The 55,144-nt window shown below is 59.9% G+C and carries 59 protein-coding genes and 1 pseudogene (1 of these 60 cut by a window edge); 25 read left to right on the forward strand and 35 right to left on the reverse strand.

Annotated elements, in window-relative coordinates; all coding sequences use genetic code 11:
* The 6 genes from ACS3WA_RS09595 to ACS3WA_RS09620 all read right to left on the reverse strand — a co-directional run.
* A partial coding sequence (locus ACS3WA_RS09595) for a hypothetical protein (protein ID WP_438278309.1) occupies positions 1-372 on the reverse strand: 372 nt, incomplete at its 3' end.
* On the reverse strand, positions 324-596 hold the full coding sequence (locus ACS3WA_RS09600) for a hypothetical protein (protein WP_438278310.1): 273 nt from the start codon (positions 594-596) through the stop codon (positions 324-326). The genes ACS3WA_RS09600 and ACS3WA_RS09595, both read right to left, overlap by 49 nt.
* The gene (locus ACS3WA_RS09605) at positions 593-3,997 is read right to left on the reverse strand and encodes an acyl-[ACP]--phospholipid O-acyltransferase (RefSeq protein ID WP_438278311.1); all 3,405 of its coding nucleotides are present in this window, start codon (positions 3,995-3,997) and stop codon (positions 593-595) included. The genes ACS3WA_RS09600 and ACS3WA_RS09605 overlap by 4 nt, the downstream gene beginning before the upstream one ends.
* 78 nt (positions 3,998-4,075) lie before the next feature.
* Positions 4,076-4,354, reverse strand: coding sequence for a YiaA/YiaB family inner membrane protein (locus ACS3WA_RS09610; RefSeq protein WP_438278312.1), 279 nt, complete (start codon positions 4,352-4,354; stop codon positions 4,076-4,078).
* A 13-nt stretch (positions 4,355-4,367) separates the two neighbouring features.
* Positions 4,368-5,057, reverse strand: a complete 690-nt coding sequence (locus tag ACS3WA_RS09615; protein ID WP_438278313.1) for a hypothetical protein — start codon at positions 5,055-5,057, stop codon at positions 4,368-4,370.
* Between the two features lie 9 nt (positions 5,058-5,066).
* Positions 5,067-5,300 (reverse strand): hypothetical protein, encoded by a 234-nt coding sequence (locus ACS3WA_RS09620; RefSeq protein ID WP_438278314.1) that lies wholly within the window; start codon positions 5,298-5,300, stop codon positions 5,067-5,069.
* Between the two features lie 52 nt (positions 5,301-5,352).
* On the opposite strand from ACS3WA_RS09620, the gene ACS3WA_RS09625 reads away from it, so the two are divergent.
* On the forward strand, positions 5,353-5,967 hold the full coding sequence (locus tag ACS3WA_RS09625) for a TetR/AcrR family transcriptional regulator (RefSeq protein WP_438278514.1): 615 nt from the start codon (positions 5,353-5,355) through the stop codon (positions 5,965-5,967).
* Positions 5,968-6,106: 139 nt separating this feature from the next.
* Here ACS3WA_RS09625 and ACS3WA_RS09630 read toward each other — a convergent pair whose 3' ends face one another.
* The 5 genes from ACS3WA_RS09630 to ACS3WA_RS09650 form a co-directional block, all read right to left on the reverse strand.
* The gene (locus ACS3WA_RS09630) at positions 6,107-6,349 is read right to left on the reverse strand and encodes a hypothetical protein (protein ID WP_438278315.1); all 243 of its coding nucleotides are present in this window, start codon (positions 6,347-6,349) and stop codon (positions 6,107-6,109) included.
* A 62-nt stretch (positions 6,350-6,411) separates the two neighbouring features.
* A complete protein-coding gene (locus tag ACS3WA_RS09635) occupies positions 6,412-7,002 on the reverse strand; it encodes a hypothetical protein (RefSeq protein ID WP_438278316.1) in 591 nt (196 codons plus the stop codon).
* Positions 6,999-7,601 carry an SCO family protein gene (locus ACS3WA_RS09640; protein ID WP_438278317.1) on the reverse strand — a complete coding sequence of 201 codons (603 nt, stop codon included), beginning with the start codon at positions 7,599-7,601 and terminating at the stop codon, positions 6,999-7,001. The genes ACS3WA_RS09635 and ACS3WA_RS09640 overlap by 4 nt, the downstream gene beginning before the upstream one ends.
* Before the next feature lies 1 nt (position 7,602).
* Positions 7,603-9,054: a cbb3-type cytochrome c oxidase subunit I gene (locus ACS3WA_RS09645; protein WP_438278318.1), complete on the reverse strand. Its 1,452-nt coding sequence runs from the start codon at positions 9,052-9,054 to the stop codon at positions 7,603-7,605.
* A gap of 9 nt (positions 9,055-9,063) precedes the next feature.
* Positions 9,064-9,561: a hypothetical protein gene (locus tag ACS3WA_RS09650; protein WP_438278319.1), complete on the reverse strand. Its 498-nt coding sequence runs from the start codon at positions 9,559-9,561 to the stop codon at positions 9,064-9,066.
* Between the two features lie 170 nt (positions 9,562-9,731).
* On the opposite strand from ACS3WA_RS09650, the gene ACS3WA_RS09655 reads away from it, so the two are divergent.
* The 4 genes from ACS3WA_RS09655 (at position 9,732) to ACS3WA_RS09670 (ending at position 14,518) form a co-directional block, all read left to right on the forward strand.
* A complete protein-coding gene (locus ACS3WA_RS09655) occupies positions 9,732-10,169 on the forward strand; it encodes an RrF2 family transcriptional regulator (protein ID WP_438278320.1) in 438 nt (145 codons plus the stop codon).
* A gap of 387 nt (positions 10,170-10,556) precedes the next feature.
* The gene (gene pseB, locus ACS3WA_RS09660) at positions 10,557-11,558 is read left to right on the forward strand and encodes a UDP-N-acetylglucosamine 4,6-dehydratase (inverting) (protein ID WP_438278321.1); all 1,002 of its coding nucleotides are present in this window, start codon (positions 10,557-10,559) and stop codon (positions 11,556-11,558) included.
* Entirely contained in the window at positions 11,555-12,712 is a 1,158-nt protein-coding gene (pseC, locus tag ACS3WA_RS09665) for a UDP-4-amino-4,6-dideoxy-N-acetyl-beta-L-altrosamine transaminase (RefSeq protein WP_438278322.1), read from the forward strand. The genes pseB and pseC overlap by 4 nt, the downstream gene beginning before the upstream one ends.
* A gap of 171 nt (positions 12,713-12,883) precedes the next feature.
* Positions 12,884-14,518: a hypothetical protein gene (locus ACS3WA_RS09670; protein WP_438278323.1), complete on the forward strand. Its 1,635-nt coding sequence runs from the start codon at positions 12,884-12,886 to the stop codon at positions 14,516-14,518.
* Between the two features lie 81 nt (positions 14,519-14,599).
* On the opposite strand, the gene pseI is transcribed toward ACS3WA_RS09670, so the two are convergent.
* Genes pseI through ACS3WA_RS09690 form a run of 4 tightly spaced genes read right to left on the reverse strand, consistent with a single transcriptional unit; the run spans position 14,600 to position 18,065 of the window.
* Complete coding sequence (pseI, locus tag ACS3WA_RS09675; RefSeq protein WP_438278324.1) at positions 14,600-15,652, reverse strand: pseudaminic acid synthase; 1,053 nt, start codon at positions 15,650-15,652, stop codon at positions 14,600-14,602.
* Between the two features lie 6 nt (positions 15,653-15,658).
* On the reverse strand, positions 15,659-16,429 hold the full coding sequence (locus tag ACS3WA_RS09680; protein WP_438278325.1) for an NUDIX hydrolase: 771 nt from the start codon (positions 16,427-16,429) through the stop codon (positions 15,659-15,661).
* Positions 16,423-17,085 (reverse strand): HAD family hydrolase, encoded by a 663-nt coding sequence (locus ACS3WA_RS09685; RefSeq protein ID WP_438278326.1) that lies wholly within the window; start codon positions 17,083-17,085, stop codon positions 16,423-16,425. The genes ACS3WA_RS09680 and ACS3WA_RS09685 overlap by 7 nt, the downstream gene beginning before the upstream one ends.
* Positions 17,085-18,065, reverse strand: a complete 981-nt coding sequence (locus tag ACS3WA_RS09690) for a class I SAM-dependent methyltransferase (protein ID WP_438278327.1) — start codon at positions 18,063-18,065, stop codon at positions 17,085-17,087. The genes ACS3WA_RS09685 and ACS3WA_RS09690 overlap by 1 nt, the downstream gene beginning before the upstream one ends.
* Before the next feature lie 15 nt (positions 18,066-18,080).
* On the opposite strand from ACS3WA_RS09690, the gene ACS3WA_RS09695 reads away from it, so the two are divergent.
* Complete coding sequence (locus ACS3WA_RS09695) at positions 18,081-18,701, forward strand: pseudaminic acid biosynthesis-associated methylase (protein WP_438278328.1); 621 nt, start codon at positions 18,081-18,083, stop codon at positions 18,699-18,701.
* A 66-nt stretch (positions 18,702-18,767) separates the two neighbouring features.
* Positions 18,768-19,493 carry a cytidylyltransferase domain-containing protein gene (locus ACS3WA_RS09700; RefSeq protein ID WP_438278329.1) on the forward strand — a complete coding sequence of 242 codons (726 nt, stop codon included), beginning with the start codon at positions 18,768-18,770 and terminating at the stop codon, positions 19,491-19,493.
* 263 nt (positions 19,494-19,756) lie between these two features.
* Here the strand turns inward: ACS3WA_RS09700 and ACS3WA_RS09705 are convergent, their stop codons facing one another.
* Both ACS3WA_RS09705 and ACS3WA_RS09710 read right to left on the reverse strand, forming a co-directional pair.
* Entirely contained in the window at positions 19,757-20,092 is a 336-nt protein-coding gene (locus ACS3WA_RS09705; protein ID WP_438278330.1) for a hypothetical protein, read from the reverse strand.
* A 317-nt stretch (positions 20,093-20,409) separates the two neighbouring features.
* On the reverse strand, positions 20,410-20,721 hold the full coding sequence (locus ACS3WA_RS09710; RefSeq protein ID WP_438278331.1) for a helix-turn-helix domain-containing protein: 312 nt from the start codon (positions 20,719-20,721) through the stop codon (positions 20,410-20,412).
* Between the two features lie 1,162 nt (positions 20,722-21,883).
* On the opposite strand from ACS3WA_RS09710, the gene ACS3WA_RS09715 reads away from it, so the two are divergent.
* The 4 genes from ACS3WA_RS09715 (at position 21,884) to ACS3WA_RS09730 (ending at position 26,021) form a co-directional block, all read left to right on the forward strand.
* Entirely contained in the window at positions 21,884-23,353 is a 1,470-nt protein-coding gene (locus ACS3WA_RS09715) for a form I ribulose bisphosphate carboxylase large subunit (RefSeq protein WP_438278332.1), read from the forward strand.
* An 11-nt stretch (positions 23,354-23,364) separates the two neighbouring features.
* Positions 23,365-23,790 (forward strand): ribulose bisphosphate carboxylase small subunit, encoded by a 426-nt coding sequence (locus tag ACS3WA_RS09720; protein WP_438278333.1) that lies wholly within the window; start codon positions 23,365-23,367, stop codon positions 23,788-23,790.
* A 158-nt stretch (positions 23,791-23,948) separates the two neighbouring features.
* Positions 23,949-24,839 carry a CbbX protein gene (gene cbbX / locus ACS3WA_RS09725; RefSeq protein ID WP_438278334.1) on the forward strand — a complete coding sequence of 297 codons (891 nt, stop codon included), beginning with the start codon at positions 23,949-23,951 and terminating at the stop codon, positions 24,837-24,839.
* A gap of 477 nt (positions 24,840-25,316) precedes the next feature.
* A complete protein-coding gene (locus ACS3WA_RS09730) occupies positions 25,317-26,021 on the forward strand; it encodes an MOSC domain-containing protein (RefSeq protein WP_438278335.1) in 705 nt (234 codons plus the stop codon).
* A 186-nt stretch (positions 26,022-26,207) separates the two neighbouring features.
* Here ACS3WA_RS09730 and ACS3WA_RS09735 read toward each other — a convergent pair whose 3' ends face one another.
* The 5 genes and pseudogenes from ACS3WA_RS09735 to ACS3WA_RS09755 all read right to left on the reverse strand — a co-directional run.
* Entirely contained in the window at positions 26,208-27,485 is a 1,278-nt protein-coding gene (locus tag ACS3WA_RS09735) for a radical SAM protein (protein ID WP_438278336.1), read from the reverse strand.
* A gap of 44 nt (positions 27,486-27,529) precedes the next feature.
* Entirely contained in the window at positions 27,530-27,772 is a 243-nt protein-coding gene (locus tag ACS3WA_RS09740; protein ID WP_438278337.1) for a hypothetical protein, read from the reverse strand.
* Positions 27,773-27,781: 9 nt separating this feature from the next.
* Positions 27,782-27,994 (reverse strand): hypothetical protein, encoded by a 213-nt coding sequence (locus ACS3WA_RS09745; protein WP_438274198.1) that lies wholly within the window; start codon positions 27,992-27,994, stop codon positions 27,782-27,784.
* Entirely contained in the window at positions 27,978-29,030 is a 1,053-nt protein-coding gene (locus tag ACS3WA_RS09750) for a radical SAM protein (RefSeq protein ID WP_438278338.1), read from the reverse strand. Before ACS3WA_RS09750 ends, ACS3WA_RS09745 begins: the two co-directional genes overlap by 17 nt.
* Before the next feature lie 419 nt (positions 29,031-29,449).
* A pseudogene (locus ACS3WA_RS09755) lies at positions 29,450-29,759 on the reverse strand (ornithine cyclodeaminase family protein); the annotation flags it as partial.
* On the opposite strand from ACS3WA_RS09755, the gene ACS3WA_RS09760 reads away from it, so the two are divergent.
* The 5 genes from ACS3WA_RS09760 (at position 29,751) to ACS3WA_RS09780 (ending at position 34,217) form a co-directional block, all read left to right on the forward strand.
* Entirely contained in the window at positions 29,751-29,975 is a 225-nt protein-coding gene (locus ACS3WA_RS09760) for an IclR family transcriptional regulator domain-containing protein (protein ID WP_438278515.1), read from the forward strand. The pseudogene ACS3WA_RS09755 and the gene ACS3WA_RS09760 sit on opposite strands and share 9 nt — an antisense overlap.
* Positions 29,976-30,056: 81 nt before the next feature.
* Entirely contained in the window at positions 30,057-31,196 is a 1,140-nt protein-coding gene (locus ACS3WA_RS09765) for a PcfJ domain-containing protein (protein ID WP_438278339.1), read from the forward strand.
* A 309-nt stretch (positions 31,197-31,505) separates the two neighbouring features.
* Positions 31,506-32,318 (forward strand): amino acid kinase family protein, encoded by an 813-nt coding sequence (locus ACS3WA_RS09770; RefSeq protein WP_438278340.1) that lies wholly within the window; start codon positions 31,506-31,508, stop codon positions 32,316-32,318.
* 11 nt (positions 32,319-32,329) lie between these two features.
* Positions 32,330-33,163 carry an amino acid kinase family protein gene (locus tag ACS3WA_RS09775; RefSeq protein ID WP_438278341.1) on the forward strand — a complete coding sequence of 278 codons (834 nt, stop codon included), beginning with the start codon at positions 32,330-32,332 and terminating at the stop codon, positions 33,161-33,163.
* A gap of 262 nt (positions 33,164-33,425) precedes the next feature.
* Positions 33,426-34,217: a TOBE domain-containing protein gene (locus ACS3WA_RS09780; protein WP_438278342.1), complete on the forward strand. Its 792-nt coding sequence runs from the start codon at positions 33,426-33,428 to the stop codon at positions 34,215-34,217.
* Positions 34,218-34,291: 74 nt separating this feature from the next.
* Here ACS3WA_RS09780 and pabB read toward each other — a convergent pair whose 3' ends face one another.
* The 7 genes from pabB to ACS3WA_RS09815 all read right to left on the reverse strand — a co-directional run bounded on the left by pabB (position 34,292) and on the right by ACS3WA_RS09815 (position 44,546).
* Complete coding sequence (gene pabB, locus ACS3WA_RS09785) at positions 34,292-36,412, reverse strand: aminodeoxychorismate synthase component I (protein WP_438278343.1); 2,121 nt, start codon at positions 36,410-36,412, stop codon at positions 34,292-34,294.
* Positions 36,413-36,773: 361 nt separating this feature from the next.
* A complete protein-coding gene (locus ACS3WA_RS09790; protein WP_438278344.1) occupies positions 36,774-37,226 on the reverse strand; it encodes a tetratricopeptide repeat protein in 453 nt (150 codons plus the stop codon).
* A gap of 85 nt (positions 37,227-37,311) precedes the next feature.
* Positions 37,312-38,655, reverse strand: coding sequence for an HlyD family type I secretion periplasmic adaptor subunit (locus ACS3WA_RS09795; RefSeq protein ID WP_438278345.1), 1,344 nt, complete (start codon positions 38,653-38,655; stop codon positions 37,312-37,314).
* Between the two features lie 37 nt (positions 38,656-38,692).
* Entirely contained in the window at positions 38,693-40,708 is a 2,016-nt protein-coding gene (locus ACS3WA_RS09800; protein WP_438278346.1) for a type I secretion system permease/ATPase, read from the reverse strand.
* A 43-nt stretch (positions 40,709-40,751) separates the two neighbouring features.
* Positions 40,752-42,683 carry a hypothetical protein gene (locus tag ACS3WA_RS09805; protein WP_438278347.1) on the reverse strand — a complete coding sequence of 644 codons (1,932 nt, stop codon included), beginning with the start codon at positions 42,681-42,683 and terminating at the stop codon, positions 40,752-40,754.
* 134 nt (positions 42,684-42,817) lie between these two features.
* Positions 42,818-43,891, reverse strand: coding sequence for a hypothetical protein (locus ACS3WA_RS09810; RefSeq protein ID WP_438278348.1), 1,074 nt, complete (start codon positions 43,889-43,891; stop codon positions 42,818-42,820).
* Positions 43,892-43,994: 103 nt separating this feature from the next.
* Positions 43,995-44,546 carry a hypothetical protein gene (locus ACS3WA_RS09815; RefSeq protein WP_438278349.1) on the reverse strand — a complete coding sequence of 184 codons (552 nt, stop codon included), beginning with the start codon at positions 44,544-44,546 and terminating at the stop codon, positions 43,995-43,997.
* Positions 44,547-44,722: 176 nt separating this feature from the next.
* On the opposite strand from ACS3WA_RS09815, the gene ACS3WA_RS09820 reads away from it, so the two are divergent.
* Together ACS3WA_RS09820 and ACS3WA_RS09825 are read left to right on the forward strand one after the other, a co-directional pair.
* Entirely contained in the window at positions 44,723-45,262 is a 540-nt protein-coding gene (locus ACS3WA_RS09820) for a hypothetical protein (RefSeq protein ID WP_438278350.1), read from the forward strand.
* A gap of 512 nt (positions 45,263-45,774) precedes the next feature.
* Positions 45,775-46,515: a LuxR C-terminal-related transcriptional regulator gene (locus ACS3WA_RS09825; RefSeq protein ID WP_438278351.1), complete on the forward strand. Its 741-nt coding sequence runs from the start codon at positions 45,775-45,777 to the stop codon at positions 46,513-46,515.
* A 167-nt stretch (positions 46,516-46,682) separates the two neighbouring features.
* On the opposite strand, the gene ACS3WA_RS09830 is transcribed toward ACS3WA_RS09825, so the two are convergent.
* Positions 46,683-46,913: a hypothetical protein gene (locus tag ACS3WA_RS09830; protein WP_438274215.1), complete on the reverse strand. Its 231-nt coding sequence runs from the start codon at positions 46,911-46,913 to the stop codon at positions 46,683-46,685.
* Positions 46,914-47,239: 326 nt separating this feature from the next.
* Here ACS3WA_RS09830 and msrA point away from each other — a divergent pair, with 326 nt between their 5' ends.
* Complete coding sequence (msrA, locus tag ACS3WA_RS09835; protein ID WP_438278352.1) at positions 47,240-47,779, forward strand: peptide-methionine (S)-S-oxide reductase MsrA; 540 nt, start codon at positions 47,240-47,242, stop codon at positions 47,777-47,779.
* A 29-nt stretch (positions 47,780-47,808) separates the two neighbouring features.
* Here the strand turns inward: msrA and mobA are convergent, their stop codons facing one another.
* The gene (mobA, locus tag ACS3WA_RS09840) at positions 47,809-48,498 is read right to left on the reverse strand and encodes a molybdenum cofactor guanylyltransferase MobA (RefSeq protein WP_438278353.1); all 690 of its coding nucleotides are present in this window, start codon (positions 48,496-48,498) and stop codon (positions 47,809-47,811) included.
* 137 nt (positions 48,499-48,635) lie between these two features.
* Here mobA and ACS3WA_RS09845 point away from each other — a divergent pair, with 137 nt between their 5' ends.
* Entirely contained in the window at positions 48,636-48,920 is a 285-nt protein-coding gene (locus tag ACS3WA_RS09845; protein ID WP_438274218.1) for a sulfurtransferase TusA family protein, read from the forward strand.
* A gap of 83 nt (positions 48,921-49,003) precedes the next feature.
* Here the strand turns inward: ACS3WA_RS09845 and hemE are convergent, their stop codons facing one another.
* Positions 49,004-50,041 (reverse strand): uroporphyrinogen decarboxylase, encoded by a 1,038-nt coding sequence (gene hemE, locus ACS3WA_RS09850; protein ID WP_438278516.1) that lies wholly within the window; start codon positions 50,039-50,041, stop codon positions 49,004-49,006.
* A 214-nt stretch (positions 50,042-50,255) separates the two neighbouring features.
* Here hemE and ACS3WA_RS09855 point away from each other — a divergent pair, with 214 nt between their 5' ends.
* Entirely contained in the window at positions 50,256-50,564 is a 309-nt protein-coding gene (locus ACS3WA_RS09855; RefSeq protein ID WP_438278354.1) for a cysteine rich repeat-containing protein, read from the forward strand.
* A 157-nt stretch (positions 50,565-50,721) separates the two neighbouring features.
* Positions 50,722-51,084, forward strand: a complete 363-nt coding sequence (locus tag ACS3WA_RS09860) for a DUF3175 domain-containing protein (protein ID WP_438278355.1) — start codon at positions 50,722-50,724, stop codon at positions 51,082-51,084.
* Positions 51,085-51,120: 36 nt separating this feature from the next.
* On the opposite strand, the gene ACS3WA_RS09865 is transcribed toward ACS3WA_RS09860, so the two are convergent.
* A complete protein-coding gene (locus tag ACS3WA_RS09865; RefSeq protein ID WP_438278356.1) occupies positions 51,121-52,335 on the reverse strand; it encodes an EAL domain-containing protein in 1,215 nt (404 codons plus the stop codon).
* A 378-nt stretch (positions 52,336-52,713) separates the two neighbouring features.
* On the opposite strand from ACS3WA_RS09865, the gene ykgO reads away from it, so the two are divergent.
* From ykgO to ACS3WA_RS09880, 3 genes are all read left to right on the forward strand, one after another.
* Positions 52,714-52,839, forward strand: a complete 126-nt coding sequence (gene ykgO / locus ACS3WA_RS09870; protein ID WP_011314284.1) for a type B 50S ribosomal protein L36 — start codon at positions 52,714-52,716, stop codon at positions 52,837-52,839.
* A 211-nt stretch (positions 52,840-53,050) separates the two neighbouring features.
* On the forward strand, positions 53,051-53,722 hold the full coding sequence (locus ACS3WA_RS09875; protein ID WP_438278357.1) for a tetratricopeptide repeat protein: 672 nt from the start codon (positions 53,051-53,053) through the stop codon (positions 53,720-53,722).
* A 186-nt stretch (positions 53,723-53,908) separates the two neighbouring features.
* Entirely contained in the window at positions 53,909-54,169 is a 261-nt protein-coding gene (locus ACS3WA_RS09880) for a hypothetical protein (protein WP_438278358.1), read from the forward strand.
* A gap of 30 nt (positions 54,170-54,199) precedes the next feature.
* On the opposite strand, the gene ACS3WA_RS09885 is transcribed toward ACS3WA_RS09880, so the two are convergent.
* Positions 54,200-54,361 (reverse strand): hypothetical protein, encoded by a 162-nt coding sequence (locus ACS3WA_RS09885; protein WP_438278359.1) that lies wholly within the window; start codon positions 54,359-54,361, stop codon positions 54,200-54,202.
* 232 nt (positions 54,362-54,593) lie between these two features.
* Positions 54,594-55,144, reverse strand: partial view of a pyruvate kinase gene (pyk, locus tag ACS3WA_RS09890; protein ID WP_438278360.1) — the 3' end only. 886 nt of this gene lie beyond the right edge of the window; only the last 551 of its 1,437 coding nucleotides appear in the window; its start codon lies beyond the right edge, outside the window; the stop codon is at positions 54,594-54,596.

Here is a 55,144-nt window from a genome sequence, read left to right on the forward strand (position 1 = left end):
CAAATCATTATTCCGTAGTGTCAGAGGCGCGGATGTGTTCCGTCGTTTTCGTGACCGCAATAGGTTGCGCGCATCGCCCGCATTCTTCGCACGATTTTCAAATGGCCTTTCCACGCCAAGGGGGAGGAGGATGGTGCCCCATCCGGGCGCCAATGGCTTCGCCTGACTTGCCCGCCGTGGTCGGAAAAATCCCCAGCGGAAACCGCCGGCAAGGTTGCGGTGATCCTGACCGCGATGGACCCCAACCAGATGCCGGCGGCCTTGCTGCGCGCCGGCCGCGTCGAATTGTGGCTGGAGACTAAATTGCCCGATGCCCGGGCCCGTCAGGAAATCCTCGACAGCAATCTCATTTGCGCGAGCAGTCCATTCCATGGAGTGTGTGACGAAGTGAAGCGCATCCGTTTGCATAGCAAACGGATGATAGCAGCGTGAACATTTTCGACGAGAACCCCCAGCGGATATTTTCGGCTCAGATAGGCGAGGTTCAGCGTCGCGAAGCCTTCCTTCTTCAGCGCTCGTTTCATTGGCCCGAACGAGCGTGGCGTTTTTGCCAGGCCATGGAAAAGAACTGCGCCTGAGGAAGGCGTATCAGTCATGCTACTTCGCGCCCGGCTATCCGTACCGTCTCCTTTCCGATCGCTGTCGCCGCCACGTAGTCGGTCTTGCCAGAGCCAAGCAGTGGGATCTTGTCCACTACGCAGATGTCGGCGGGCACGGCCAATTCCGATATCCCAGATGCCTTGGCGTGGCGCTGCATCGCGGCACGGTTGGCATCCTTCTGGGTCGTGAGCATTACAATCCGCTCGCCCTTGCGCTGGTCAGGAATCGAAACCGCGACCGAAATTGCTTGCGGCCAGAGGACCGTCGCCATCGCTTCGATGACTGACAGCGAAACCATTTCGCCGGCGATTTTGGCAAAGCGCTTGGCGCGACCCTTGATCGTGATAAAGCCGGCAGTGTCAATGCCGACGATGTCGCCGGTATCGTGCCATCCGTCCGGCAGGGGCTCCAGCACGCCCGGGTTCTCCGCACGCAGATAGCCGAGCATGACGTTCGGGCCGCGAACCGCAAGGCGTCCGCCTTCCTCGATGCCAGGGACAGGATCGAGGCGCGCCTCCATCAGCGGCGACAACCGGCCGACCGTGCCCGGGCGATTTGCCATTGGCGTATTCATGGCGAGCACGGGCGCGGTTTCGGTGACGCCGTACCCTTCCAGGATACGCAAACCGTAGCGCTCCATGTAGATCTGGCGGGTCCGGTCCTTGACGGCCTCCGCGCCCGCGAGCACCAACCGCAGCGAGCGGAAATCGTAAGCGTGAGCCGAACGTGCGTAGCCGGCGAGGAAGGTGTCGGTTCCGAACAGGATGCTGGCGCCGGTTTGGTAGATCAACTCGGGCACGATCCGGTAGTGCAGGGGCGATGGATACATGAAAATTGGGATGCCCGTAAGCAGGGGCATCATCATGCCGCCGGTCAACCCGAAGGAATGGAACACCGGCAGGACGTTGAAGACCTTGTCATTGGCGTTGGCATCGACGCGCGCCATTGCCTGTGATGCGTTGGCGAGAATATTGCGATGGGACAGCACCACACCTTTGGGCGTCCCCTCCGAGCCGGACGTGAACAGCACGACCGCTGGGTCATCGGCCTTGCGCGCAACTCGCGGTGCGGACCCGGCCAACAGGCCAGCCAGCCTGTCGCCAAAGCCAATTCCGGCTCGGGTGTCTTCGAGGTAGAGCACGCGGGCTTCGCCTGCGACCGCCGCCACGAGCTTGTCGAGCTTGGCTTTCTCAACGAACGCTTTCGACGTAAGGACAGTGCGAACCTGCGCCGCCTTCATCGCCGCTTGCAGGTTCGAGATGCCGGCCGAAAAGTTCAGCATCGCCGGCACGCGGCCGATGGTCTGAAGCGCCATGAATACGACCGCCACGCCGGCCGAGTTCGGCAACAGCACGCCGACGTTCTCGCCGATGGATGTGCCTTGTTCAAGCTTGCGGCTCAATACCTGCGCGCCAAGGATCAACTTGCGGTAGGTCAAGGACGTGCCAAGCGCGTCTTCAATAATCGGCTTGCCGGTATCGCGATCGCGATGCGCGTGTGCCAGTCCATCGAACAGCGTTTGGTCCAGCATTGCGTTCTTCACCATGGCGTCGATCATGACGTCCTGCAAAGCGCTACCGGCGGCATTGCGCCGCGCCTTGCCCTTCAAGAGGGGGGCAATCGCCAGCTTCACCGGTGGTAAGATTGAGATCGTGACTTTCGGAAAAAGACTGCGCTTGATCTCACCGTTCTTCAGGTAGCTCAGATATGAGCGCTGGGCGCCTTCGATCCGCACCGGCACCACGACCGCATCCGCCTTGTCTGCGATCATTGCGGTACCGTCGTAAACCTTCATTAAAGAGCCAGAGACCGTGATGCGGCCCTCCGGGAAGATGACGACCGGCTCGCCGGACGCGACGAGCCTGATCAGGTCGCGTGCTGCAAGCGGCCTGGACGGATCCATGGTGTAGTGTCTGATCTGTCGAAGGAACGGCTTGGCCCACCATGCCTTTGCGATTCCGGTGTCGACCGCAAAGCTGGCGTCAATCGGTAATGTCGCATGTACCAGCGGGCCGTCGACCAAGCTGACGTGGTTGGGAGTAATCAGCATGCGGGTGCCAGGTCCGGGGAGATTTTCCAATCCCCGAATTTCGACTCGAAAGAGCGCCCGAAACAACAGAGCACCGAAATCGCGGACGCCTTCCTTGCCCCATTTACTGAGAACAAAGAAGATCGAACCGAAGGACGCGAGCGCGAGGCCAAAGAAGATCCATGCGATCGAAAGCCCGGCAGCTTGAACCAGCGCGACGAACAGCGAGCCCGCTACCATGAAGCCTGCCTGGAGGATATTGCCGGCCGCGATCACGCGAGCGCGCTCGGCCGGTATAGACCACGCCTGTACAGCGGCAAAGGATGGGACAACGAACAGGCCTCCACCGAAGGCGAAGATCGCGAAGTCGGCAACGATCCACAAGCCATCAAACGACGTAAGAAAGGCTATCGGCGTGACACCAGAGGCTGGCGTGGCGTGGCCCACCACCCATGCGATGTCGAGGCCGGAAACGCCCATCACGATCGCGCCGATCGGAACCAGCGCGAGGTTTGGCCTCACATGCGAAAGCTGGGCGGCAAACAGCGAGCCCGCGGCAATGCCGATGGCGAAGATCGCAAGGCACATTGTCACGACAGTCTCGGTGCCGCCGATGATATCCTTTATCAACGTGGGCAGCAGCGACAGCACGACGGCGCCGGCCAGCCAGAACCACGACACGATGAGCATGCCATCCCAGAGCCGCCGCTCGGCATAAAGTGATTTGAGCAGACGAAGGGTCGAGGTCCAGGGGTTGGCTGTTATGGCCAGCTCAGGCGCCGATGGCGTCGTGATCGGTATGCGGGAAGCGAACGCCCATGACAGAAACGCAAGCAGCACGATTGCGGAGGCGACCCAGCCCATATGGGTCGAACTGGAGACCAGTAAGCCGCCAGCGATGGTGCCGATCAGGATCGCGAGAAAAGTCGCGCCCTCCACCAGCGCATTGCCCGTCGCAAGTTCCCCGACCGACAACTGATCAGGCAGAATGGCGTATTTTACCGGGCCGAAAAGCGCGGCAACGGTCCCGAACATAAAGAGCGCCAAGAATAAAAACGGGATCGAGTGCAGGAAGAATCCAACAGCAGCAAAGGCGGCGGCGAAAATTTCAACGAACTTCAACCGTTGCGCCACGACGGACTTGACGTATTTGTCTGCGAGTTCGCCGCCAAGGCCCGAGAGTACGAAGAAGGGAAAAATAAAAACCGCGCCGGCGATCGTTACCAGAGTGCCGCCCTGCGTCGTCGCAGCCCCATACAGCAGGATGATGACAAGGCCGTTCTTCAAAACGTTATCATTTAGGGCGGCGCAGAATTGAGCCCAAAACAATGGCGCAAAACGGCGTGATGACATCAATTCCCGGATCATGGGCTTCCTATGATAGTTTTGAATTGCAAAGTTTGGGCAAGTTTGATGCGGGTGTGCCGCGGTTCGGATACTTTGGTGTCAAGTCCGCTCGGCGCTCAACAACTTTTCCGTCCGTGCTTCCTCAATCCTGTTGATCATGCGGCTGCTCTCGTGAAGGTCACGAACGGTCTTGGCGAGCGTTAAACAGGATTGAATCAACATCCCCATTCCCATTGCGAAATAGGCGCGTGTCCACCAATCCAGCGGAAGCGCGAAAATGCCCCCGCCCACCATCAGGACAGATGCTGCGAAGCAGATGTAGGAAAAGTTGACCCATGCGCTGGTAGGACGGTCGGAATGCGTCATATGCTGTGACATGGTAGTTCCTTCGTTAAGGCTTCAGGTTGGATTCAATCAAAGCCGCGACCGGCTGCTCGGCAGCCTTGCGAAGTCGCGCCAGAACATCGGATGCGCGAATATGGGTTGGCCGACCAAATCCGGCTTCCGACATCCGTTCGATCAGATGCTCGGCCGGTTGGGACATTTCGTGCCTTATGGCGCGAGCGTTTTGATTGTTTGCCCTGACTGCCTCCAACGCGATTTCCGCTTCACTGAAGCTGTCAAGATCCGCCTCCGAACCGTGGATGGTGCCGGTCAGGGCGCTATCGATGCGGGCCATTCTGCGGCCGCGATCGAGATCCGATAAACGTCGGCGTTGAGCATCGACCTCGCGGCGGGCGAGGGCAACTTCAGCAGCGAAATGCTTTGAAGCCTGCTCCGTAGCACGGATATCGCTGGATATTGCTGCGATTGCTTCAGCAGCTTGCGTTGCCAGATCGTCGCGGCCGGCCCGGAGCGCTTCGACGGCACGCCGTTCCAGGTCCTGTGTCTTGATCGTGAGAACGCGGCGACGATCGGCTTCCCGGGCTTCCTCGGCGATCGCGATCGCAAGCGCACGGCGAGCCGCAATGTGGGACTGATGAGCCGCCGCCAGTGAACGATTCAGACTTGTTATCGGGGATAACGTTTGCCGATACAGGTCACTCAATATGTCGAACAGTCGGAAGAGGGATTGGCGCATCGATCGGCCTCAGGTCAGGTGTTTCAGGTAGCCGAAAGGAAACGAGCAACGTCGTCTTTCTGCTTGCTGCCGCTTGCGGTGGACCAGCACCCCCGCAACGTCGCTGGCCTGGGCCAGCCGTTCGATCGGAGACAGGAGGAGTTTCATGACGAGTTTGAGGGCAATCCTGCCGACGCCGGTCGCGAGGGCATGGGCATCGCCGGCAGCGGTAAGAGCTACGTTTCCAAGAAAGAGCGTTTGCATATTCCGTGGCCTCCTGCTATTTTGAACATTGTTCAAAATCGGTACGGCAAAAATGAACATTGTTCAAGAAGAATCTTTGCGCGATCAGAAAAAAAGTCGCAGGCGGGCGTTGATACTCGATAGCGCTCGACGCCTGATCGCAGCTAAGGGGCTGATTTCATTGAAAGTTCGAGACATTGCCGAAGCCGCAGAATGCTCGATTGGGAGCGTTTACAATGAGTTCGGTGACTTTGACGGCCTGATCCTGACCGTGAACCGCGAAACGGTTCAATTACTCACATCGAAACTACGCACCATTCCCAGCGACGACCCGCGCGTTCAGCTCCATGGTTTGGCGACCGGGTATCTCGAGTTCGCCGCGGAGCACACAAATCTGCTCCGATCACTGTTCGAGCATCGGATGGAGAACAACCGTCCATTTCCCAAAGATATCCTCGATATGGTCATGGAGGCATTTTCGCTGATGTATTCGCCGCTCTCGCGGCTTTTACCGAAGCGCGATCCCGATGAGCTGTTGTTGATCGCGCGAACCATGTTTTCAGCCGCGCACGGGATCATTACGCTCGGGCTTGAAGATCGCATGGTCGCCGTACCATCGCCAAATCTCAGGCAGCAACTTGCGCAATTCGTCGATGCCCAGCTCGAAGGACTGGGCGCGCGCGCCTGACAGGCGGCGGCCCTTTGCACTTCGATCAGTGAAGTCTTGGAAAGGTCGCGAAGATCAGGAGTTACATAGCGGTTGGCGTCTGTGGACTGGTCCATTGAAAACGCGGACATGTTCGGGAAGCTGACGTTTGCGGAAACGATCAGCCGAACAGAGCAAATGGACTCCCGGCAGAACCGAGGCGTGACATGGAATTGACTATGTCGGTTCCCGCCGAATACGCATCCACTTCGCCGACCTCGATACGGCAAGCCTCAAGCCGGGCGGCGCGATCATCTTCACGCTTTATTGGCCTGTCGAAGATCAATGGGAAGGCGTCGATTATGATCTCGTTGTCAAGTGATCGCACCACCCAAAGACGGCAGCGGCCATGGGCGCCTGCCACTGGCAAGGGTTGCTACGAACAGGGCGCCAAGATCACAATTGCGCGCATGAGCTTTTCCTTTTTCATCTCGCGAATTTCCGTTCCAATTCCGAGACCTCGGATGACCGGCTGGGAGCCGATAGCGGCGCCGAAAATATCAGCGGGGCTATCCAGGTGGCGGCAGCGGCCAATGCCACTGCCAAAAAACCGACGCCAAGGAGATACTGGTCTTGCGCCAGATAGGCGTTGCACAGCCGCATCGGCGCATGTGTGTAGAGAAAGGCCATCACGGCGAGCATCGACAGCGTCTGCGCCTTGATCATAGCGTGGGTGAGCGGATGCGCGCTCGTCCAGCCGGCCGCCAGCGGGAGCCCAACCATAAGCGGCAGGGAGACGAATTTTGCGGTCTCCCAGCGCATATCGGCTACGGCCGCATCGATGTTTCGCGGCAGCATCCAGAAGGCGACGCCGAAACCCGCCGCCAGCAGGCAGGCCCAGCCGCCCCGATTCCACTCGCCGCGCCCGAAACGCAGATACGGGGCAATGAGCGCGCCGGCCAGCGCAAGGGCCGGAAGCTGCACGAGTACGTGGGTTATGGGGCTCGCCTCCAGCGGACCGCGCAACAATGCGGCAGTGGCGAACAGTCCAGCCGCGGTAGCGAGATGGCCTTTCATCGAAGCGCCTTTTCGATCGCATTCTCTGCCCCGTCGACATCATTCATATCGAGGATCGCCAGCAATCGCCCGTCAGGCGAGACGACGTGCAGCGCCGCATTGTGCGTGAAGCCCCCTGCGCGGTCAGGTATCACCGTTATTCCGTAGGCATTGAGCAGTGCGCCAAGGTCGCCTTCTGCGGGACGCGCCACCGTCCACAGCCTGCCGTCGGCGCCATGCCAGTGACCGTATTCGGCCATCCGTTCGGGCGTGTCGCGCGCGGGATCGAAAGAAAGCGAAACGAGCCAAGCCCGCGCGGCCAGAGGCCCGCTCGCCAATCGGTCGCGCAATTGCGCCAGTTCCGCGCCGGCCGACTGGCAGATACTCGGACAGTTTGTGTAGATGAACTCGACCACCATCGCCCGTCCGTCGCCCGGTGGCAGCGTGAGGCGTTTGCCCGCCATGGTCTCGACCGTGACGATGGGCACGGCCGGCATGTCGCGCAGAACCTCAACACGTCGCGCGCGCTCGGCCGTCAACGCCGCGAACCCGTCCGTCGCTTGCCACAGCACGGCCCCGCCAGCGGCGATGACGGCCAGGCTGGCGAGCAACGGGCGCATCTCAACTCCGGCCGATCCGCGTCAGGTAGCGCAGCACGAAGAGTGCGGCCGCCAGCACGATCAACACTGCGAAGGCGGACGCGATCTGTGCCTGGAGATGCCACTCCGGAAGGTGCACCGCCCACCGGCGCGGGATCGACATGGCGCCCGAGATCAGGAACATCAACACGAATCCGGATCCGCCCACGACGTAGACCCAAAACGCCGTCCCCGGCAGGCCGGAGAGCCTCTCATCCCCGCGACGGACCAGCCAGGTCATGAAACCGAACGCCATCGCCACTTCGCCAAGGATGAGATAGGTGTGGAAATGGCCCGGCACCCACAGGGTATTGTGCATGACCTTGTTGACCACGATCATCCCGTCGAGGACGGCCGGCACCGAACCCGCCGTCCAGCCCGCCACGCCCAGCACCAGCAGGGCGGATGTGAGATCCCAGCGCATCGACACGGCGCCGCGCAGATAGATCAGGAGCGAGAACGCGGTGACCGCGATCAGCGGGATGGCTGAGAAGTAGGAGACGATCTGACCCGTCGCGACCGCCCATCCCGGCATTGCCCAGTCCTGCATAAGGTGATGCGGGTAGACTGCCAGAACGAACAAGAGCACCACCGTCCAGGCAATGGCGAAGACCCGAGTCGTCTTCCACGGCTTGCCGGTGTATTCGGGCACGATTTCATAGACGGCGATCACCGCCATATAAATCGAGGCGTTAATGAATACATGGCCGAAGAAGAAGATCATGTTCTTGGCCAGAAGGGCGTCGACGGTGAATTCGGGAAAGGCGAGGTTGACGATGCTGACGACCAGCACGGCCGCGCCCACCACGATGCCGAGCGAGTTGAAGATCGTTGATGCCATGGCAGCGACCACTGTCGCCGGCGGTGCATCCTCCGGGCGGCCGCTGCCGAAGGCCAACGGCCAGGCGAGCGCTCCGCCGATGCCGCCATATTTGGCGATCAGCTTGCGCCCCACTTCGAGGTGGAGCAGAAGGAAGCCTACCCCGATCGAGGTATAGCCGAGCAGGAATACGATCGCGGCACCGGGTTGCCATAGGCCGCCCGACAAAGCCGGCAACGGAAACAGGAAGGTCCAGGCCCCGGCATAGCCGCCGATGAAGATCGCTCCGAGAATGAGGACAACGCCCAGCAGGAAGAAGCCCAGAAAAGCCCAGAACACGCCGGCCGCGAGAGATACGTACCGCTCGGTGAAGAACCAGAGGATGGTTGCCCCGGTGAGCCCCGCCGTTCCCACCATTCCCGCCCCGTGTGCGGTCATGATCTTGTAGAACAGGGCAGGGTCGATGGTGATCAGCCCGCCTTGGGCGGCACGCATGGTCAGGCCAAAAAGCATCATGAGCAGGATCACGACACCAGCCAGCAGCATAGAGAGCTTGACCGAGCCGAGTTGCGGGGCGATGACGACGGGGCCACTTTCTTCGGCGATGACAGACATGACGGGCTCCTATTCGGCCACGACAGTGAACTCGGCCGTCATTGTGTGGTGCGCGACGCCGCAATATTCCAGGCACACCACATGGTAGGTGCCAGGAGTATCGAAGACATACTCCACCTGGTTGACGTAGCCGGGCATGGCCTGGACCTGGAACAGCAACTTCCCGGAAGCATCCATCACACCGAAGCCATGGTTGACGTCGGCGGTACGAACTTTGAATGCTACCGGCTTGCCCAGTGGCACCTTGTCAGTGTCGAGTTCCCAATGCCATTGCGCGGCGGAGGCGTTGACGACAGTTGCCGTCTTGGCCACTGCGAGCGGCCAGGGCCTTAGCGAAATCACTGTCACGACAACGCCGATGACCGTAAGGCTCACGATGATCCAGTTGCGCCGTGATTCGATGTTCGTGGGAACCTTTCCGCTCCCCGCAGCGCGCGCCGCTGCAATAAAGGCCCAAACAATAATGGCCATCAGCACCAGGCTCAGTGCCAGAACCGTCAGTTGCATTGATCTTTCCCCCGTGTCTGTTCACTAGGAAGCTGGAATGCCTGACTGACTCTTTTTGTCCTTACTTCTCTTCTTGTCCTTGCTTAATCGTCCGTCTTATTAGGTATCATAAATACCTATTAAGACATCACGGACTTGTATTGTCAACGCCAATAGGTGAAATCGCGATCATGCAGTTGTCCGTCTTTTCCGATTACGCGCTCCGCGTCCTGATGTATCTCGCTGTCGCCGGCAACCGGCAGGTGACTGTGCGTGAGGTCGCGGAGCGTTATCGTCTGTCGCGCGATCATGTCGCCAAGGTCGCTCAATTCCTGGCTCGCGAGGGCTTCGTGACGACCGCTCGGGGTCGTTCCGGCGGAATGCGGCTGGCGCGTACACCTGTCGAAATATCCATCGGCGATGTGCTGCGTCGCTCGGAAGCGGGGTCGGGGCCGGTCGAGTGTCTGTGCGATGGGCGCGTGACCTGCGCTATCGTATCGGCCTGCGGACTGGCGCCCCTGATGGCCGAGGCGAGCGATGCCTTCTTCGCCAGCCTTGATGCCCGTAGCCTCGCCGATGCGCTGCCGCGCGCAGGCGCGGTGCGCCGGCTGCTCGGCCTGGCCGCGTGACCACGCGCCCCAGTTCGCATAATTCGCAAGATCAGCGCTGACGTCCACACGCCGCCTGCCGGTTGCCATCGCGGTATCCGGAAATGTGGCACGACTATTGCTGAATACTTAGCAACCGCAACGTTGCGCAACGTCGCGATCCCCGCTGTTGGCGGGTGACAAGACGATAGAGGAGATCGTCATCAACAGCCGCGAATGGTACGCGCAAAACGGCATTACCCTGATCACCGGCGATGCCGTCACGCGCATTGATCGCGGCGACCGCATGGTGCATTCCCGCGTCTTGAAGCCACCGCCTTCAGGCGGTGAAGTGTTCACTCTGACTGTCCCGTCATTGACATCGCGCGGACTTCGGTTACGCCATTCCCCAGATAAAGAGAGGTCCAGGTGTTCAACGGCAAATCCGTGTTTATTTCCGGCGGTACGGGCTCTTTCGGACGCAAATTTGCGAATATACTGCTCGAACGCTACGACTTGGCGCGCCTCGTTTTCTATTCACGCGATGAGCTCAAGCAATTCGAGATGCAGCAGGAAATAAACGCGCCCTGCATTCGCTGGCTGATCGGCGACGTACGTGATGGCGCGCGTCTGATCGAAGCGACGCGTGGGATTGACTATCTCGTTCATGCTGCCGCCATGAAGCAGGTGATAGCATCTGAATATAATCCAATGGAATGTATCCGCACCAACATTCATGGCGCGGAGAACATTGTGGCAGCTGCGCTTGCCAACAACATTGAGCAGGTGGTCGCGCTCTCAAGCGATAAGGCGGCTAATCCGATCAACCTGTATGGCGCCACCAAGCTTGCATCGGATAAACTGTTCATTGCTGCCAACAATATGGCAGGCAAACGACGTACCGCCTTCTCGGTCGTGCGCTATGGCAACGTTGCCGGCTCGCGCGGATCGGTCGTCCCATTTTTCGAAAAACTGATAGCGCAGGGCGCGACGTCATTGCCGATTACCGACACCGCCATGACTCGTTTCTGGATCTCGTTGCAGGAAAGCGTCGACTTCGTTCTGAAGTGCTTCCAGCGTATGCAGGGCGGCGAAATCTTTGTACCGAAGTTGCCGTCGATCCGGATAGTCGACCTTGCAACGGCGATGGCGCCGCACCTGCCACAGAACGTGATTGGTATCCGACCGGGCGAAAAGCTGCACGAGATACTGTGCCCTGCGGATAATAGCCATTTGACGCTGGAGTTCAGTGAACATTATGTCATGCGGCCGTCGATCAGGTTCCACGATCGCGGTTATGATTATTTGAAGAACCGTCTCGGTGAGACAGGTGCTCCTGTAGCGCGAGGTTTCGAGTACAACTCCGGTACAAACCCCGTCCGTTACTCTGTGGAACAAATCCGGAAATTTTATGAACGGGCCAAGACATGATTCCCTATGGCCGTCAGGACATCTCCAGCGCCGATGTCGAGGCGGTCGTCGAAGTCCTTCGGTCTGACTTCCTAACCCAAGGGCCGATGGTCCCCAGGTTTGAGGCGACGTTGGCGCGTGCAGTCGACGCGCCTGAAGCGGTCGCTTTTTCCTCAGCAACTGCGGCGCTGCACATCGCTTGTCTTGCGCTCGGGCTCGGCCCATCGGATCGTCTCTGGACGGTGCCGAACACCTTTGTAGCCTCCGCCAACTGTGGTCTCTACTGCGGAGCGATCGTCGATTTCGTCGATATCAATGCCAGGACCCGAAACATGGATGTCGAAGCACTGGCCACCAAGCTCGAAGCGGCCGAGCGCGACGGCGCCCTGCCGAAGGTTGTCGTTCCAGTGGACTTCGCCGGTACTTCCGCAGATATTGCCTCTATCCGCCAGCTCTCGGATCGATACGGCTTCCGCATCCTTGAAGACGCGAGCCATGCCGTTGGCGGATACTACCAGAACAGGCCCGTTGGTTCGGGCGAGCTCGCTGACGTTACCGTTTTTTCGTTCCATCCCGTCAAGATCGTGACGACAGGAGAGGGCGGTGCGGCGACCACGCGTTCCGCCGAAATCGCCCATCGCATGCGCCTGCTGCGCAACCATGGCATTTCGCGCGATCCCACTGACATGACCGCCGTTCCCGAAGGCCCCTGGTACTACGAGCAGGTGATGCTCGGCTTCAACTACCGTATGACCGACATTCAGGCGGCGCTCGGCGTGAGCCAATTTGATCGCCTCGCCGAATTTGTCGCCCGGCGGCAGACGATCGCGGCGCGTTATCACGAAGGGCTTGCCGGTCTTCCCGTGATTCGACAGTTCGTGCCGGAGGGCACTTTCTCGGCGTTGCATCTGTATGTCATTGAACTGGATGAAACCGTGCGACGCACTCGCGGCGAGGTTTTCGCGGCGATGCGCTCTTCAGGTATCGGCGTCAACGTCCATTACATCCCGGTCCATCTGCAACCATGGTACCGGGCCCTGGGTTTCTCCCGTGGCGACTTTCCGGTTGCCGAAAAATATTACGACTTCGCACTAACGTTGCCTATTCATCCAAACCTGAGCGCCGAACAGCAGGATTACGTTATGGAACGGTTGTCCCACGCGCTCGAAACTTGAGGATCTGAATTGTCGTTTCGAAATCGCGACTGGCGGTCCAAAGTTCGGCCTCAGAGCAAGGCCGGGCCGACTGGACCTCAGATAGAGATCTGCCTATAGAACGTGATCTTTTCAGGTTGGTTTGCGCGATCAAAAATTTGAAAAACAGATCGCAGGGATCGTCATGACGCCATGAACATTAGCGAGTTTCTGGAAGAAAACCGGCGATTCTGGACATCCTCTACCCCGCCCAAGCCTACCCTACCCAAGTCTGACCCGCCCAAGTCCGACGGCATCTTGATACTTGACCTTTACCACAATGACGATGTGCACTTTCACCTGTTCGCAAATTGCGTCGTTGCTAAGTGTATACAGCACATATGGGGAGGTGAAATCGTCGGGATTTTCGCCGATGATTCTGGTGACGTTGGAAGGCGGGATGATCGAAGGACAGACGTTGAAGCGAACCTGGCGCTCGCTCGCTCGTTTGGTATCAATCGCTTCTACAATATTTCCGATTTTCGCAACCGCCTCCTGTTGGATCCTGTTTGGTCAGCCAATGCGGAGAGTGACCTTCGCAAGCGACTGCAAGGCAAGTCGGGATCCTCGCTCAGGCAAGCAATTCGCTCACTGTCAGAACCGCAATCCCCACGATGCGGCCTTCTGATTTACAATGAATTTCTGAGACGATTTGGCTTCGGCACCATCGACAATCTGAGCGACGAACTCATCGCAGTTGCAAAGCTCGTATTGGCCGACTACGAAGCCCTTCCCATGATGTTTGGAAAGTCCCCGGTTCGAGCGAGTGTATTGGGGCATATTTGCTATTCGGTGTCGGGACAACTGGCTGATTTTGCGGCCATGCACGGCGCGCCAACATTCCTGGTAGAACAGTACATCCCAGTTGCCGTTACGCGATATCGAGATCTGACCGACTTGTCGTGCGGTATTCCCGGCGACTGGAAGGAAATGGTGGAAAGGTACGCTTTCGATCAAGCTCTACTGGATGATCCCAGGCTTGACCTGTTCGGCGGCGCTGTTGAAGGCACGCTGGCGCGGACGATCGACCCGCTATTGAACCGTGATGTTGTCGATCGGCTACCGGCTTCTCGCGAGGCCTTCCTTGAGAACTGCGGTGTCAACCCCGAGAATCCTACGGTCTGCGTATTCGCGCATGTGTTTCAGGACGCTCCGCTGACGCGGCCAAGGCAACTCTCGGACGACTACTGGCAAGCTATTGTCGACGTCGTCGATCTTGCGCGGCAACTGACACATCTCAACTTGATTATTAAGCCGCATCCATTGAACGACAGCCATGATTGGAAGCGTTCGTGGGATACGTTGCGTAGATACTGCGCCGACATCGGAAATATCGGATTTGCAGATGGCGCCCTCAGCGCCGGCGAGGTCATGAAGCATTGCGATGCCGGTCTCACGGTTCGTGGAACGGTTCTCTACGAAATGGCCGCTGCTGGACATCGAATGATCGCGACGGGCGAAGACAAGTTTTCCGGCCTTGGTATTATCGAGGAAGCATCCAGCATGGAAGCTCTGAGGAGCATTCTGTCAGATGTGTCGCGAAAGGCTTGGTCGATGCCGGAGGATCAGCGTCGGCGCGCAGTGGCTTATTCCTACTGCATGCTCCAGGGATTTCGCAGCAAATCGATTTTAATTCCCGACAAGCGTTGGGCTCCTGAAGAATATTTTCGCAGCGCGACCCTGGCGTTGTCGAATTTCAGATTGGAAGAAGATCCCCTCTTCATAAATCTCAAGTCGTTTCTCCGAGATGACCTGCCAATGCTGGTTTCGAAAGAGGCATTCCCGTGACCAGTTCGAAGAGGTTTGCAGCCGGGATTAATCACTTCCAGACTCTGCTCAACCGGCGTTAGCGGCGGGATGGCGGGACCGTCACGCGATCACTGACCACGTTAGTGCTTCACCATAGGCGATGTCGCGCGCGGCGGTTCGACCGATGACGTCGGGCAGATACTTTGGCGGCAGGCCAAAGCCGGGCCGGATGACGCGGATATTCTCGCTCGTCAGAGGCTCCCCCGCTTTAATTGGCTTGACTGCGTAGATCGAACGTCGAAACCGCATGTTGGCCTTCTCGCTTCGGACGGGGCCATAGCCGACAGATCCGAGCGCCGACCATGCCGACTTGCAATCGTCGACCAGTCGCTTGAACTCATGCGGTTCGAGCGAAAACGCTGCGTCCGGACCACCGTCGGCGCGCGAGAGCGTAAAGTGCTTCTCGATTATGGAGCCGCCCAGCACGATCGAAGCGACGCAGGCGGCGGAGCCCGGCGCATGATCGGAAAGGCCGGACACGGCGTTGAAGGCCTGGCCGAGATGCGCCACCGTGCGCACATTCGCTTCCTCGATCGGGGCCGGGTAGGCGCTGGTACAGTGCAGCAGCGCGATGCCGCCGGCGCCGTTGCCGCGCGCTGTTTCGACCGCCTCCTGAATCTCGCCGAGAGTGGCCATCCCGGTCGAGATGATCATCGGTTTGCCCTGTTCGGCGACATACTTGATCAACGGCAGGTCAATCACCTCGAACGATGCGATCTTGTAGGCGGGCGCATCGAGCCCCGCGAGCAGGTCGACGGCGGTCTCGTCAAAGGGGCTGGAAAACATCGTGATCCCAAGCTCACGCGCCTTCGCGAACATTGGCCCATGCCATTCATAGGGCGTGTGAGCCTGCTGGTAGAGTTGGTGGAGCCTGTAGCCGTCCCACAGGCCGCCCTTGATCAAAAACTCCTCGCCATCGTGAGGAATGGTCATCGTATCGGCCGTATAGGTCTGGATCTTGATCGCGTCAGCACCGGTGGTGGCGGCGGCTTCGATCAGCTCCAGCGCCTTCGAAAGCTTGCCGGTATGGTTCGCCGACAGTTCGGCGATGACGTAAGGAGGATAGTCCGGGCCGATCTTGCGCCCCCCGATGATGAGTTCCGGGCTCTGCATCACAATTTACGCTCCTGGTTTATCTTGCGCGACGTCAAAGGCGCTGCCCAGAAAGTCGGAGCCGGGTTGCATGAGAGCATCCAGAAGGGCGGCGGAAACGGCGCCCAACGAGTCAGCCCGGTTGCGCCGGAACGCCCGCAACTGTGCGGGTGCAACGATTTCAAGTTCAGAATATTCGCGATTCCCCAGCGCCGCGAAGCGTCGCTGGATTTGCGCAGCCGAGGCGGCGGTCGCAAGCATGATTCCGACGTCGATGACGTGGCTTTGCGGATCCTCGACGAGTGCAACGACTCTGGAACGCGCCGACAGCTCGGAAGCTCCAATGCCGGTTTCTTCCTCAAGTTCGGTCAGAATGCATCGTTCGAGGCTCACCTGTCCGGCCGACCCGACTGCCGCGTCGTCAACGCCGCCTGACGGCACCAGCTCCCAGCACCCGGCGTCCATCTCGGAGCGGCGGCTGCGCCGGCCGAACAAGACGCCATCCGGACAAGACAGGATGCCCGTGACGGCGAGCGGCTTGATCTTCAGCGCGGCATGAAGGCTCGGCTCGCGCCGTTGTGCGAGGAAGTAGCGGTACTCCGACATCCAGCCGACGATCGTTCTGGCATCACAATAATCGACGCTGAACAATCGCCCGTTGTGGAGATCGTGGGAGCGCAGCTCTTTTTCGCGCTGCCAGATTTCGTCCACGCGCGCCTCGATGTCCGGGCCGATGGTTGGCGCTGTCGCTTCCAGCGTTACTCTCGGCTCCGACTGAAGCAGATGAACGCTCAGCATGCCGGTATTCTTCCAAGCAGATCGGTGAGACGTTCGATGAACACGACCTGACCGGGCCACCCGGCGCGATTGTTCGGGGGCGCCAATGCCCAGGTTTTGAGCCCCGCGGCAACTGCCGACATTGCGCCGATGCGGGAATCCTCGACGGCATGTGACAGGGCGGCCGAGCAATTCAGCCGCCTCAGCGCCTTGATGTAGGGTTCGGCAGCGGGCTTGCCTGCGTTCACCTCATCGCCGCCGACGACACCGTCGATCTCGTCGGCCAGCCCTCCGAATGCGAGCCATCTCTGCGCGGACGATCTTGGCGACGACGTAACTATGGCGATCTTCAACCCGCACGCGCGGGCGTGCGCCAGCAATTCATGTGCGCCGGCAGCGGGACGCGCGCTTTGCTGCGCCTGCGACACCATCGCCGAGTATTTTTGCAGGAGATCGGCCGGCGTTCCGGGCAGTTTGTGAGCCATCCTCAGCCGTTCGATAATCTCGCCAAGCGGCGGTCCGTTGAGCCGCTGAAACTCGACCTCGTCGCCGCTCGCGCCGAAGGAGGCGAGAAAGGAATGATAGACGTTTTTCAGCGCCGTCAGGCTGTCGGCGAGCGTGCCGTCAAGATCCAGAAAGAGGCCGCTGTGGAGCGGGCTGGCGTCAGTTTCCGGCATCAAGGTTTCCGACAGACAAACATCCGGCCTTGCCCAAAGGCGCCGAATGCGTTCGATGTCTCCGCCGATACCGCTATGTTGAGCAGGGTTGCCGCATGGACCAGCGGATGGTCGTAATCTACGGTGCCCCCATTGATGGCCGGGACCAGCACATAGAGCATCAGGTCGTGAAGCGAAATGAAATCCTCGATCTCGACCTCAAGGCCGAGCGTTTTGAGGTGCGGCAGGATGCGTGTTTCGTCGAAGAACAAGTTGAATGCGGCGGGCGTGCGCGCGGGCAGGTCCAGCAGGGTGCGGCAATGATTTTGCCGATCATAGGTCGCCATCGAATTCTCGATCATGATCAGATATCCGCCCTCCCGCACCCTTGCGGCAAGGTCGGTGATGGCACGCATCTGCAGTTCGACCGATTCGATGTTAATCAGGCAACGAACGGTAAAAACGAGATCGTATTGCGCCAGCAATCCCGAGGTCGCCGAAAGTTCGAGCGCATTGCCAATTCGGAAGCTGGATCGGTCCTGGAAGCCGTTGGCAACGGCGGCTTCACGCGCGGCGTCGATCATTTCAGCGGTATAGTCGATGCCGTCGAGTTGCATGCGCGGGAATTTTGCGGCAAGGCCAAAGCAGTTCAAGCCATTGCCGCAACCGACTTCGAGAACGTGTGCCGGCGCATCGCCGAGCCCGATCGCAGACATCCGGCGCGCCAATGCGTCGATCTCGAGCATTTTCGCGGTTCCGGTTCTGGTGGTGGCGCTGAGCGCGGTGCCGAATTTCGATGCCCAGTCCCGCCAATGAGCCCTGACCTGCTCGCGATCCATCATAGCCCTTCCATCTGCCCTTCCGCGGCTCGCCTGACATTGCCGGGGGTTTACTCTTCTGCGCACCCGTAGCCAATGAAAGGAGCGTTGGTCTTCCGCAGGTTCCTGCATGTACAATGATCCGCGGCTGGTTTTAGTTGTAATAATGACGTGAAACTTCAAGGGGAACCAGCACATATGACCCAGATCACAGCACAGGAGGAATTCTGGGCCGGGGAGTTTGGCGACAACTACATCAAGCGGAATCAAAGCCAGGAAGTGCTGGCCGCCAAAACCGCGATGTTTGCCCGAATTGTCCAGCGATGCAGCAACATCCGGTCGGTTCGAGAGCTTGGCGCCAACATCGGCCTCAATATTCTGGCCCTCAAGACCCTGCTTCCATACGCAGCGTTCCAGGCCATCGAAATAAACAGCCTGGCCTTCGAAAGGCTGGCGACGATACCCGGAATAGCTGCTTCCAATACGACGTTGTTCGAACCGGTCGGGTGGTCGAGCGTCGATCTGGCGTTTACCGCCGGTGTCCTGATCCACCTCAATCCCGACATGCTGCCGGTGGCCTATGAAAGGCTCCATGAGGCCAGCAAGCGTTATGTCCTCGTGACGGAGTACTACAATCCCTCCGTGGTCGAGATCAGCTATCGCGGTCACAGCGGGCGTTTGTGGAAGCGGGATTTTGCCGGCGAGATGATGGACAAGTACCCTGATTTAAAACTTGTCGATTACGGGTTTATCTATCATCGGGACCCGGCATTCCCTGCTGACGACCTGACGTGGTTCCTGATGGAAAAGCGGGCCTGAAAATGTTGGGAGCGTGCGCTGACGACGACGTCGGCTATATGATGAGCGTCGTTCCCGGCTTACACGATGCCCAATGACGTCGTAATCATCACCCAGGCGCGCATGACGAGCACCCGCCTTCCGGGCAAGATCCTGATGCGCGCCGGGGAGCGCACACTTCTTGAAACGCATCTCGACCGCCTCGCCGATGTCGGCGTGCCCGTGATTGTCGCGACGACAACGAATGTCTCTGACGGTCCCGTCGTCGAACTCTGCGCTGCACGCGACGTTCCGGTATTTCGTGGCAGTGAGAATGACGTACTGGAACGTTACCAGGGAGCGGCGAGGGCACACGAGGCCCGTCACGTCATCCGCGTGACATCGGACTGTCCGCTCATCTGTCCAGACGTGATTCGCGCCGGCCTCGACGTCTATTCGGGCTTGAAGAGCGAGTCCGTTTATCTCTCGAACGCCGAAAAGCGGACCTACCCTCGCGGCATGGATTTCGAAATTTTTTCCCGGCGCTCACTCGACCTCGCCGCGGAGAATGCCAGGCTTTCGTCCGAGCGCGAGCATGTCACAGGATATATTCGCACGTCGATGCCGGATATTCGTCACGAGGATTGGACAGATGAAGAAGATCTCAGCGACTGGCGCATCACCGTCGACACAGACGACGACTTCAAACTCGCCAAACTTTTGATTGAAGACCACCGTGCGGCCGAGATGGATTACCCGGGCTTAAAGGCTTTGCTGAAAGCGCATCCGGAACTCATGAAAATCAACTCTCACATTCAACAGAAACCGATCTAAGGAGCTGGTGGTTTCGCCGGGAAATCTTATCGCGAATCACAAAATCGGAGTGGGCCATCCGGCGTGCCGCCGCATCCTCGGTCCATGCGATACTGCGGGTTAGATCGTCGGATGGGGCCAAGCGCCTTCGGGACAGAAGCATGCGTTTCTGCTGACGCCGACGAAACCGATCCCGCTGGCGCCGAAAGGCGGCTCTTAAACCGGCGCCGGGCCACTAGTTTGCTGCCGGCAGAGCGTTCGGGTTTCCTGGCAGAGTTTGTCCACTATCGAAAGAGATCGATTCTGCCGGAGCGATAATTCGTCGCCAGGTCGTCAAGGACCGTTGTCACCGGGAGTGTCCCGTGCAGTTCGCAATTTTTCACGACAAGGCGCTCCAACGCCTCCAGGCGGGATTGGGCTGCAGCGTCGCCCTTCGCCTTGAGCGATTGAAGGATATCGTTGGGAAGATGAGTCACGATCCACGCCTGATGGGTTGCCGCGGTTTGCGCAATGTCTCCTCGCGAATAGGCCTCGTTCCATTTGTAACAATATGGCCCGGCATGCGCGGTGGTCGCTGCCATCGTGATCGCTGCGAGAACGAACGGCGCTGCTGGGTGCATCTGCGCTATCCTGGTGGGTCAATCCAGATATATAATCGCGCGTCTGGGCGTTATGCGGTCACTGGAGACAAGCGGCGTGCTGCTCAAGCTATGGGAAAATCCATTTTTGCTGTCAGCATCGGACAGGGTGGGGATCAGGTAATCTGTTCGGCAAAGACCGCGGGTCGCAGGAAACAAATGCATGAACGCGATAATAACCCAAGGACTCCTACACCTCGAACTGTAGAAACAGACCTGACGCAGCGGCGACCAAGTGGGATCGAAGAGCAATTGTGTTGACAGGGGTTTGTTATCTTCGATCGGGGAGGTTCATTTGTTCATCGCGCTCGTTCCAAGGGCCGTGGCGAGGAAGGCTTAGGTTGCTTTATCTTTGGATTCGTGACTTGTTCCTTGAGCCGGACGCCCCGACCGCCAGCCAAGCTTTGACCATCCGGACTGATCAACTCGATTCCCGCGTGGTCCAGAGCTGAAACCAGCTTCATCAGGGAATCCACATTGCCACGGATGACGCCGTCGCTTGCTTCCATGCGTTGAATGGTGGGAACTGAAAGATCCGCTAGTTCAGCCATTTGCCGTTGATCTATATTCAGCAGCGCGCGGGCGGCCCTGAGTTGATTAGCGGAAATCATGAATTGGCCAGCTCCAATGCGAGTCGCCAATATGTTTAAACTATATGAAATGCAGTATCAAGCATCAATTTAAATGCATAAGGCATCATTTAGTCCTGACCCTAGCATTCCGGTCCTCATTTGTATCGCGCGTTTTACCGAGTTCCGTGAATCACCCTGATTCCACATCGCTTATGGACGACGGGCGGGCCTATCGAAACCGTGCCGGAGTCGTCGCATGCGCCCGTTGTTCATTAGGAGTGTAAAGCGACGAGCGCGGGTGTTTTTTCATTGACGAACTGCTGAACGTAGAACCGCGCAAGGCTGGCTGGATGCACCGCTGGGACGCAGCCGAGCCAGCGATGCTGGTACGCGATGATGTGGTCGAGCATCTCGGTAAATGAAGGCGCGTTGCCGGTCGTCAGGACAAGCGTTGCGCGGAGTAGCGCGACAACACACTGGCTCGGTCGGGATCACGAATTGTCGGGTAGGGGGTGTTCGCGGCCATGTGTCGCGTCACGCGGTCATGCGTTCATAGGCTCTGTCTGCCGAAGAGCTGAACGGACGACCCGCGTCGCCTGAAAGGCGCGCATGCGCCAGGCAATGTCGCGCTTTTCAACGAAACCATAATTTGCAGCCATTGCGCGCCGTTGCAGCGCGTATCCCGTTCGCCTGTTGCGTACAGGTGCTCGGCATCCAAGTCCAACCGCGCAAAGCCGATCAAACATGCCAGCATGCTCTATCGCCAACAGCACAAAAACACGTTGGATATGAAAGAACTACACGACCGCGACAAAGATATGAGGTTCCAGATGCATAGACTGATGCATAAGCGAGTCTAATACATCGAATAAGAAATAATAATTGGTGTTTATTCCATCATCTTTTATGTTCAGAGCCCGTGAATGGCGGTCGAAGATACGAGCTTTTACGCTTTCATTGCCTGTCCCATCGGGAAGGCTGCGCCCAGATCGACCGCTGCTATCCGGAAGCCCGATAGTCGCCGATCAAGTGTGTCCAGTTCGATGTCGGGAGGGACGCCCATGATCGCGAAGCGCATAGCGAGGCAAGGCTTGAAGAAGCCGATCGCTGCACAGCGATCCGCGCATCGCTGATACGGCCGTTGCCGCGGAGTGAAATTCGATCCGGAACTTTCGCGGATCACAGAGAGAAGGAGAGATAGATGAACGTCCAAAACGAAAAATCGATGACCGTCCGCGGCAAGGACCGCTACAAATCCGGCGTGATGTCCTACAAGAAGATGGGCTATTGGGAGCCGGACTATACGCCGAAGGAAACCGACGTCATTTGCCTGTTCCGGGTTACGCCCCAGGATGGCGTCGATCCGATCGAAGCCTCGGCGGCGGTAGCCGGCGAATCCTCGACGGCGACCTGGACCGTGGTATGGACGGACCGTCTCACGGCGGCGGAAAAATATCGCGCCAAGTGCTATCGCGTCGACCCGGTCCCGGGTGCGGAAGGCCAGTACTTCGCCTATATCGCCTACGATCTCGACCTGTTTGAACCCGGTTCGATCTCCAACCTCACCGCGTCGGTCATCGGCAACGTGTTCGGCTTCAAGCCGCTCAAGGCCTTGCGGCTCGAGGACATGCGGTTGCCCGTTGCCTACGTTAAGACGTTCAAGGGACCGCCCACCGGCATCGTCGTCGAGCGCGAGCGCCTTGACAAGTTCGGCCGTCCGCTGCTCGGCGCCACCGTCAAGCCGAAGCTCGGCCTGTCCGGCCGTAATTACGGCCGCGTGGTCTATGAGGCGCTGAAAGGCGGTCTCGACTTCACCAAGGACGACGAGAACATCAACTCGCAGCCGTTCATGCACTGGCGGGAACGCTTCCTCTACTGCATGGAAGCGGTCAATCGCGCCCAGGCAGCGACCGGCGAGATCAAGGGCAGCTACCTCAACGTCACGGCGGCGACGATGGAGGACATGTACGAGCGCGCCGAGTTCGCGAAAGAGCTGGGCTCGGTGGTCGTCATGATCGACCTGGTGATCGGCTACACCGCGATCCAGTCGATGTCGAATTGGGCGCGCAAGAACGACATGATCCTGCATCTGCATCGTGCGGGCCATTCGACCTATACCCGGCAGCGCAGTCACGGCGTGTCGTTCCGCGTCATCTCCAAATGGATGCGGCTCGCCGGCGTCGATCACATCCACGCCGGAACCGTGGTTGGCAAGCTGGAAGGCGATCCGCTGACCACGCGCGGCTTCTACGATATTCTCCGCGAGGAACACAACCCGATGCAGCTCGAGCACGGCATCTTCTTCGACCAGAACTGGGCGAGCCTCAACAAGGTGATGCCGGTCGCTTCCGGCGGCATTCATGCCGGCCAGATGCACCAGCTCATCCAGCACCTCGGTGAAGATGTCGTGTTGCAGTTCGGTGGCGGCACCATCGGTCACCCGATGGGCATCCAGGCCGGTGCGACGGCCAATCGTGTGGCGCTGGAGGCGATGATCCTCGCTCGCAACGAAGGTCGCGATTATGTCAGCGAAGGGCCGGAGATCCTGGCCAAGGCAGCCGCAAGCTGCACGCCGCTGAAGCAGGCGCTCGAGGTGTGGAAGGATGTCACCTTCGACTACGCCTCGACCGACGCTCCCGACTACGTGCCGACCGCCGTTCCTGCGGCGTAATGGAGGACATCATGCGTATTACTCAAGGTTGTTTTTCTTTCCTGCCCGATCTGACCGACGATCAGATTTCCCGGCAGATCCAGTACTGCCTCAGCCAGAATTGGGCGGTGAACATCGAGTTCACCGATGATCCGCATCCCCGCAATACCTATTGGGACATGTGGAACCTGCCGATGTTCGACCTGCCGGATGCGGCAGGCGTGCTGATGGAACTGAAGGAGTGCAGGAAGGTCTATGGCGACCGCTACATCCGGATATCCGCGTTCGATTCCAGCCATGGTTGGGAGTCGGTGAAGTTGTCCTTCATCGTCAACCGACCCAAGGAAGAGCCGGGCTTCCGGCTCGAGCGCCAGGAATCCGATAGTCGTAACGTTCGGTACACCACGACCTCCTATGCGGTGGCCGATCGTCCTGAAGGTCAGCGCTATTCGTCATGATTCCATCCGGCTAAGGCTGGACGATTCATCCTTTCAGTCGTCCAACCCGGATTTACGGCTCCGTCGTCTCCTGACGACGGAGCCTTTCTCCCCGAACGTTTTCTCTCGAGCGGCCGTAAAAAAGAAGCTCCCGACCGAGGTTATCAGGACCACCTTCGATGCAAGATAAAGTCAACCTGCGCGAGGAGCTCGAAGCCGTTGGAATCGGCGAGATACTCAAGCAGCTCGATCAAGAGCTGATCGGTCTCAAGCCCGTCAAGACGCGAATCCAGGAGATTGCGTCGCTCCTCCTCGTCGAGCGGATACGCAAGAAGATGGAACTGACGTCGGAGAACCCGACGTTGCACATGTCGTTCACCGGAAATCCCGGCACCGGCAAAACCACTGTCGCCTTGCGGATGGCCGATATTCTCCATCGGCTGGGTTATGTACGCCGTGGCCATGTCGTGTCGGTCACGCGCGACGAATTGGTCGGACAGTATATCGGCCACACCGCGCCGAAGACCAAGGAGATATTGAAAAAGGCGATGGGCGGCGTTCTGTTCATCGACGAGGCCTATTACCTCCATCGGCCCGACAACGAGCGCGACTACGGCCAGGAAGCCATCGAGATCCTGCTCCAGGTCATGGAATCCCAGCGCGAGGACCTGGTGGTGATTCTCGCAGGCTACGCCGACCGGATGGAAAGATTCTTCTCCAGCAATCCCGGTTTTCGCTCGCGCATCGCTCATCACATCGACTTCCCCGACTACAGCAACGAGGAGTTGCTCGCGATCGCGGAGGTGATGCTGCGCCACATGAACTATAAGTTCACCTCTGACGCCCGCGACGCCTTTGTACGCTACATCGCGTTGCGCAAGGCGCAGCCCTTGTTCTCCAACGCACGCTCGATCCGCAACGCGCTGGATCGTATTCGCTTGCGTCAGGCCAATCGCCTGGTCGCGGACCAGAATGCCATCCTGTCTGTCGACGATGTCCAGTCGGTCGTGGCGTCCGACGTTCTTGCCAGTCGCGTGTTCCACACGTCGCAGCCTGCCATTGTCGAGTAATAACGCAACCGCCCGCAAACGAGGGTGCGTGGGTTCAGGTCAAGAATCTGTCACTTCGCATTGAAGATCCTCTCAATGTCAGCCTCACCCAATTTGCAACTTTGGATGACCACGCAGGTAGCGGGTGCTGCACTAGAAGCTGGGCTGTTTCGATGGCTGGCTGCGTTGACCGCCCTCAATTTAAGATTCGACTCGGTTCAGAGTGTTCGGCTTCGATTCCCTGAAATGATTTGCCGGAGACTACTTGGATGCCTCAAGGCCGCCCACCGCTTTTTGCCGTCTGGGCGGTCCGCGTGAGGTGATCTTGCGATTTGATGTTATGTGATCGCAGAACTGGCCGCAGATCTTTTCTTTGGCGCGATCCGCCTGCCAGGGAGAGGTGTCGGTGTTGATGCGAGCCGGGCCGATTGTATTGCGCGCGAAGCGATTATATGACGCGGGTGCCATGCAACTTCGTCGCTGCGCATACGGCAGGCCATGACCACATTTGAAGTCCTCGAACTCCGTCTCGGTCGCGCCGCGCCTCTCGGCTCGACCGGCGCGCTTAGCGCCATCGACAAACAACGGGTGCACGGGCCGGTGTCCGTAGGTCATTCAGGCTGCGAAGGCGACGAGCAGGCTGATCGCAAGCACCATGGCGGTCCACATAAGGCCGTTCACGCCTATTCTGCATCGCACTTCGCGGCTTGGACCAGGGAGATACCGGCGCGTGCCGATCGCTTCCGACCGGGCGCCTTCGGCGAGAACCTTGTGGTCGACGGCATCAGCGAGTCCGGTCTTTGCCTTGGCGACCGCTGGCGCATCGGTTCCGTATTGGTCGAGGTCAGTCAGGGCCGCCAGCCGTGCTGGAAACTGAATATACGCTTCGATGTGCCGGACATGGCACGCCGGGTGCAAGATACTGGGCGAACCGGATGGTACTTCCGGGTCATCGAGCCCGGCTCCGTCATGGCAGGCGATCATGGCAGGCTCTCAGCGCGGCCGAATCCTGCCTGGTCGCTCGCTCGAATCTCCCATCTGCTCTACCATGACCGAATGAACCGGCCGGCGCTTGTCGAATTTGCCGATCTTCCCGGTCTTCCCGAAAGCTGGCGTCGGCTGGCCATGTCACGTCTGGCATCCGGCAGGATCGAAGACTGGTCGCGGCGGATCGAGACGCCTCGGTCCCGCTCTCCTGCCTGACCCTCTCGGTCGTTGCTCCACTCGGCCATCTTTTTATTTCGTCTTGCATCTTTCTGACGGAAGCACGGGCAATCCGAAAACCATCATGGATAAACCCATGCGGTCGCGCCACACAGAGATGCTCCGAAGGTGAGCTCGGCGATCCCGGCTCGGCGAACCTGCGCGACGAGCAGATTCTGTCGGACTTCAGGAGTTTAAGTGTGTGGTTGCGAAATATGCGGTCAGCCGCCAGTCGATGTTCCGTTTGGTGCTGGGGCAGGGCTCGGTACCTTCGTGCCACCGCTTGGGGCAGGCGCCTCCGCACACCGGCAGCATACGGCAGTCGCCGCATGGAAAGCGTCTTGCCAGAACGTCGTCATTGAAGATGCTGAGAGCGTTTCCTTTTTGCGAGTCCTCGTCCGAACCCAAAGTGCCGAGTTGATAGATATTGGGAGTTCCATATTCAGGGACGTATGATGTTTCCGTGCAATTGAAAAGCCGGCCATGGGCGTCGATCAACTTCGCATTCGGCATGACGGCCAGGCATACGATGGGCCGTTGCTGCGGAAGCCAATTGACTGCAAAACCCAGATTGTAGAGCTCGGTGAGCCACTCTTTTTCGGCCGTTGCATATTCATCAGGGTGAAGCGCATCCGCGGACGTGCTGCGACCACCCCACTCATACACCGATGCCGTGTAGAAGTTGACCCGCGAAGCCAGCCCGGCGTCGGCGATGCGGCGAACGAGCGGTACAACGCCTTGCAGATTTCGACGGTCCACGTTGCAGCGGACGCTTAGCTTGCACGTTATGTCGGCATCCGCCGCTATCCTGATAAAATTGCGCCAGATGACATCGAAACTCGGAGCGCCTGCTTTGTTGTGGCGGCGCTTGTCGTGATATTCGCGGTCGCCATCGAGGGTGATTTCGATTTCATGAACCCCGAGGCGAAGAAGCTCCTCCACGACATCCTGTTTCAGGAGAATGCCATTGGTAATCACCTTCGCCTGGTAACGACAGTTCGCCTGGGCGGCGAGCTTCTGCAATACGGGGGACAGCTTCCGGATGGATGGCATGCCGAGCAGAGGTTCTCCACCGAACCAGCAGACCCCCATAGCGTTGTACGTGCCGGTCGCCAGCGCGTTTGCGGTTCGCTGAACGATCCTGCTCTGGTCGTCGTCCGACAATTGCGTACGGCCGTGTTTCTGTCCACAATAGCCGCAGCCGAGCTGACAGGCGTCGGTCGTTTGAATGACCGTATAAAACGTATCGTCGCTACGGATCGCCGCCATGTTCCGACGGACGACGACCTCAAGTTCGTCCTGGTCGTCGTCGATCAGCAGCTCCATCCGCTGCAGATCGTTCAAGATTTGAGCGGGCAATTCCTCGCAACGATTGTTCTTGACGAGTTGCCAGCTCTTCTCGTCAAGGACAATCGGCGTGGCCGTTCGGGTCGCGAAAACTGCTCTGCAAGTGAGGGCAGTCATCGGATCGCGTAGCGGCGGAGATTCAACGTGATAGTGGCTGAGTCTCATTGCGGCCGGGTTTTTTGTTGAATTCCGACATCAAGTGCCGGCATGGAGCCGCAGCCGCTTCCGCCTCCGCAACTGCAGTTGTTCGACGCCTCCGCGCCGGCAATCCGGCGCAGGTTCGGAGCTGCTTCCGCGATTTGTCGCGCAAGTTCCGGGTTGGTTATCAGCAATCTGCCGTGGGCGTCGATGTGCAGATCGTCGGCCGTTACGGCCTTGATGGCGTCGGCGAGAGATTTCGGCATGACCACTCCTCAGCGTTGCTGCTTGTCGCCGAGCTGCGGAAGCTGCGGCATCTGACAGTCGCAATTGTTTGAAGCACCCGTTCCTGCGACCCGCTTCAGATTTGGCACCGCGCCGGAAACAGCCTTTGCAATATTTGGGTTGTCGATCACCACGCGTCCAAATGAATCGATGGAAATATCGTGTTCTTTAAGGTCCTTGAGAGAGTCATGAAGCGTCGGCATTATGATTTTCCTCCTTCTTGCTGTGCCACTGCTGTGGCATGGAGCCAAACGGGCAACTCAATGCGCCTGAGTCGAGGGTTGTAATTCCCCGCATCCATGGAGCCAATTTTCCGGACCTCAGCTCCATTGTTCCATCGTCGGCGAGACGGCCGAGATGGTTTCGTTCGTCCGATAACGCCACGGTGCATTTGCCGATGGCGCCATCGGCCCGGATGACAAACGAGTTCGCCTTCGCCGCATAGCAGATGGTCGTGCCCGGACCGTCGTGAGCGCGGGGAAGGTGACCGTCGATGAGCGCCTGGAAGTTCGCCAGCAGGTCGGCCCGCTCTTTCCGGGAAAAGGTCTTGAAGGAGCCGGTCTTGGGGCCGCCCCAATCCTGAACGCCTTGAAGGTCAACGCAAAACCGGTTGTCGTTTCCGAACTGGGCGACAATTTCAGAGATGAATGCGGGAAAAACCTCGATGTTATGCGGTCCGAAATGCAGCCGCAGAATGATCGAGAATTTGAGGTCGGACGCTCGTAGCGCGACGAGGTTATTCCAGATTCTCTGGTACGTTCCGTCGCCGAATTGAGTCGGTCGCGTCCTGTCGTGACTGTCAGCGGGCCCGTCGAGAGTGATCTGGTACTCCCACACGCCTGCGCTCGAGAGCTCTTTCGCCGTTTCAATGTCGAGAAGATATCCGTTCGTCGTCATGCTGCTGTAGAAATCGCAGGACGCCGCTTCGCTGGCCCGCTTCTTGCCGAAACGGCAGAGGTCCAGAATGATGTTTTTCGCCAGCAGCGGCTCGCCGCCGAACCATGCGAGTTTGAGAAGCGAGAGCTCTGATATTCGGTGATCGATTAAATTCTTGATCGCCTGAATCGTTTTCGGCTTCATTTTTCCGATCGAGAAATCTTCATAGCAATACGTGCAGCGGAAATTGCATTTCTCGGTCGGGAAAATAATGAGTTCTAGAATTTTCGGTGATATCGCCTTTAACAGACTTTCATCAAATGGGCTGTTGCGAGAAACAGGTGTCTCGTTCACCAAGCTCATGATTGTACCTCGAAATATGCCGATAAAATAATGCACCGAACCTATTTTCTGATTTTCAGAAGGTCAAAGCAGTTCGCATGCAATAACTAATGCGCGCTTTTCTGCTGCTGCAGAATAGAGCATTAAAGTCGACAGGAATTTCAGTTCTAATAAATGCGATCGAATCGTGGATTCGAAATTCTCCGAGCCGGCGCAAACGATTAGATTGAGAGTGTTGGTTTCGACGAGCCTGTTTACGAAAAGGCGAAGGAAAAAATCGAACGGAGTTAAAGAAAAAGCGGCTGCTTCGCAATCGAAGGAGGACATAAAAACATGCAGCGGAGTCAGTACGCGTGCGTTGAAACCTGACACGCCTCAGTTGAGGGCGGCGCGCGAACGCAAGTGCCGGGTGAAAAGATTGTTTGCCGGCCGGCTCGCCAGAAATCGATATCGATGGCGATGCTTTTCTCGACTGCCGCGAAAACAGCCGCAAGATCCTGCAGGCCGACTTCCGTCGAACAGCGTGATCTCCTGCGCCGATGGGCGGCCGGGATGCGCGCCGTTGATCACCGCGTCGTTTTCGACGATCGCCTGCTCGATCGGAAGGCCGTTAGCCACTGCATGCTGAGCGTCACCGATGGTGACGGACTGAGTCACCTCATCGGTGAAGATCGTTGCGGCTGCGATGAGTTTGGCCTCGACCTCCTGTCTGCCCCTGGTATCGGTGCCCGTGCAGGCCAGATGCGTCCCGGTTGCTTTAGGAGGCCTTCAAATCTTGAGCGGTTCACGGACAAGACGATCGTCTCGCTGAGAGAACTGCGCGGGGATCTGAAGCTGGCTCGCAAGCGCGGCTTCGCATTCGACGATGAAGAGCGTAAAATGGGCATGGGAGTGCGTTGCCGTGCCGACCCTGAACGCTCACGGAGATGCGGTGGCGCTGCCGGCTGGAGACAGGGATTAGCGTAGCTGCGGTGGGTTGGGTATGCTTCGAGATCGCGCAATGGGTATCGCCACGAAACCGCCCCATCGCGGCAATCAGGTCCTCGTATGAAGGATGATGGACAGAAAAGCCTGCTGCAATGGCTGGCTCCCGAACTCGCAGCGAAGGGCGTCCTGCTGAACGAACCCTGGGTCCAGGCCAGCGTGCGGCAGGTCGAGGACATGTTTCCGGTCAAGCCATTGGCGATCGCGGCCTTGATGATGGTCGCGGTCGAACCTTTCGCGATCGACTATCTGAGGCAGGCCCCGGTCCTCGTCGTCGCGGCGGCGCAGGGCATGGAATGCTTCCGGCCGATGGAGCGGGAATTTGTCCTGCGGAATTGGCAGACGATCGTCCATGATCGTCCGAAATTGCGCGACCTCCTGAAATACTATGGACTTGTCCGGCCATTACGGGCGCTCAAGGGAGAAGCGTTCCGCGCTGGCCCCGCCGAATATCAGGTCATTCAGAATTTGTGCGATGTCCCGCCGTCGCCGCTGGCGCAGGCGATCCCAACGTCGATCCGCCACCAGCATATCTGGCTGCGCGCGCTCGGTGAATGGTCCGAGACCATGTGTCGTCGTGAGCAGAGCGCCAGAGCTCTTTTTGATTGGGCCGTACGCGCAATGGGCAATCATGCGGAGGCGGGCGACACGCTGGATCAGGCCTCTGCTGTTGCGGATTATGCGGCGATTCATATCGACACCTTCAATCGGCGCTGGAGCTATCAACGTGCTTTCCGGGCCGCACTCGAATGGCATGAGGAACTCGCGCGGGCGAGCAGCGAGAAGGCGTATTTCCTAACCCATAAAATGGGGTGGGACGAGGTGATCGACTACGGCGATCTGCCGGGCAGCACGACGATCGAAGGCTATGAAATGGTCGCGCTGCAAACCGGCGCTGCGCTTCACGCCGAGGGCGCGGATATGCATCATTGCGTCGCGAGCTATGCGGGAAATGTCATACGAGGCTTCAGCCGGATTTTCTCGGTGCGCAAGGACGGACGACGGGTCGCGACCTTCGAGATCAGCAAGTCGGGCTTCTTGCTGGCATCGGGCGAATTTCTTCAGTTGCCCTCCAGCAAAGGACCGCTTTACAAGCTCGTTCAGCTCAAGGGACCGTACAATGCCGAGGTCCCGCAAGAGGTCGAACAGGCGATCGGCGGCTTTATTTCCGGTCTGAACGAAACGGCCCGCGCCGTCGGATGAGCACGTTGGCCCTCATGGGAATCTGATCGATCGCCACGTGCCTGACTGCGGCAGTTCGCACGCCGCTATCACCGTGATCTACATAACGCTTTGAAAATAAAGGGATTTATCAATTTGTCCGGGTTGACAAGCCGTCGGTGCATGCCGATGTTTCATGGCAGAGACGGAGCCCGCCAGGGCGATCCGTCGGATGTATACCCGCTTGTCGGTCCGCCGAGTAAAAGCCGTTTCCACCAACGTTCGAAACGGGCGGCGTTGATAAGTTGACTGTCGAACAGAACGAACGAGACGACGAAAGGAAAGTCCCCAATGGCCAACACAACCGCGGAGCTCGAGGCGCTCCTCACGCAGCGTTCGCTGACCGACACCCAGCTTCTGGCTGCGGTGGAGGCTTCGGCGGACTTTCGGATCCTGCCTGACGCCACGGTTCTCAAGATCGGCGGACAGAGCGTCATCGACCGCGGCCGCGCGGCGGTTTACCCGCTCGTGGACGAGATCGTCACCGCCCGCAAGAACCACAAACTGCTGATCGGGACTGGTGCGGGGACCCGCGCCCGCCATCTTTACTCGGTCGCGGCCGGGCTCGGCTTGCCGGCGGGCGTGTTGTCGCAACTCGGAGCCGCGGTCGCCAATCAGAACGCCGTCATGCTGGGGCAGCTTCTCGCGAAGTACGGAATATCCGCGGTCGATGGCGCCGGGCTTTCGGCCGTGCCGCTCTACCTCGCCGAGGTGAACGGCGTCGTCTTCAGCGGCATGCCGCCTTACGGCCTCTGGATGCGGCCCGCCGCCGAGGGTGTCATCCCTCCCTACCGGACCGACGCCGGGTGCTTCCTTGTCGCCGAACAGTTCGGCTGCAAGGCGATGATCTTCGTGAAGGATGAGGACGGCCTCTACACGGCGAACCCGAAGACCTCGAAAGACGCCACCCTGATTCCAAAGATCTCGGTGGCTGAAATGAAGGCCAAGGGACTTCACGACTCGATCCTCGAATTCCGGATGCTCGACCTGCTCGAGTCCGCGCGTCATGTCCGGCAGGTGCAGGTCGTGAACGGCCTTGTCCCCGGCAATCTGACCCGCGCGCTCGCCGGCGAGCACGTCGGCACCATCATCACCGCGAGCTGAGAGAGATCGTCATGGCCAACACCACCAACACCATCAAACACGTCGCTTCCCCGCTCGCGCGCCAGACCCTGCTCGACAGCGAACTCACCGATCCCGTCGCTGGCAAGCGACCGATCCGGCTCCTGCCCTGGCTGCAGGTGGTGAAGATCGGCGGCCGCTCCATCATGGATCGCGGCCGGGACGCGATCCTCCCGATCGTGGACGAGATCCGGAAACTATTGCCGGAGCATCGTCTGCTGATCCTGACCGGCGCGGGCATCCGCGCCCGCCATGTTTACGGCGTGGGTCTCGATCTCGGCCTGCCGGTCGGTTCGCTCGCCCCGCTCGCCGCGACGGAGGCCGGCCAGAATGGCCACATTCTGGCGTCGCTGCTCGCCCCGGAAAGCGTCTCCTATGTCGAGCATCCGACCATCGCCAACCAGTTGGCGATCCATCTTTCCGCGGCCCGCGCGGTGGTGGGAAGCGCCTTTCCTCCCTATCACCATCACGAATTTCCGGGCTCTCGGATTCCGCCTCACCGGGCGGACACCGGCGCGTTCCTGCTCGCCGACGCGCTCGGAGCGGCCGGCCTCACGATCGTCGAGGATGTGGATGGCGTGTATACCGCCGACCCCAACGGTCCCGATGGAAAGAAGGCGCAATTGCTTCGCGAGACGAACGCCGCCGACCTCGCAAAATTCAAGGGTACGCTGCCGGTCGACAGGGCATTCGTCGAGGTGATCGCGACCGCGCGCCACATCGAGCACGTGCAGGTCGTGAACGGGCTCGTGCCGGGTCGGCTCACCGCCGCGCTGCGCGGCGAGCACGTCGGCACCATCATTCACACCGGCGCGCGTCAGGTCTGAGTCAGTTCCGCGTAGCGATCTGATGCCGCAGAACGGGTCGGAACAATCGTTCCGGCCCGTTTCCTGTTTGGCTCATCAATACGTCGCCGATTTCGAAGCAAGCTGCCGGGATAGCCGGACTCCGCCAAAAGCCGCGCAGCCCGGCCGACCTTCGTGCCTTTTTCGAGAGCTATCTGGGACCACCTCCAGCCTGCAATGGTGCTTTCGTTGCGGCGCAACGTACGCTATATATTGCTGCTATATAACGTGCGGGCGGGGCTGGATGGCGATCGAAGCGTTGGTCACGCTGAAAAGCGAGAACGTTCCGGCCGTCGGACGCGAGCGGTTGAAACTGCTCGAGGCGGTTGCGCGCGAGGGCAGCATTTCGGCCGGGGCACGGGCGATCGGCATCACCTACAAGGCGGCGTGGGACGGTCTCGATGCGATGGCCAACCTTTTCGGCAAGCCGTTGCTGGTCAGTCGTGCGGGTGGTCGCGCCGGCGGCGGCGCGACGCTGACGCCGACCGGTCACACCGTCATCGAGGCGTTCAGAAGAATGGAAGCGGAAATGGTTCGCGTCCTGCGGACGGTCGAGCCCGAACTCGTCGAGGCCGGCGTTTCTCCACTGGACCTTGTCTCGGGATTTTTGATGAAGACCAGCGCACGCAACGCGATCCGCGGCAGCATCGTCAAGATCGTCTCCGACGCGCTGAGCGCCGAAGTCGAAATTTCGGTTTCGCCGGAAACGACGATCTATTCGCTCGTCACGCACGCCAGCATGGAAGAACTGGGATTGTGCCCGGGTCGATCGGTGACTTTGCTGATCAAGGCGCCGTTCGTTGCCATCGCGACCGGCAAGACAGCGCCGAAAACCTCCGCGCGCAATTGCGTTAGGGGAACCGTCAACCGATGCGAGACATCGGATGTCAGCGCGGAGGTCGTCCTCGACATCGGCGCCGGCAAGACGCTTACGTCAAGCATCACCTCGCACAGCGCCAAATCGCTTGGCCTGTCTCGGGGAAAGCCCGCATTCGCCCTGTTCGACGCCGCGCACGTCATCGTCGCCATCAACTGAAGGCGTGGCTTCGGGATTGCGCATCGTTTCGATCGCTCTCGGCATTGCCGCTTCCGACTTTGCTTGGGATGGCCTCAGCTTGGAAAAGCCGCGCCGTCGCCAGCTTCCCTGAGATGAAAGCAACCGTCGTCAAAGCGTCCGAATGCGGCGATGACGATCGACTTGATCGACGCCTCGGCCTTCAGCAGCATTTCCTCGTATTCTCCATCGGGTGTTGACTCCGCGACGACCCCGCCGCCAACGCCGATCGAGAACCTTCCATCAGCCCATACGATGGAGCGGATCACGATGCTCAGGTCGGCAGCGCCATCATCGCCCAGCCAGCCAAGCGCGCCGGAATAGATGCCGCGGGCGCGCTGTTCCAACCGGTCGATATGCTCGAGGGTGCGGAATTTCGGCGCGCCGGTCATCGATCCTCCCGGAAACGCGCCGCTGCGCAGCACGTCGATGAGCGTGTGTCCCGGCTTCAAAACGCCGCTGACGGTGCTGACCAGTTGGTGGACCGTCTGATACGTTTCGACGTCAAACAGGTTTGGCGCGGTTACAGTCCCGGTCTCGCAGCAGCGCGACAGATCGTGGCGCAGGAGATCGACGATCATCCCGTTCTCCGCCCGGTTTTTTCGGCTGTGCCGTAGCGTTTCGATCAGCCTCTTGTCTTCAAGCGGATCGGCATCGCGCCGGATCGTTCCCTTGATCGGCTTTGCTTCGATGTTGCCGTCGGCATCGACGGCGAGGAATCGCTCCGGCGACGCGCTGAGGACGGCTCCGCCGGGCCATGTGAGGAAAGCCGCGAACGGGGCGGGATTGACGCGCCGCATGGTGCGATAAACCTGCAGCGGTTCAATCGGGGCGGCGCAGGAAAGCTCGTTGGTCAGACAGACCTGATAGGTCTCGCCTTGCGCGATCAGGTCGAGACAGCGCGCGACCTTGGAGAGATAGCCCGCTTTTCCATCTCTCATGAGGAACTCAATTGGCTCCCCGCCGATCTCGTGGGGTGATTTCAAAGGCGGGCTTTGCGCCGATTCAATTCGCTTCAGGGTGGATTGAATCCAGTGCTGCGCGCGGCCGGCTTCATCCGGGCTGTCGATGGCGCAAACATAGGTTTTCCCGCTCAGATGGTTCACGGCGATGAATCGGTCCGCATGGATAAACAATGCGTCGGGCGTCGCAGCGCGCCGCTTGGTCGGCGAACCACAGTCATGCCGCAGCTCGTAACCGAACCAGCCGACATGCCCGCCGACGAAAGGACAGGGCGGCGCCGATTGCGGCCGGGCTGGATGCTCTCTTTGAAGATACTCGAACAGGCCGATGGTCTCGGTTCGGTGACCGCGAGCGTCGTCGATCACGATGGTCCGCTCGCTGCTGCGATACTGGACTGTTGCCGCATGTGGCCCCGATGCATCCCCCATGTAGGACCATTGCGACAGCGCCGATCCGGCGAGATTGCTGTCGAGCCAGAAGGCGAAGGGCCGGTCGGCAAACAGCGAACAGAACGCCGCTTCGGTGTCGATCGCATGCGGGATTTCGAGCCAGAATCCCTTGCGGCTCGCTGCGGCCGGCGCGGGTGCGCGGCGCTTGCGCGCGCGCGCTGGGGGCGGCGTTGATGGTCGTCCCGAGGCCCGAAACGACAGATCGCGAAAATTTCGCAGCAGGATGCGGCCGTCTTCCGTCAGGATCGACTCGGGGTGAAATTGAACGCCCCATTGCGGCCGCGTCCGATGGGCGATGGCCATGACGAGGCCGTCTTCGGTGCGGGCAATTTCCTCCAGAGCGGAGGAAAGGGGCCGCCCGACGACAAAGGAATGGTAGCGCGCGGCGTCGAACAACGGCTGCATGCCCGCGAAGAGGCCAAGTCCTTCATGCACGATTCTGGAGGTGCGGCCATGGACCAGAGACGGAGCCCGTTCCAGTGACGCGCCCGACGCAATGGCGATGCCCTGATGGCCGAGACACACGCCGAGCAGGGGCACCGTGGCCGCTTCGATGGCAGCCCTGCACAGGCCGAAATCCGCCGCCCGGTCGGGCCGCCCCGGTCCCGGCGAGATGACGACGTTATCGAAACGCTGTCCGGAGAGTTCGTCCCAGGTCGCTGCATCGTTGCGGAAGAGGAGGGGTTCTTCCTGATTGATATCCGCGATCAAGTGCACAAGGTTGCAGGTAAACGAATCGTAGTTGTCGATTATCAGCGTCCTCACCGGAAATGACCTCGACACGGAGTTGCGCCCGCAGGAAGCGGCGGACGCGAATGATTCATCGGGATTTGATCCGCGGGCAGCGGCCAAGGTTGCTGTTTAATCGAGGCCAGCTCAAAGCGGAACCGGATTCATTGCCGCGGCCAACGCAGTCCCTGCGGGTGGACGCAAATGGGCCGTTTTCGAGGGGGCTTCCGGAAGGTGTTTCGCCGAATCGGCATCCGGCTGGGTCTCGGCGCCATTTCGGGCGATTGTGCGGGGGCGGAGAATTGCCGTTACCGGTGCGTCGGCAAAACGAGAGACGCAATCCAATCGAATCCAAACGACCGGGCCGCTGCTGCGGGAGCGCCGACGGCCTGTCGGTTCAGTGAAGGCTGAGCGAAGCTTCGCCTGAGATATCTCCCGCTACCACCACTTCGAAGCCGGCCATGAGGGTCTTATGGGCGTCCTCGATACGACCCGCCCGGATCGAGACGTTCGCGAGTTTGCTGAAAATGCCGGGAACGGCAGGTTGCAACCGGATCACCTCGCGATACGCCTCGGCGGCATCGAGAAATTGGCCCAGAGCTTCGCAGCTTTGTCCGAGCAGAAGCCACGGCTTGTAACTATCGGACCGGACAAGGGTCAGCAGGTCGAACATGCGTCTTGCCGCGGCGTGGTCACCCTTGCAAGAAAGAAGCTGGCCGTACCGATAGAGCGCGTCCTCGTTGTGCGGATCGATCTCCAGAATCCGGCGATATCCGTGCGCAGCCTGTTTCAGTTTGCCGGCCTGGTGCAACTCCGTCGTCTTTTTCAGTACGTCTGCGACCGTCCGCAAGTCGAACCTCCTTCCGCAAATTGCAACCGTTCCGCGAAACTGCCGTGGCCTCGGTGTTTCTCATTCGCGCTTCGAAATGTGCTCTCTATCGTTCGCGAAATGCCCGGGACATGCTGTCTTCGATGGGTTTCATGATGTACTGAAAGAACGTCCGCTCGCTGGTCTTGATGAAGACTTCCGCCGGCATGCCGGGTGTCGGACTGAAGCCGTGGATTGCCGCAACTTCCGAATTGTGTAGCCTCACGCGAACCACATAGATGTCGCTCGGTCCGGTCTGCTGTGATTTTTTCTCGTCGGCAACAGTGTCGGCGGACAGGTAGATGACGTCGCCCGAAACCATCGGCGTGACGCGCTGGCTGAGCGCCGTCAGCCGGACCATCGCCTCCTGACCGTGTTTGACCGAGTCGATATCCTGCGGCCTCACCCGCGCCTCGATGATCAACGGCTCGTTGAGCGGCAACAACTCCATGATGGGTTTGCCCGGCTCGACCACTCCGCCGCGCGTATGGAAACGCAGTTTGACAACGATGCCCTTGACCGGCGCGCGGATTGTCGTGCGGTCGAGAACGTTTTTCGCGCTCAGCATCCGCTCCCGAACGTCGACCATCTCGCCGCGGATTTCGTGCATCTGCTCGACCGCGGTTTTGATCGCGGTCTTCCGAACGCCATTGATCTGTTCGACCGCTCTGGCGATCCGCTCCTTGGCGTCGCCGATATCGCCCATGATGCGGCCGACCTCGCCTTCGAGATTGGCCTGACTTCGTTGCAGAAGGAGAACGTCAGGCTTGCGCACGAGGCCGGCGGCCAGAAGCTGTTCCTTGGTCTTGATATCCTCCTGGACGAGCGCGATCTGGCGCTGCACGCCATCGAGTTGAATCTTCGATCCGGCGATGCGCTCGTTCAGCGCCTTGATGCTGTCCTCGATTCCGGCGATCTCGCTGTTGGTGTTGTTGCGCTGGGCGGTGAATGCGAGAACCTGGGCGCTGACGATGCTGCGTATTTGCGGATCTTTCGACTCCGCTGCCAGATCCGGCGGAAAGTGAATTTCCGGGTCCTCGCGGACCTGGGCCTGCAGGCGGGCATCGACAGCCGTGAGCCGCGCGTTGCGAAGGTAGAGCCGCTGCATCTCGGCTTTTGCGGTGGTCTGATCCAGTTCGACCAGAATCTGACCCGCTTCGACGGTATCACCCTCGTGAACCATGATGTCGCGGATCATGCCGCCTTCCAGGTGCTGGATGGTCTTGTTCTGACCCGTAGCTACGAACACGCCCGATGCGACAACCGCACCTGCGATTGGTGCGGTAGTACCCCAGACTCCGAATCCCATGATCGTCGTTGCGATGACCGCCACGCCCGCCATGGTAAGGCCGCGCGTCGAGCGAGGCAGATCGATATGCCAGGGCTGGTCGCCTATCAGTGTCGTGCTCATGGCCGCCTCTCCGGGCTCATGTCTTTCCGCTTCGCGATCAGGCGTCGAGCATCGGCGATGCCGAAGCGGTCGGCTGTCGGCGGCCCGTCACCAGCGGGATCACCTCGTCGCGCGCTCCGAACGCCTGCACGGAACCGTTTTGCAGAATCATGATCTTGTCGACGCTTTGCAGCAGCGCCGGCCGTTGCGTGATGGTGACGACCGTCATCCGCTTCTCCTTGGCGCGCACCAGCGCCTTCGCCAGCGCGCGTTCGCCGTTTGCATCGAGATTTGCGTTCGGCTCATCAAGCACGATCAACCGCGGATTGCCGTAGAAGGCACGCGCGAGGCCGATCCGTTGCCGTTGCCCGCCGGACAAGGGGCTGCCGTCCATGCCGATGACGGTTTCGTATCCCTGGGCGAGTTCCGAAATCATTTCATGAACGTCGGCGGTCTCCGCCGCGTCGAAGATATCCTCGTCGATCGCGTCGGAGCGCATGCGCGCGATGTTTGCCTTGATCGAGGCCGGAAACAGTTGAACTTCTTGCGGCAGATAGCCGACACTTTCGCCGAACTGACGCGGATCCCAATTGCGCAGGTCCATCATGTCCAGTCGGACATTTCCGGCGGTCGGAATGATCGAGCCGACCAGCATTCGCGCCAGCATGGTCTTGCCGGTGCCGGAAGGCCCAACGATGGCGAGAGATTCGCCGGGCTCAAGCTGGAAGCTGATGCCGTTGAGGATCACCTTCTTGTTCGGCGGAGGGACATAGAGGATGCGCTCGACGCTGAGACGGCCTTCGGGACGCGGCAGCCGCAACCGTTCGAGATTCAGCGGTGAGTTCTGAAGCAGGGTCTTGATGCGGTTATAGGCCGAACGGGCCTGCACGAAGTGACGCCAGCCTTCAATCGTGCCTTCCAGGGGTGCGAGAGCGCGGCTGGCGACGATCGATGCCGCGATGATCATGCCTCCGGTCAGTTCGCTCTCGAGTGCGAGATAGGCGCCCCATCCGAGTATGGTGATCTGGGTGCCCAGACGCAGGAACTTCGAAATCCCGGTCATGATGATGTTCAGGTCGTGGCCGGCGACCTGAGCCTTGAGCGATTCCACCGTTTCCTGTCCCCATACCTGAACGCCTTCCGGAATCATGCCCATGGCGTTGATCACCTGGGCGTTGCGTGCCATCGCTTCCGCCTGCAGGTTGGCGCGGGTTCCGAAGGCATTCGCCCGGGTGAAGGGTATCGCGGTGACGCGCTGGTTGATGAGCGCGACACCGATCAGCGACATGCTCGAACCCAGGACGATGAGCCCGAGCTGTGGGTGGATCAGGAACACGACAGCCAGATACGCGGGTGTCACCGGCGCATCGAAGATCGTCAACAGGACCGGACCAGTGATGAATGCACGCAAATGCTGCAGGTCTGCCAGTGTCTGAAACTCCCGGCTCGATCCGCTTTGCGCCGCTTTCGCCGCTGCACTCAGCACGGGGCCGCCCAGGCGGGCTTCGGTCTCGACGGCAACCCTCATCAGGATGAAGCGCCGTAACATGTCCATCACGACATGCGCTCCGATAGCCAGAATCACGATCGAGGAGAGCATGATCAACGTGTCGACGCTCCGGCTGGTGAGCACGCGGTCCGACATGTTGAAAAGATAGATGGGAATCGAAAGGACGAGAAGATTCACGACGAGCGAAAAAACGCCGACTGTGATCAGGTTGCGCCGTGCGGCAGTCAGTCCCTTGCCGAGAACATCCCGAAATTCGTTGTCGCCGGAACGCTTGTGCAATTGCGGCGGGCCGCCGCCGCCACCGCCGCCATTGAGATTTCCTCTGCCGTTAAGGTTGCGCCCGTTCGCAGGTGCAAGAGGAGGTTTGGCTCCGTTGCGCTGTTGCAGAGGAGGCGCAGGCGTTGGGTCGGTTCGTGCATCGAGCGTGTCGGCCGGCTTTTCAAACGGATTTCGCCATAGTTTCTGCGTCAGTTTTCTGATCTGCGCTATGAGCGCGTCCTTCGAGTAGCGATCGCTTGAATCAGCCGGCGGATTGCCAATGGCTTGATTGTCGGTCAGACTCATTGCGGCTCTCCTCAACCGACAAGCTTCGATTACCTGGTCCGATCTAGTGGAGGACGCAGGACATGGGATCGTCGTGCGGAAGTGCCGCGGTTGCCTGATGCTGCGGATCTGAAGTGGTGGGTATATCGTCGTGTCCGACAAAGGCGATCACTTCGGGGACGAGAGCGTGGGGATTCGTTTGAACGACGTGGTCCGAATCCTGGTTTACGAGATTGGCCTGGATCAGAATGGTGTCGCCGTAGGCCTGCCCGTTGACATAGGTATTGCTGTTCCCAACGTTGACGATGGCCGCATCGTTGCTGAGAACGTTGCCGCCGGTAGAGACGTTTTGCGTCGCCATGCTGTCGCCGTAGTAGGCGGCCGCGACGTTCGATGGCGATTGCTGGAGCTGTATCGCCATATTCGCGTCAGAGACGATGTTTGTCTGCCAGATCGCGTTCACGTCGTAATAATTGCCGGTGACATAGAGGATATGGAATGTGCCGCCATTGCCGGCAATCAGGTTTCCGAACGAGGGGTCGATCTCTGTTGTCCCGCCCGAGATGTTATGGACGAGACCGTCGAGATCTGACGTCCATGGCAGATTGTGGTTGCCGCCGTAATTCTCGATCGTTGCCGTGTTGGTAAGCTGATTGCCGCCGGTGGAAACGGTCTGGTTCGGGTTGATGCCGTCGCCCGTGATCTGAACGGTATCGTTGTTGTAAAGAAAGTTGTTCTGATAGATCACGTTCATGCCGTGGTAGCTACCGCCGACAACGACGAGATCATAGTTGAAATCGCCGTCGTTGATCAGCACGTAGTTGCCAAGTTCGTTCTGGCCGGCGTGAACTTCATAATGCGTGCTCGAGCTGCTCTGCATCGTCACGTCGTTGTCGGACAGATAATTGCTCTGCACGAGCGCGCGAACGTTGAAGTAATCGCCATGCACGACGTCGACGGACCAGTTCGGACCGGCAAAATAGCTTGGCAAGGAGTCGTAGATGCCGGGATGCTGGACGAAGTCGGCGATGTTGGTTGCCTGATCGCCGCCGGTCGCGATGCTGGCTCCGGTACCTCCGACCGTGACGTGGTCGTTGTCCATGTACGAGTTGGTCTGGAAGACCGCGTTGGTCTTGAAGTAGTCGCCCATCACCACCATGGTTCGAGCCGAATCCGTGAGGTCGACGATATAGGCTCCGTTGGTGGCGGTGTTTCCGCCATCAAGCGCCCACTGGCCCAGACCATGGCCGAGATCGGGCGCGGGGGTCGGGTCGGGGGAGGGCACCTGATCGGGCGGAAGCGGCGCCGGATCCTGGAGTAGGCCGTTGAGGTAATATCCCGGCTTGACCGAATGCTGGTCGGCCGCGCCGTCGTGAGCGGCCCAGGCCTGATCGTGCGCGGCGACGAAAGCCGGAAGCGAAGCCGTGTCGTGCGGGGCATACCATTCGGCCGGAACGACCGAACCCGCACCGGCGACCATCGTGGCGATCGCGTGGCCGGCCTCCGCATCCAAGGCATTCAATGCGGCCAAAGCGTTGGCGCTATGAGTTCCCGTGACCGCATCGTCGTCGTACATGTTGTTGTACTGATGCGTCTGGATTTCGCTCTGCTCACCGCCTTCCTGATAGACCGCCTTGATGACATCGCTGCCTCCGCCTCCACCGCCGGAGCCCGGGCTGATCGGAGTCATGACGACGTGCGGGTGAGGCGGCAAGAACCGGTCGATGTCGATATTCGACGCGGAGGGGAGGTGCGAGCGGGGCAGGTGGTGGTCGGGCTCTCCAGCAGCCTGCGCGTCCTGGAACGCGACCGAACGACTGCCCGTTTCGTCGTCAGCCGGCGTCAGCGCGAATTCAGGCCGATGGCTGGTATAGTCGTTGGTGTCGGAACGGTAGTCGCCTTCGTCGGGTGTGATGCGGAAGCGGGCAATGTCGTCAAAGATCTTAAGATACCCGGCAAAATGCCAGATGATCTCGGTTATGCCGCCGGGCACCATGAGAGCCTCCTGCTTTCAGGCACGCAAAACGTCCCCATTCCGCGAGCGCCCTCGCAGTCTCTGAATTTCTAGAAGTGTTGGGTTACCGGGAAAAAGAACCTGCGCGGCAATTGCCGCGCAGGCGAACAGTACGGCTAGCCGGTGTGATGATCATCCGTGAAATCGTGTCCGGCGCTGATCGTCTGGCTGTTGAACTGGATGTTGGCACCCATTGTGATGGTCTGATTGAAGGCCGACTGCGTCACGGCCGCATCGGCGCTGATTCCGGTGCTGTCGTGATTGAGGTCGCCCAGTGAGTTGTTGGCCGTGACACTGGCGCCATGGATGTGGGCATCCATGTTGAAGGAACCACCGTCGCTCGGATCGTACCAGGAGCCGGCGCCATCGGCGCTGAAGCTTACCGACGCTCCGCACAGATGATCGTTATCAACCAGGTTGTTGATCTGATCGACATTGAACATGTTGCCGTCGCCGGTCAGCGTCTGGTTGACGACCTCCGGCATAACCAGCGAATCGTGGATGTTGTTCATCCCATTGAGATCGATGACTGGCGAGTTCGGCAGCGAATCCAGACTGAGATCGACGTTGACTGCGACGTTCACGCAGGTATCGACGTGATTATCGACGGTGTTCTCGATGTTGTTGTCGAGATTGTTGCAGACGCCGTTGTCGAGATGGTTGTCAACGGAATTGGAATTGGTGTTGTCGTTGCTATTGCTGTTGCTGCTGTCGTTCTCGTTTCCGTTGCCATTCAGGTTGAGGTTACCGTTGCCGTTCCCGTTGAGGTTGCCGTTGCCGTTCAGGTTGTCGCTGGTTGAATAAAGCGACTGAGCGGCGGTCTGGGTTTGATCTTGACCCTGGCCTTGACCCTGTCCCTGACCCTGACCCTGACCCTGCGCCTGAAGATTGGCCTGTCCCTGCAACTGAGCTTGCAGATTGGCTTGCGCCTGGCCCTGGCCCTGCGTGGGATCGTCGTTGTGATAATCATGCGAATCGCTCGGATATGAAGGCTTTTTAGGCATGATAGGCTCCAATGATAAGAGCATCGTCGCGACGAAAGCGCGCCAATCTTCTACGTCAGCGGCCTTGTCGAGGTCCGATGCAGTTGATGTACCGGTTCTGCCGGCGGCGAGATCGACGCTGAAGCCGATTTCGCACCAGAAGGCTCTCGCAATGGCAACACCACGGATAGCTGCCCTTAGGGACAATCCCCCTGGACTTCAGGATAAGCCGCATCACCCAAAAGGCGTAATTGCCTACGACTTCGGATGAGGGTGGAAGTAGTGACGGAAATGCGAATGACTGCAGTGGCTATCGCAAATGCGATTCGAGGCGAGGCAGGAAATCCCAGATATCTCTATTGATCTTGGCCATTTCGCGCATTCCACTGATCATCTCATGGATTCGCGCATCATCCAGCGGCTTGGTTTCGCCGAATCGAAGGCCGCTGCGGGTTTGAATCAGCCGCATCGATTGGGTCTGCGAGATTTCGCCGTTGTCACCCACGGTGTACATGCAGTGATTGAATTCGTTGCGCATGTGGGTGCCCTCGTTAAAGCGCTCGATCAGGCGGTCGAGTTCCTTGCTGAGCGCCTTGTCCTTGATCTTGATCCGCGCCAGCCGCTGGATGAGATCAAGCCTTGCCCGGGTGGTGTTCAACGTCGCGAACACGATGGCTGCCGACGCCTGATCGACCTTCAGCAACAGCATCAGAACATAGATGAACAGGCTTTCGTTGTTGGACCAGTTGAAAACCAGGTTGCCGATCAGCGATAGAATCATTGTCCGGCGATCCGCCGATTCCGGCGCGGCCGCCTCGAGCGCGGCGAAATCGGGCTTGGGAGGCAGGTTGCTGGCGGTCATGATCGAGCATCGGACACAAGTGCAGGCCCGTCGCCTGCAACGTTACGGGCGCCGAAAACGTTAGAAACATCGGCGGCGGACCACTGTCCTGCGGCGCCATCGTCTCGTAGGATAGCGAAGAAGACAAGTCTTCGCTGCGAGAGCGTTCCGGTCAACATCCGGCCAAGGAGGAGAAATTGCTGCGCTGGGCGGTCGCATTGGCCGAGGTCAGGAGAGGACGCCGAGCAGCGGTGCAGACGATCGGTCCACTGGTTGAACGAAGCCGAGCCTCACTGAACGGCATTCCCGACACCGCGTGGCGCGATCCATACCTGGTCGGCTTCATGATGACGCTCATCACCATCGTCGCACGCATCGAGAGCCGAAACTTGCAGGACCGTGATCTGGGCATTGTTCAATCACGGGCCTGGGGAGCGATAACGGGAATGGATGCCGATCTGATCGGCGAGGACGCGCTGACTCTCAGCAAATCGCATCCGCGCGAATTCCAGTATGGATGCTACAGCGCAACAATAGTCGCTTCGCGTCTTTGCGGATCCGCAGCCGTCGCCTCGATCGGATATGAACCATGGCAGGAGCCGGTCTCATCCGCGGAGGAGCAGTTATTTGCTGGAGACGAGCGCGGCGCGATGTCGATATCCAATCCGCTCACAGGCAATTGGAGTGATAACTTCGACGCCTTTATCGCAACGCTCCCATCGACCAGCCTGCCTTGAGGTTCAAAGGAACCTGTCATATTCACGAATAATTTTATGTTTTCCGGGCGCTCAAAATCTAATAGGATTGGTCATCTTCAGGTAGGGACAACCTGAATCAAGCATTTTTTGGCGTCGCAGTGAGCTGACCACGGAAGGTTTCAGACAGGAGGGTGGACTGCCTGTCCGTAGCAGCGTTTCAATCGGGTTAGTAGGGGTACCCAATGAGCGCGAGTAATCGAAGTCATTTTCATAACGTTTCTTTATCCAATTATTTCATTTCACCGGTTGCGCATAAAGATCAAAGCGCACGCACGATGACTGGTCCGGCCCCGGTCATTTATCCGCGTCCTCCACTCGCTTCCCGGCCACAGTTGAATGTTGGAAGCGCATCGTGCGGGGCATCGCCGCCGCAATCGCAGGCGAGCCTGCAAAACGCTGTTCGCGCTCAAAAACCGACTGATATTGCACCGCCTTGGCAGGTCTTTGCGAAACCTCGTCTCTCCGTACTTTCCTCGATATCCATACCGGATGTGCCGGACTCCGACCAAAGCGGCCCCAACGCGCGGCGCTTCAAGGGGACGGAAGATTCATTTTCCGACGAAACAAAGATTGCCGGAAACATCATTGTCATCATCGACAATCGCGCGCTTGTTCGCGATTGTCTGGCGCATTGTCTGCAGGCCGCCTATGCCGGTCATCAGGTTTTCGCATTCGCGACGCTGGCGGACTGGATGAAAGTCCATGACGACTTTCCTGCCCCGTCGGTCATTCTTCTTTACGTTCAGACCCGCCAGAAGAAAGCGTCAGACGAATCCGATGACGTCGAGAATCTCGCGCGCGTCGCCGTGAGCGCCCCTCTGATCATCATCTCCGATGTCGAGGACGGTTCACGGATCATGAGCGCCATCGAGAGCGGTGCGCGGGGCTATATCCCAACCAGCATGACGCTTGGCATCGCCGTCGAAGCCGTACGGCTGGTCGAGGCGGGCGGCACGTTCGTGCCGATCAGCGTGGTGTCTTCGTTCCAGAATGCGGGTAATGGCGAAAGCCAGTTATTCACTGCACGCCAGATCATGGTCGTTGAAGCACTCTGCCGCGGCAAGGCGAACAAGCAGATCGCCTACGAACTCGGCATGTGTGAAAGCACCGTCAAGGTCCATATCCGCCACATCATGCGCAAGCTGAAGGCGCGGAACCGGACCGAGGTCGCGATAATGGCAAGCAGCCTGTTCGACAAGACCGCGGATCAAAAGCCCGCATCGAACACGTGAGTCCAGCGTATGGGCGCGTCGGCCGCCGCGACAAGCGACGGCATTGTCCAAAGCAGCCAGGCATTGGACAACCCCGGTGGGCGGGACGTTAGCTCAGCCCGATTGTGAAAGTGCCGTCCGGGATCTGCCGAAGCGAGGGACCACGGGGTTCGACGGACGGCGAAAAACTACAATTGCTCTGCAACTGTGCTCAGCAATTTCTTGGCTTCCGCCCGCGCCAGCTTTTCATAGTGAAAGAAGGGATAGCGGTCGCTCTTCTCCAAAAGGACCTCGAGCTGGATCGTCCGCCTGGTGTCGGTATCGCTATCCACCACGTCGATCAAAAGCCTGCCCCAGAGCTTTCCAAAGGGGGCGTGATCGTCCAGCGCAAACTTCGTGTCATCTACCTTTAAAGGCATTCCAGTCCTCATTTGATTTGAAAGCTCGGACACTCGTCCCAGACCGGCTCTCCGAATAGCTCGGCAGGGGGTTCCGATGCAACCGGGGAATCCGGGTTGCGACTGTAGGCCGGATGTGCAATGGGCCGGAGTTTAGTGGCCCGGCCCCGATTTCACGGCCGTTTCGGCGGCTCCGCGCCGTCGCGTCTCGGCACGGGCCTGTTCCCCATGATCTGCGCTTGTTGCGCCTGCGCGGTCGGCTTGATCAACAGTCGCCCGATAGCCAGATGGGAAGGAACGGCGGGACCTGACCTGCCCGCCGGAGAGCAGACGGGAGAGGAACAGACATGACAGCTTCAACGGAACGCGCGGTCCTCGCCGGGGGCTGCTTCTGGGGCATGCAGGACCTGTTGCGCCGGTATCCCGGCGTGATCTCGACACGGGTGGGCTACACCGGCGGCGAGGTGCCGAATGCAACCTATCGCAATCACGGCAGCCATGCCGAGGCCATCGAAATCATCTTGGATCCGAACGCGCTCAGCTACCGGCAACTGCTGGAGTTCTTCTTCCAGATTCACGATCCCACCACGCCGAACCGGCAGGGCAACGATCGCGGCGCAAGCTATCGGTCAGCGATCTTCTACACCAGCGACGAGCAGAAGCGGGTCGCCGAAGACACCATCGCCGACGTGAATGCGTCCGGCCTTTGGCCGGGCAAGGCTGTCACCGAGCTTGCGCCGGCCGGACCGTTCTGGGAAGCCGAGCCCGAGCATCAGGATTATCTGGAGCGTTATCCGGATGGCTATACCTGCCACTTTGTCCGGCCGAACTGGAAGCTGCCGCGCAGGCAGGAAGCCGGTCAGGCGATGGCCAGCGGCGCTCGTTGAGGAAGGCCATGCCGACCGGATCTTCGATCCTACGACACGATGCAGCCGGCCGGCCTGTCGGCGTCGCCGTCCAGCGCCGCGAGCCGTTCGGCCTCGGAAAGATCGCCGGCAGTATTGATGTTGAAGAATGGGTCGAACGGGTCGGTCGGCCATGACACCGTGGCGAGCCTGTAGCGTGCGGTCCAGCTATCGACCTTTCTGAGACCTTCGGACGTCAGCGCCTGACGTAACTCGTCGCGCAATGTCACGGACCAAAGTCCCGCCACCGGATGCGCCCGCCCGCCCGAGGCGGCGACCGCAAGCTGGGCGTCATTCTCGCTCCGCGCGCGATGCAGCCGCGCAACCAGATCGCGCGGCAGGAATGGACAGTCGCCGGGTGCGCTCACGATCCATTGGATGCCCGATCGTTGCTCAGCCGCCCAGTCGAGGGCGGCGAGAATCCCCGCGAGCGGGCCCGGAAAATCCGCCACGGTGTCGGCGATCACAGGCAGGCCGAATGCTGCGAACCGCGCGGGATCGCCGTTGGCATTGAGGATAAGTTGGCCGCACTGGGGCGACAGCCGCGCGATGACGCGGGCCAGAATGGTCTGGCCGCCGATCCGGCGCATCGGCTTGTCGCCGCCCCCGATCCGCCGCGCAAGGCCGCCTGCGAGAATGACGGTCGGCGTCGGCGGAAAGTCCGCCGGGGAGGCTGCGTCGATGCGTGTGCTACTCGTCATGTGTCGTCCGGTCGACGAACAATAGGGCGTGATCGGTTGCAAAGCATCCCCGAAACGGGGCCCGCTCGCGTCCAATGTGATGCAGACATGACCGGCCGCCGGTTGACGGTCCCATCTGGATTCGCCATGTTTATGGGATGCTGATAACGAAACTCGATCTGAGCGGGCTGAAGTGCCCGATGCCGGCGCTCAAGACCCGCAAGGCCTTGAAATCGCTGACGCCCGGCGACCGGCTGGAGGTGCATTGCACCGACCCGCTCTCGGTGATCGATATTCCGAATCTGGTTCGGGAGACCGGCGATTCCGTGGAAATCACCGAACGCGCGGAGCGACGAATCGTTTTTTTGATCAAAAAAGGCGGAGGTCCGGTGCCGCTGGACGCCCGCTTCTCGCTGCGGTCCTGGTGTCCCTACGTCAAGTGACCCTGCAACGGGCCGTTGGCGGATAAGATGGCCGCGACGGTCATCATCCCATGAACATTGGATAGATTCTACGGGTGCGCGTTCTACGGGCGCGCGCCGTTCCCGCGTACCCGGCGGATCATCTGTTCGACGTGTGCAATCGGCGTTTCCGGTTGAATGCCGTGGCCGAGGTTGAAAATCAGACGTCCTCCGGCAAAATTCGTCAGCACGTCATCGACCGCGCGGTCGAGCGCATCGCCGCCGGCGATCAGTGCCAGCGGGTCGAGATTGCCTTGAACCGCGACCCGGTTCTGAACCTTGTCCCGGATCAATGACGGCTCGGTCGTCCAGTCGATGCTGACGGCGTCGACGCCGGTCGCTTCGATGTAGGATGGCAGCAGCGCGCCGGCGCCACGGGGAAATCCGATGATCTTCGCGTCCGGCACCTGCCTGCGCACGCCTGCGACAATGCGTTTGGTGGGTTCGATCGACCAGCGCGCGAATTCGCGTGGCGGCAGCACGCCGGCCCATGTATCGAAAATCTGCAGCGCATCGGCGCCGGCCTTGAGCTGGCCGAGCAGATAGCGGATCGAGTTGTCGACGATCGCATCGATGGCTTTTGCGAAGGCGTCGGGGTGGCGATAGGCCATCATCCGCGCCGGCGCCTGATCGGGCGTGCCGTGTCCCGCGACCATGTAGGTCGCGACCGTCCATGGCGCGCCGCAGAAACCGATCAGCGCGGTTTTTGAACCGAGCTCACGCTTGACGCGGCGCAACGCCTCGAACACCGGCTCGAGCTTCGTCATGTCGGCTTCGCGGGCCAGCCCCGCAACCTTGTCCGGCGTATCCAGCGGATCGAGCCGCGGGCCTTCGCCGGCCTCGAAGCGCACCGAGCGGCCGAGCGCGTAGGGAATGACGAGGATATCGGAGAAAATGATCGCCGCGTCGAAGCCGAAGCGGCGGATCGGCTGCAAGGTCACCTCGGCGGCGAATTCCGGCGTGAAGCAGAGGTCGAGAAAACCGCCGGCTTTGGCGCGCAGCTCGCGATATTCGGGCAGATAGCGGCCCGCCTGCCGCATCATCCAGATCGGCGGGATAGCCTGACGCCGGCCCGAAAGCACCTCGAGAAAGGGTTTGGTGATCGAATCCTGGGCCAAGGCGTGTTCCGTCACTGGGTTGGTTCCGTATGGTCTGATACACGACCCGCAGGGTCTACGGCAACGGGCAGCGCCTGAAGCAACCCGCAAGCTGTTCCCCCCAAGCTGCCCCCCCATCATATTGCCAGAAACGAACCTTTCTGCCGCCTCAATGGTTTGAGGAGGTGTCGGCATGTGAAGCATTCGGAAGAGGTGACACATGCACAGCTACAGGGTGGCCCTGGTTTTCGGGATTCTGGCTGCCGGCGTCGCGACTCTCACGCGCCCCGCGGTCGCGGAAGACTATCGCGGCACGTTCGCTCAGCGGATGGCCTGCACCCCGGACGTCTTCAGGTTATGCGGGAGCGAGATTCCCGACGTCGGCCGCATCGTCGCCTGTCTGCGGCAGAACCAGACGCAGCTTGGCGCGCCGTGCCGCGCGGTGTTCGAGTCCAATGCCGAAGCGACCGGCGACGATGTGGCGGCGAAAGCAACCGGAAGCCCGGTCGGACCCCACGGTCAGCAATAGTTCGTCAGCGGCAGTGCCTGCTGTCCGGGAATTCATGGCGGCGACCTGGTGTTCACAAAAAATGTGAACCGATTCGAGGCCCGCGCCGTTGCCGTGATGCGCTCGGCCACGACCGGCGCTATTCCCGACAGGAGGCCACATTGACTAGGAGGCCACATTGACAAAGGTATCGACATCGACGCGCAAGCCGGCTCATCGCACGAAGACAAAGGGCAGGGCGAAATCGTCGGCACGCCGGAAGAAGCCGGTTCGCAAGTGGTCGGGCCGGGTGACGGCGACCAGCGATGCGCTCGATCTCAAGCAAGGAGTGTTCAAGCAGCGTAGCGCCGCCGCCATTGCCCGGTCGCTGAAGCGCTCCGCCGAGCAGAGCCATCGGCGCAAGAGCGATCCCTATCGGTCGGCGATGTCGATGCTGGTGTTCTATATCAACCGCGGCGGCAAAAATATCTCCGCCTCTCGTCGTCGGATGCTCGAGGCTGCCAAGGGCGAACTACGCAAGGCGTTCGGCAAGGCTGGCTGAGCCTCGCTTCTTGGTTTTGCCGGCAGCGAGAAGGCTCTAGGCAACGGGAACGAAGGCCGGCGGCCGGCGGCTGTTGCGCGCGAACTTCCGGGTGGTCATCGGCTTGCCGAACAGAAAGCCCTGGATGAAATCGACACCGATGCCGTGCATCGCAAGGAAATCGTCGCGGGTCTCGACGCCTTCAGCCACCGTTTTGACGCCGTGCCTCTTGGCCAGATCGACGATCCGGCGACAGACGGAACGCTTGAGTCGCGCAGACGAACTGCCGTCGACGAACTGGCGGTCCAGCTTGATTTCGGCGAATGGAAATTCGTTCAGCGCGGCCAGCGTCGGCCATTCGGTACCGACGTCGTCGAGCGAAAAGCCGATGTTGTGGAATCGCAGCCGCTGCGCGGCCTCGATCGCGAGCGGCAGATTCTTGACGACTTCGCTGCTGTCGACCTCCACGGTCAAGCCATCGAAGGCGGGGTGAGCCGGAAACTGCAAACGCAGATCGTCGACGGCATTGGCGTCCGTGAAGAAGGCGAGGGGCAGGTTGATGGACATATGGATGCTTCCGGATTTGGCGACGAGATAGCGCCAGTCCTGGAAAACGCGGCCGATGACAAAGTGCGAGAGCGACCGAAAATGTGGATCGCCCTTGTCGGGGATGAAATAGGCCGGCGGCACGATGCCCCAGCTCGGATGTCGCATCCGGATCAGAGCTTCGGCGCCGCCCAGCGCAAGGCTTCGCGCATCGATCTTGGGCTGATACCACAGTTCGAGCCAGCCGGCGCCGAGCGCCTCGGCCACATCGACCGGCGGCGCGGGGGGGTCGGCCGGCACGAGGCCGGCGATTCGCTCGTGCAGGTCCTTGTCGCTGAAGGGCGTCGGCAACATCGGCAGGAATTCAAGCGCCAGTTTCTCGCCGAGTTCCCGCGCCGCTCTGACCGCGGGTGCATCGAGCGGCCCGATCAACAGCACCATCGCGGCGCTGGTCCGGGCTGCCAGCAGGTTCAGGACGTCCGTAATTGGAAGACCGTTTATCGAGAAGCTGACGACGATGAGGTCGGGGAAATCCGAACGCAACGAGGCATCGAGGTCGTCAAGCGTCGCGCAACCGTGCGGAATGAACCCCTGTTCCTCAAGCGTCTCGCTGAGCAGCGACCGCACGTGATGCTTGCTCTCGACAATGCAGGCGCGGGGTTTGACCCTTCGCTTGCCGAAGGGCGTTTCCGCAATTCTGTCATCCGGGCTGGCTGTGTCGGTCATAGACGGTCCTCGCTTGGCGGGACGCCAAGGTGACCCGTTTGTTATGGCTCCATCAGGGTTCGTTTCGGTGATGCACCGCTCGTGCACCGGAGAATGTCGACGCATCGTTAACCCGGATAAAGCGATTCAAGATCGAACAGCCGGGAACTAAAAAGTCCGCGACGAAAATCCATTGTGGGGTGCAGGGTTGGGGACTTCTGGCCGGGGATCTGCGGAAATCCGTGATCGCCACGATTGCCCATGACGGTTTGCATTGACAGTCCGGGGCGCCATGGCCTAGAAACCGCGCATCCTGGGCGGCTTCGCTGCAAGCCGGGGATCAGGTTTTGCTGTTTTCGGCCCGTCGCATACGGCCTTTGGAAAATCAGGAACGTTCCCATGAAGGTCCGTAACTCGCTGAAATCGCTGCGTTCGCGCCACCGGGACAACCGCCTGGTCCGCCGCAAGGGCAGGGTCTATGTGATCAACAAGACCCAGCGCCGTTTCAAGGCTCGTCAGGGCTGATTGGCGCCAGTCGCCTGACTTCATCATCACAGTTCTCTGCCACGCCTGCGGACCGCAGGCGTTTCGTCGTGTTGAAGTCCGCTTCTGATGGACTCAGAAGCGGGGCTCCCACGATTTTGATCTGACGCGTTTTCTGCACGCGACCAGTGCCCGGACCGCCCGAAAACGCTATAGTGGCGGCCAGAAGTTCGCACTGATCCGGATCTCGCGAATGCAACGGAAACTCTCAGTGAGAGGGTGTATTTGCCTCGCAATTCTAGCCGCGGCAGCCGGAGTTCTGCCTGCGGTCGCGTCTGCGCAGGCTCCGCCGCGCCTCCTCCCGCACGGCACCCCGCCTGAGGCCACTGAACCCAAGGACTTGCCGCCGTTGTCCTCGAAGCGGCCGGGAATTCCAAGGGATCAGGCTCACGGACTCGGTTTCCTGTTCGGGGCCCTCAAGGCCGCGCCGGACGAGGAGAGCGCCAAGCATGTCGAAGCGCAGATCCTGGCGCTCTGGAGCCGGACTTCGAGCGACACGGCGGTGCTTTTGATGCAGCGGGCGAAAGTCGCGATGCACGGCCAACAGTTCGACATTGCCCTCAAGCTGCTGGACGCGGTTTTGAAGCTGCATCCTGACTACATCGAGGGATGGAACCAGCGCGCGACGCTGCACTACCTGCAGAACGACTACCAGAGTTCGCTTGAGGACATCGAGCAGGTGCTGGTCCGCGAGCCGCGCCACTTCGGCGCGCTGGCAGGTCTCGGCATGATCATGCAGGAACTCGGCGACGACAAGCGCGCGCTCGAAGCCTTCCGCAAGGCGCTCGCCATCAATCCGCATCTCGAAAACGTGCGCGAGCGGGTCAAGACGTTGACCGAAAAGGTCGAAGGGCGAGATATCTGATATTCGCGAGGCGTCGGAGCACAGGGCAACCTGTCCGGACGTGGTCGTAGTCGCGGCGCGCGCATCAGCGCCCCTGGGGCGCTTGCGAATTAACCAAGATCGCCATTGACGCTTAGCGCGATGAAACATTTCCGGCTAATGCGGGTTTGGCCCTCAATTCACCGGGAACCAGAAGCGGAGAGCACCATGAAATCGCTGATGCTGGCCGTGATCCTCGTCTGTGCCGCGGGAAGCGCCTGCTTGGCTGAAGGACAATTCTGGGTTGTCGGCAACCATGCCACCGAGTCCTGTGACATCGTCACCAGCAATCCGGTCGTCGACGACGGCGACATCTGGTTCGGGGATGGCCCTTACCAATCCCGAGCCGATGCGAAGCTCGCCCGATCCTCAATCGGCGCATGTCCGAAGGGTCAGGACGACAAAGACCATGACAAGGAAAAAGACTGACGGCTCCCGGCCTCGTCGCCACGAACGCATCTAATGCAATCTGTTGCTTTCGCGCGCCGCCGCATAAAGCCGCTGCAGTTCATCCTCCAGCCGCTCGTTGACCATCAGCAATGCCATCAGCGCACCGCGAACGTCGCCGTTGCATGATGCCACGATCTCGTCGATCAAAGCCTCGCCTGCTTCAAAACTCATCTCAGGTACTCCTACTCCGGTTCAATACGCCTCACTTTTCATCGAGAACGTGAATAAAGTTTGCGAGTCGACTGGGCGCTCCTGTGGATTGCGTGGATAACCGGCTGCATTCGCAGGCCAGGAAACTGCTCTTGGAGTCTGTTTCTACTGCGTTGAATCAGACTCGTCGCTTATCTTTTTGTTTAAGCATGATCTTTTCCGAAAGCCGCTTTCCACTTTTCGAGATCATGCTCTAAACGCCCGCGTCGCCGTCCGGACCGACGAAGGCGATGCGGACCATGTTGGTCGCGCCGGGCGTGCCAAGCGGCACGCCGGCCACGATGATGATGCGCTGGCCCGCTTTGGCGAAACCGTCGCGGAACGCAATGCTGCCGGCGCGATCGACCATGTCGTCCTGGTCATGGGCGTCTTCCGCGACCACGCAATGCACGCCCCAGGCCACGGCCAGCTTGCGGCCCGTCGCGAGGTTCGGTGTGATGGCAACCACGGGAAGTTTCGGGCGCTCGCGCGCCATGCGCAGCGCCGTCGATCCGGAACTGGTCCAGCAGATGATCGCGGAGAGGTCGAGCGTTTCGGCAATCTGGCGCGCGGCGTCGGCGATGGCGTCGCCGACGGTCGGCTCCGGCTCGGCGCGCTGCGCGTTGAGCACGCCGCGATAGATCGGATCGCGTTCCACCTCTTCGGCGATGCGGTTCATGGTGGAGATGGCCTCCACCGGATATTTTCCGGCCGCGGACTCTGCGGAGAGCATGATGGCGTCCGCGCCTTCATAAACGGCGGTGG

Source organism: Nitrobacter sp., assembly GCF_051535235.1.
Classification (GTDB): Bacteria; Pseudomonadota; Alphaproteobacteria; order Rhizobiales; family Xanthobacteraceae; genus Nitrobacter.

Bases quoted from the DNA above. Each gene is read 5' to 3' on its own strand.
- ACS3WA_RS09695 (WP_438278328.1), top strand. From the start codon at position 18,081: ATGACCCAGATCACAGCACAGGAGGAATTCTGGGCCGGGGAGTTTGGC.
- ACS3WA_RS09680 (WP_438278325.1), bottom strand. From the start codon at position 16,429: ATGCTGAGCGTTCATCTGCTTCAGTCGGAGCCGAGAGTAACGCTGGAA.
- ACS3WA_RS09885 (WP_438278359.1), bottom strand. From the start codon at position 54,361: ATGAGTTTTGAAGCAGGCGAGGCTTTGATCGACGAGATCGTGGCATCA.
- ACS3WA_RS09655 (WP_438278320.1), top strand. From the start codon at position 9,732: ATGCAGTTGTCCGTCTTTTCCGATTACGCGCTCCGCGTCCTGATGTAT.
- ACS3WA_RS09745 (WP_438274198.1), bottom strand. From the start codon at position 27,994: ATGCCGACGCTTCATGACTCTCTCAAGGACCTTAAAGAACACGATATT.
- cbbX (WP_438278334.1), top strand. From the start codon at position 23,949: ATGCAAGATAAAGTCAACCTGCGCGAGGAGCTCGAAGCCGTTGGAATC.
- ACS3WA_RS09715 (WP_438278332.1), top strand. From the start codon at position 21,884: ATGAACGTCCAAAACGAAAAATCGATGACCGTCCGCGGCAAGGACCGC.
- ACS3WA_RS09845 (WP_438274218.1), top strand. From the start codon at position 48,636: ATGCTGATAACGAAACTCGATCTGAGCGGGCTGAAGTGCCCGATGCCG.
- ACS3WA_RS09670 (WP_438278323.1), top strand. From the start codon at position 12,884: ATGAACATTAGCGAGTTTCTGGAAGAAAACCGGCGATTCTGGACATCC.
- pseC (WP_438278322.1), top strand. From the start codon at position 11,555: ATGATTCCCTATGGCCGTCAGGACATCTCCAGCGCCGATGTCGAGGCG.
- ACS3WA_RS09750 (WP_438278338.1), bottom strand. From the start codon at position 29,030: ATGAGCTTGGTGAACGAGACACCTGTTTCTCGCAACAGCCCATTTGAT.
- ACS3WA_RS09645 (WP_438278318.1), bottom strand. From the start codon at position 9,054: ATGTCTGTCATCGCCGAAGAAAGTGGCCCCGTCGTCATCGCCCCGCAA.
- ACS3WA_RS09625 (WP_438278514.1), top strand. From the start codon at position 5,353: ATGAACATTGTTCAAGAAGAATCTTTGCGCGATCAGAAAAAAAGTCGC.
- ACS3WA_RS09635 (WP_438278316.1), bottom strand. From the start codon at position 7,002: ATGAAAGGCCATCTCGCTACCGCGGCTGGACTGTTCGCCACTGCCGCA.
- ACS3WA_RS09800 (WP_438278346.1), bottom strand. From the start codon at position 40,708: ATGAGTCTGACCGACAATCAAGCCATTGGCAATCCGCCGGCTGATTCA.
- ACS3WA_RS09775 (WP_438278341.1), top strand. From the start codon at position 32,330: ATGGCCAACACCACCAACACCATCAAACACGTCGCTTCCCCGCTCGCG.
- msrA (WP_438278352.1), top strand. From the start codon at position 47,240: ATGACAGCTTCAACGGAACGCGCGGTCCTCGCCGGGGGCTGCTTCTGG.
- ACS3WA_RS09705 (WP_438278330.1), bottom strand. From the start codon at position 20,092: ATGCACCCAGCAGCGCCGTTCGTTCTCGCAGCGATCACGATGGCAGCG.
- ACS3WA_RS09880 (WP_438278358.1), top strand. From the start codon at position 53,909: ATGAAATCGCTGATGCTGGCCGTGATCCTCGTCTGTGCCGCGGGAAGC.
- ACS3WA_RS09875 (WP_438278357.1), top strand. From the start codon at position 53,051: ATGCAACGGAAACTCTCAGTGAGAGGGTGTATTTGCCTCGCAATTCTA.
- ACS3WA_RS09740 (WP_438278337.1), bottom strand. From the start codon at position 27,772: ATGCCGAAATCTCTCGCCGACGCCATCAAGGCCGTAACGGCCGACGAT.
- ACS3WA_RS09600 (WP_438278310.1), bottom strand. From the start codon at position 596: ATGACTGATACGCCTTCCTCAGGCGCAGTTCTTTTCCATGGCCTGGCA.
- ACS3WA_RS09720 (WP_438278333.1), top strand. From the start codon at position 23,365: ATGCGTATTACTCAAGGTTGTTTTTCTTTCCTGCCCGATCTGACCGAC.
- ACS3WA_RS09780 (WP_438278342.1), top strand. From the start codon at position 33,426: ATGGCGATCGAAGCGTTGGTCACGCTGAAAAGCGAGAACGTTCCGGCC.
- ACS3WA_RS09770 (WP_438278340.1), top strand. From the start codon at position 31,506: ATGGCCAACACAACCGCGGAGCTCGAGGCGCTCCTCACGCAGCGTTCG.
- ACS3WA_RS09830 (WP_438274215.1), bottom strand. From the start codon at position 46,913: ATGCCTTTAAAGGTAGATGACACGAAGTTTGCGCTGGACGATCACGCC.
- ACS3WA_RS09615 (WP_438278313.1), bottom strand. From the start codon at position 5,057: ATGCGCCAATCCCTCTTCCGACTGTTCGACATATTGAGTGACCTGTAT.
- ACS3WA_RS09735 (WP_438278336.1), bottom strand. From the start codon at position 27,485: ATGACTGCCCTCACTTGCAGAGCAGTTTTCGCGACCCGAACGGCCACG.
- ACS3WA_RS09805 (WP_438278347.1), bottom strand. From the start codon at position 42,683: ATGGTGCCCGGCGGCATAACCGAGATCATCTGGCATTTTGCCGGGTAT.
- ACS3WA_RS09620 (WP_438278314.1), bottom strand. From the start codon at position 5,300: ATGCAAACGCTCTTTCTTGGAAACGTAGCTCTTACCGCTGCCGGCGAT.
- ACS3WA_RS09760 (WP_438278515.1), top strand. From the start codon at position 29,751: ATGCGTCCCGGTTGCTTTAGGAGGCCTTCAAATCTTGAGCGGTTCACG.
- mobA (WP_438278353.1), bottom strand. From the start codon at position 48,498: ATGACGAGTAGCACACGCATCGACGCAGCCTCCCCGGCGGACTTTCCG.
- ACS3WA_RS09730 (WP_438278335.1), top strand. From the start codon at position 25,317: ATGACCACATTTGAAGTCCTCGAACTCCGTCTCGGTCGCGCCGCGCCT.
- ACS3WA_RS09710 (WP_438278331.1), bottom strand. From the start codon at position 20,721: ATGATTTCCGCTAATCAACTCAGGGCCGCCCGCGCGCTGCTGAATATA.
- ACS3WA_RS09650 (WP_438278319.1), bottom strand. From the start codon at position 9,561: ATGCAACTGACGGTTCTGGCACTGAGCCTGGTGCTGATGGCCATTATT.
- pseI (WP_438278324.1), bottom strand. From the start codon at position 15,652: ATGCAGAGCCCGGAACTCATCATCGGGGGGCGCAAGATCGGCCCGGAC.
- ACS3WA_RS09685 (WP_438278326.1), bottom strand. From the start codon at position 17,085: ATGCCGGAAACTGACGCCAGCCCGCTCCACAGCGGCCTCTTTCTGGAT.
- ACS3WA_RS09605 (WP_438278311.1), bottom strand. From the start codon at position 3,997: ATGATCCGGGAATTGATGTCATCACGCCGTTTTGCGCCATTGTTTTGG.
- ACS3WA_RS09640 (WP_438278317.1), bottom strand. From the start codon at position 7,601: ATGCGCCCGTTGCTCGCCAGCCTGGCCGTCATCGCCGCTGGCGGGGCC.
- ACS3WA_RS09610 (WP_438278312.1), bottom strand. From the start codon at position 4,354: ATGTCACAGCATATGACGCATTCCGACCGTCCTACCAGCGCATGGGTC.
- ACS3WA_RS09795 (WP_438278345.1), bottom strand. From the start codon at position 38,655: ATGAGCACGACACTGATAGGCGACCAGCCCTGGCATATCGATCTGCCT.
- ACS3WA_RS09855 (WP_438278354.1), top strand. From the start codon at position 50,256: ATGCACAGCTACAGGGTGGCCCTGGTTTTCGGGATTCTGGCTGCCGGC.
- ACS3WA_RS09815 (WP_438278349.1), bottom strand. From the start codon at position 44,546: ATGACCGCCAGCAACCTGCCTCCCAAGCCCGATTTCGCCGCGCTCGAG.
- ACS3WA_RS09865 (WP_438278356.1), bottom strand. From the start codon at position 52,335: ATGACCGACACAGCCAGCCCGGATGACAGAATTGCGGAAACGCCCTTC.
- ACS3WA_RS09700 (WP_438278329.1), top strand. From the start codon at position 18,768: ATGCCCAATGACGTCGTAATCATCACCCAGGCGCGCATGACGAGCACC.
- ACS3WA_RS09765 (WP_438278339.1), top strand. From the start codon at position 30,057: ATGAAGGATGATGGACAGAAAAGCCTGCTGCAATGGCTGGCTCCCGAA.
- ykgO (WP_011314284.1), top strand. From the start codon at position 52,714: ATGAAGGTCCGTAACTCGCTGAAATCGCTGCGTTCGCGCCACCGGGAC.